Source organism: Mesorhizobium sp. WSM4844 (assembly GCF_055811775.1).
In genome coordinates, this window is sequence record NZ_JBVVQB010000058.1 from 1 (window position 1) to 41003 (window position 41003).

The 41003-nt window shown below is 63.2% G+C and carries 42 protein-coding genes and 1 tRNA gene; 19 read left to right on the forward strand and 24 right to left on the reverse strand.

What is annotated here, in order from left to right:
- Positions 1-506 precede the first annotated feature (506 nt).
- Positions 507-935 (forward strand): CBS domain-containing protein, encoded by a 429-nt coding sequence (locus tag AC0L2A_RS29845; RefSeq protein ID WP_473611850.1) that lies wholly within the window; start codon positions 507-509, stop codon positions 933-935.
- Between the two features lie 206 nt (positions 936-1141).
- On the opposite strand, the gene AC0L2A_RS29850 is transcribed toward AC0L2A_RS29845, so the two are convergent.
- Complete coding sequence (locus tag AC0L2A_RS29850) at positions 1142-1921, reverse strand: alpha/beta fold hydrolase (protein ID WP_473611851.1); 780 nt, start codon at positions 1919-1921, stop codon at positions 1142-1144.
- Positions 1922-2055: 134 nt separating this feature from the next.
- On the opposite strand from AC0L2A_RS29850, the gene AC0L2A_RS29855 reads away from it, so the two are divergent.
- The 5 genes from AC0L2A_RS29855 (at position 2056) to AC0L2A_RS29875 (ending at position 9215) form a co-directional block, all read left to right on the forward strand.
- On the forward strand, positions 2056-2985 hold the full coding sequence (locus AC0L2A_RS29855) for a LysR family transcriptional regulator (protein WP_287319425.1): 930 nt from the start codon (positions 2056-2058) through the stop codon (positions 2983-2985).
- A gap of 255 nt (positions 2986-3240) precedes the next feature.
- Complete coding sequence (locus AC0L2A_RS29860; protein ID WP_473611853.1) at positions 3241-4401, forward strand: efflux RND transporter periplasmic adaptor subunit; 1161 nt, start codon at positions 3241-3243, stop codon at positions 4399-4401.
- A complete protein-coding gene (locus AC0L2A_RS29865; protein WP_473611854.1) occupies positions 4401-7532 on the forward strand; it encodes an efflux RND transporter permease subunit in 3132 nt (1043 codons plus the stop codon). Before AC0L2A_RS29860 ends, AC0L2A_RS29865 begins: the two co-directional genes overlap by 1 nt.
- Before the next feature lie 346 nt (positions 7533-7878).
- Entirely contained in the window at positions 7879-8694 is an 816-nt protein-coding gene (locus AC0L2A_RS29870; protein WP_473587930.1) for an SDR family oxidoreductase, read from the forward strand.
- Positions 8695-8720: 26 nt separating this feature from the next.
- Positions 8721-9215 (forward strand): MaoC family dehydratase, encoded by a 495-nt coding sequence (locus tag AC0L2A_RS29875; RefSeq protein ID WP_268929563.1) that lies wholly within the window; start codon positions 8721-8723, stop codon positions 9213-9215.
- A 5-nt stretch (positions 9216-9220) separates the two neighbouring features.
- On the opposite strand, the gene AC0L2A_RS29880 is transcribed toward AC0L2A_RS29875, so the two are convergent.
- Positions 9221-9916 (reverse strand): hypothetical protein, encoded by a 696-nt coding sequence (locus tag AC0L2A_RS29880; protein WP_473611855.1) that lies wholly within the window; start codon positions 9914-9916, stop codon positions 9221-9223.
- 212 nt (positions 9917-10128) lie between these two features.
- On the opposite strand from AC0L2A_RS29880, the gene AC0L2A_RS29885 reads away from it, so the two are divergent.
- Both AC0L2A_RS29885 and AC0L2A_RS29890 read left to right on the forward strand, forming a co-directional pair.
- On the forward strand, positions 10129-10773 hold the full coding sequence (locus tag AC0L2A_RS29885) for a TetR/AcrR family transcriptional regulator (RefSeq protein WP_128173541.1): 645 nt from the start codon (positions 10129-10131) through the stop codon (positions 10771-10773).
- Positions 10774-11012: 239 nt separating this feature from the next.
- Positions 11013-11258, forward strand: a complete 246-nt coding sequence (locus AC0L2A_RS29890) for a DUF680 domain-containing protein (protein ID WP_128169934.1) — start codon at positions 11013-11015, stop codon at positions 11256-11258.
- An 83-nt stretch (positions 11259-11341) separates the two neighbouring features.
- Here AC0L2A_RS29890 and AC0L2A_RS29895 read toward each other — a convergent pair whose 3' ends face one another.
- The 5 genes from AC0L2A_RS29895 to AC0L2A_RS29915 form a co-directional block, all read right to left on the reverse strand.
- Positions 11342-11572, reverse strand: a complete 231-nt coding sequence (locus AC0L2A_RS29895; protein ID WP_023797528.1) for a hypothetical protein — start codon at positions 11570-11572, stop codon at positions 11342-11344.
- A gap of 51 nt (positions 11573-11623) precedes the next feature.
- Complete coding sequence (locus tag AC0L2A_RS29900) at positions 11624-12205, reverse strand: sarcosine oxidase subunit gamma (RefSeq protein ID WP_473611856.1); 582 nt, start codon at positions 12203-12205, stop codon at positions 11624-11626.
- The gene (locus AC0L2A_RS29905) at positions 12198-15191 is read right to left on the reverse strand and encodes a sarcosine oxidase subunit alpha (protein WP_473611857.1); all 2994 of its coding nucleotides are present in this window, start codon (positions 15189-15191) and stop codon (positions 12198-12200) included. The genes AC0L2A_RS29900 and AC0L2A_RS29905 overlap by 8 nt, the downstream gene beginning before the upstream one ends.
- On the reverse strand, positions 15188-15484 hold the full coding sequence (locus AC0L2A_RS29910; protein ID WP_473611858.1) for a sarcosine oxidase subunit delta: 297 nt from the start codon (positions 15482-15484) through the stop codon (positions 15188-15190). Before AC0L2A_RS29910 ends, AC0L2A_RS29905 begins: the two co-directional genes overlap by 4 nt.
- Positions 15485-15572: 88 nt before the next feature.
- Complete coding sequence (locus tag AC0L2A_RS29915; RefSeq protein WP_128169931.1) at positions 15573-16826, reverse strand: sarcosine oxidase subunit beta; 1254 nt, start codon at positions 16824-16826, stop codon at positions 15573-15575.
- A gap of 260 nt (positions 16827-17086) precedes the next feature.
- On the opposite strand from AC0L2A_RS29915, the gene AC0L2A_RS29920 reads away from it, so the two are divergent.
- Positions 17087-17845, forward strand: coding sequence for an SDR family oxidoreductase (locus tag AC0L2A_RS29920; RefSeq protein ID WP_473611859.1), 759 nt, complete (start codon positions 17087-17089; stop codon positions 17843-17845).
- 109 nt (positions 17846-17954) lie between these two features.
- The gene (locus tag AC0L2A_RS29925) at positions 17955-18341 is read left to right on the forward strand and encodes an SET domain-containing protein (RefSeq protein WP_473611860.1); all 387 of its coding nucleotides are present in this window, start codon (positions 17955-17957) and stop codon (positions 18339-18341) included.
- Positions 18342-18404: 63 nt separating this feature from the next.
- On the opposite strand, the gene AC0L2A_RS29930 is transcribed toward AC0L2A_RS29925, so the two are convergent.
- Positions 18405-18848: a DUF6766 family protein gene (locus tag AC0L2A_RS29930; protein ID WP_473611861.1), complete on the reverse strand. Its 444-nt coding sequence runs from the start codon at positions 18846-18848 to the stop codon at positions 18405-18407.
- Positions 18835-19344, reverse strand: coding sequence for a YciE/YciF ferroxidase family protein (locus tag AC0L2A_RS29935; RefSeq protein WP_473611863.1), 510 nt, complete (start codon positions 19342-19344; stop codon positions 18835-18837). Before AC0L2A_RS29935 ends, AC0L2A_RS29930 begins: the two co-directional genes overlap by 14 nt.
- Positions 19345-19754: 410 nt before the next feature.
- Here AC0L2A_RS29935 and rpsU point away from each other — a divergent pair, with 410 nt between their 5' ends.
- The 4 genes from rpsU (at position 19755) to AC0L2A_RS29955 (ending at position 23369) form a co-directional block, all read left to right on the forward strand.
- Positions 19755-20027, forward strand: a complete 273-nt coding sequence (gene rpsU / locus AC0L2A_RS29940) for a 30S ribosomal protein S21 (protein WP_023675331.1) — start codon at positions 19755-19757, stop codon at positions 20025-20027.
- A 153-nt stretch (positions 20028-20180) separates the two neighbouring features.
- Entirely contained in the window at positions 20181-21026 is an 846-nt protein-coding gene (locus tag AC0L2A_RS29945; RefSeq protein ID WP_473611864.1) for a tetratricopeptide repeat protein, read from the forward strand.
- 154 nt (positions 21027-21180) lie between these two features.
- The gene (locus AC0L2A_RS29950) at positions 21181-21654 is read left to right on the forward strand and encodes a DUF992 domain-containing protein (protein WP_128173536.1); all 474 of its coding nucleotides are present in this window, start codon (positions 21181-21183) and stop codon (positions 21652-21654) included.
- Between the two features lie 278 nt (positions 21655-21932).
- A complete protein-coding gene (locus AC0L2A_RS29955; protein ID WP_473611865.1) occupies positions 21933-23369 on the forward strand; it encodes an MFS transporter in 1437 nt (478 codons plus the stop codon).
- Here the strand turns inward: AC0L2A_RS29955 and coaBC are convergent.
- From coaBC to ubiE, 5 genes are all read right to left on the reverse strand, one after another.
- On the reverse strand, positions 23366-24583 hold the full coding sequence (coaBC, locus tag AC0L2A_RS29960; protein WP_473517578.1) for a bifunctional phosphopantothenoylcysteine decarboxylase/phosphopantothenate--cysteine ligase CoaBC: 1218 nt from the start codon (positions 24581-24583) through the stop codon (positions 23366-23368). The two genes, AC0L2A_RS29955 and coaBC, sit on opposite strands and share 4 nt — an antisense overlap.
- A 19-nt stretch (positions 24584-24602) precedes the next feature.
- Positions 24603-25010 (reverse strand): type II toxin-antitoxin system VapC family toxin, encoded by a 408-nt coding sequence (locus AC0L2A_RS29965; RefSeq protein ID WP_236473441.1) that lies wholly within the window; start codon positions 25008-25010, stop codon positions 24603-24605.
- On the reverse strand, positions 25007-25267 hold the full coding sequence (locus AC0L2A_RS29970) for a FitA-like ribbon-helix-helix domain-containing protein (protein WP_473611867.1): 261 nt from the start codon (positions 25265-25267) through the stop codon (positions 25007-25009). The genes AC0L2A_RS29965 and AC0L2A_RS29970 overlap by 4 nt, the downstream gene beginning before the upstream one ends.
- 72 nt (positions 25268-25339) lie before the next feature.
- Positions 25340-26914 carry a 2-polyprenylphenol 6-hydroxylase gene (gene ubiB, locus AC0L2A_RS29975; RefSeq protein WP_091600455.1) on the reverse strand — a complete coding sequence of 525 codons (1575 nt, stop codon included), beginning with the start codon at positions 26912-26914 and terminating at the stop codon, positions 25340-25342.
- Between the two features lie 70 nt (positions 26915-26984).
- A complete protein-coding gene (gene ubiE, locus AC0L2A_RS29980) occupies positions 26985-27761 on the reverse strand; it encodes a bifunctional demethylmenaquinone methyltransferase/2-methoxy-6-polyprenyl-1,4-benzoquinol methylase UbiE (RefSeq protein WP_473611868.1) in 777 nt (258 codons plus the stop codon).
- Positions 27762-27909: 148 nt separating this feature from the next.
- Here ubiE and AC0L2A_RS29985 point away from each other — a divergent pair, with 148 nt between their 5' ends.
- From AC0L2A_RS29985 to AC0L2A_RS29995, 3 genes are all read left to right on the forward strand, one after another.
- A complete protein-coding gene (locus tag AC0L2A_RS29985) occupies positions 27910-28884 on the forward strand; it encodes an adenosine deaminase (RefSeq protein WP_473611869.1) in 975 nt (324 codons plus the stop codon).
- Between the two features lie 197 nt (positions 28885-29081).
- Positions 29082-29711 (forward strand): uracil phosphoribosyltransferase, encoded by a 630-nt coding sequence (gene upp, locus AC0L2A_RS29990; RefSeq protein WP_023797505.1) that lies wholly within the window; start codon positions 29082-29084, stop codon positions 29709-29711.
- A 110-nt stretch (positions 29712-29821) separates the two neighbouring features.
- The gene (locus AC0L2A_RS29995; protein ID WP_473611871.1) at positions 29822-30373 is read left to right on the forward strand and encodes a TIGR02281 family clan AA aspartic protease; all 552 of its coding nucleotides are present in this window, start codon (positions 29822-29824) and stop codon (positions 30371-30373) included.
- A 61-nt stretch (positions 30374-30434) separates the two neighbouring features.
- Here AC0L2A_RS29995 and deoA read toward each other — a convergent pair whose 3' ends face one another.
- The 6 genes from deoA to AC0L2A_RS30025 form a co-directional block, all read right to left on the reverse strand.
- The gene (gene deoA / locus AC0L2A_RS30000; RefSeq protein ID WP_473611872.1) at positions 30435-31754 is read right to left on the reverse strand and encodes a thymidine phosphorylase; all 1320 of its coding nucleotides are present in this window, start codon (positions 31752-31754) and stop codon (positions 30435-30437) included.
- Positions 31754-32572 (reverse strand): purine-nucleoside phosphorylase, encoded by an 819-nt coding sequence (locus AC0L2A_RS30005; protein ID WP_473611873.1) that lies wholly within the window; start codon positions 32570-32572, stop codon positions 31754-31756. The genes deoA and AC0L2A_RS30005 overlap by 1 nt, the downstream gene beginning before the upstream one ends.
- 31 nt (positions 32573-32603) lie before the next feature.
- Positions 32604-32996: a cytidine deaminase gene (gene cdd / locus AC0L2A_RS30010; RefSeq protein ID WP_473611874.1), complete on the reverse strand. Its 393-nt coding sequence runs from the start codon at positions 32994-32996 to the stop codon at positions 32604-32606.
- A 78-nt stretch (positions 32997-33074) separates the two neighbouring features.
- Positions 33075-34046 (reverse strand): ABC transporter permease, encoded by a 972-nt coding sequence (locus AC0L2A_RS30015; protein WP_091600462.1) that lies wholly within the window; start codon positions 34044-34046, stop codon positions 33075-33077.
- 1 nt (position 34047) lies between these two features.
- Positions 34048-35187: an ABC transporter permease gene (locus AC0L2A_RS30020; protein ID WP_027153023.1), complete on the reverse strand. Its 1140-nt coding sequence runs from the start codon at positions 35185-35187 to the stop codon at positions 34048-34050.
- Complete coding sequence (locus tag AC0L2A_RS30025; protein WP_473611875.1) at positions 35184-36716, reverse strand: ABC transporter ATP-binding protein; 1533 nt, start codon at positions 36714-36716, stop codon at positions 35184-35186. Before AC0L2A_RS30025 ends, AC0L2A_RS30020 begins: the two co-directional genes overlap by 4 nt.
- 163 nt (positions 36717-36879) lie before the next feature.
- On the opposite strand from AC0L2A_RS30025, the gene AC0L2A_RS30030 reads away from it, so the two are divergent.
- Positions 36880-37089, forward strand: a complete 210-nt coding sequence (locus tag AC0L2A_RS30030; protein ID WP_091600472.1) for a SlyX family protein — start codon at positions 36880-36882, stop codon at positions 37087-37089.
- Between the two features lie 291 nt (positions 37090-37380).
- Here the strand turns inward: AC0L2A_RS30030 and AC0L2A_RS30035 are convergent, their stop codons facing one another.
- The 3 genes from AC0L2A_RS30035 to AC0L2A_RS30045 all read right to left on the reverse strand — a co-directional run bounded on the left by AC0L2A_RS30035 (position 37381) and on the right by AC0L2A_RS30045 (position 39615).
- Positions 37381-38370 (reverse strand): BMP family lipoprotein, encoded by a 990-nt coding sequence (locus tag AC0L2A_RS30035; protein WP_236375727.1) that lies wholly within the window; start codon positions 38368-38370, stop codon positions 37381-37383.
- 186 nt (positions 38371-38556) lie between these two features.
- Positions 38557-39219: a peptide-methionine (S)-S-oxide reductase MsrA gene (msrA, locus tag AC0L2A_RS30040; protein ID WP_287196736.1), complete on the reverse strand. Its 663-nt coding sequence runs from the start codon at positions 39217-39219 to the stop codon at positions 38557-38559.
- Between the two features lie 78 nt (positions 39220-39297).
- Positions 39298-39615 carry a hypothetical protein gene (locus AC0L2A_RS30045; protein ID WP_473611876.1) on the reverse strand — a complete coding sequence of 106 codons (318 nt, stop codon included), beginning with the start codon at positions 39613-39615 and terminating at the stop codon, positions 39298-39300.
- 417 nt (positions 39616-40032) lie between these two features.
- Here AC0L2A_RS30045 and AC0L2A_RS30050 point away from each other — a divergent pair.
- Positions 40033-40122 (forward strand) — tRNA-Ser (locus AC0L2A_RS30050).
- A 228-nt stretch (positions 40123-40350) separates the two neighbouring features.
- Here the strand turns inward: AC0L2A_RS30050 and AC0L2A_RS30055 are convergent.
- On the reverse strand, positions 40351-40755 hold the full coding sequence (locus tag AC0L2A_RS30055) for an Imm8 family immunity protein (protein ID WP_473611877.1): 405 nt from the start codon (positions 40753-40755) through the stop codon (positions 40351-40353).
- Positions 40756-41003 lie beyond the last annotated feature (248 nt).

Here is a 41003-nt window from a genome sequence, read left to right on the forward strand (position 1 = left end):
TCGTCGCCAGCGGCGCGCCGCCCTCGTTGGTGAGGCGTATATAGTCGGCGCCCATCCAAAGTGTCAACAACGATTTCAATCTTTTTTGCGGAGAACTGTTACGCTTTTGGCGTCTCAGTTCAGGGGCGCACTACACCATGTCTTAGGTGCGATTTATTACCTATGTCTCCGCGCGGGACCCGGCGGAGGAACGGTCTCCCGTCCTTTCACCCTATATGGGAACAAAACGGGAAGCTTCAAGGGTCACGCCGCCCATGTCCGGTCTGCAAGGCGGTATTTACGGCAAACGGGACCGGAGCCCGATGGTTCCGGCGAATATCTATGGCGGCGCGGCCAAACGGCTGGAACCATTCGGCCCGGCTGTTAGTTCCATCAGCGAAGAACGAGGCCGCCGAGCGAGCGTCGCAGCGCGACAGGCCTGAGGCCCTCAATACGTCTTCCAGACCAATCTCGCCCAACGACTGCCGGCGCCGGCGCCGTTCTGAGCGCAAATAGGGAGATTCACCATGAAAGTCGCTGAGATAATGACCCCCAACGTCCATCTCGCCAGTCCTGACGAGTCGTTGCAGAAAATCGCGAAACGCATGGCGGTTGACGATGTCGGATTCCTGCCAGTCGGAGAAAACGACCGACTCGTCGGAACGATAACCGACCGCGACATCGTCGTGCGTGCGCTCGCCGAAGGCAAGGACGGCAATGCCACGGTCCGCGACGTGATGACCAAGGATGTCAAATACTGCTTCGAGGACGAAGATATCGACCATGTCGCCCAGAACATGGGTGACATCCAGGTCAGGCGATTGCCTGTCCTCAATCGCGACAAGCGCCTGGTGGGCGTGGTCTCGCTCGCGGATGCGGCGCTGAAGGAAGATCCGGGAACCGTCGGTATCGCGATGTCCGGCGTGGTCGTACCCGGCGGCGCACACGCGACGTAAGCGCTCTGCCCGGCTGCGTGGTCAAACTGAGTTCAGCGGCCCGCATTAGCGCTGTCGCGTCTCAAAGCGACGGCTCGACCGAGCCGTAAATCAGGCCTTCCTGTCATAATGCCGGGGACGTCGATGACGCTTCCGGCTGCTCCAGTATCTTTGCACGTTTCCCACTTGCGCTCTTGGCGGTGGCTCAGAGCTACGTTTGGGCGATGTCAGTTCGGTGCCACCGCGGTATCGCCCGGCACCACACCCTTGGCAGCCTGTTCGATGACGTCGGCTACGGCCTGTGGCTGGGTAAGGAATACCACATGGCTGCCTTTGACCTCGGTGGTGACCGCCCCGATACGATCGGCGGTGCTCCGAAGCAGTTCGGGCGCAATAGCGCCGTCCTCAGTCGCGACAACGTACCAGCTTGGCTTGGTCTTCCACGCCGCCGTCGTCACCTTGGCCTCAAGCGCCTTCATAGCGATCGGCACTTGGGAGTCGCGCAGGAATGCGGCATCGGCATCCTTGGTATCCCCAGCAAAGCCGGCCTTAAACGTCTCAATCTTCAGGAACGCGAAGCCATCGGGCTGCACGTCAGGCTGAAAGTTCGGCGGCGGAGGAATTTCGGCATATTGGTCCAGCGTGGATTGACCGACATCTGGAGCGAAGGCAGCGACATAGACGAGGCCCGCAACATTGGCAGCGTTGCCGGCTTCTGTAATTACCGTGCCACCGTAGGAATGACCGACGAGGATGGCTGGCCCATCCTGCCGGGCGAGCACGCGACGCGTTGCGGCGACATCGTCTTCGAACGACGTGAGCGGATTCTGGACGATCGAGACTTTGTAGCCACGACTTGTTAGTTGGTCGTAGACGCCTCGCCATCCAGCTCCATCGGCAAAGGCGCCGTGGACGAGAACGACGTTGCGGAGCGGCGCGCTTTGTGCGTCGGCAGCAGTTGCCGAAAGCGTCAGCGCACCGACGGCGATCGCTAGGGATTTGATCATGGCAGTTCTCCAGTTGGTTTTGCTGTTGATAGGACAATCATGATCTACCCTGACGGACCTGACTTGATTACCGAGCGGATTAGGACATCAATGTCTCAAAATGAGAGACAATCCGAACTTGCTGGAGGACTCATATGCTGCGCGACTTCAGCGATACGGTCGCTTTCGTAAAGGTGGTGCAGGAAGGGAGCTTCACAGCGGCAGCGCACGTGCTCAAGGTGCCGAAGACACGGGTCAGCCGGAAGGTGCAGGAGCTGGAATCCAGACTGCGGACACAACTGCTGAATCGAACAACCCGCAGCCTGAAGCTGACTGAAGCGGGAGCGGTATATTTCCAGCACTGCGAACGAGTGGTGAAGAATCTGGAGGATGCGGAGAACGCAGTGGCGGAGTTGCAGCAACATCCGCGCGGATGGCTTCGGATTGCCGCCTCGTACTGGCTGGCAACTCGCGTCCTCGCTCCGCTGCTCACCGAGTTTCGCCGCTTCTATCCAGAGGTGTTCCCGCAATTGCTTCTTGGGCACGAGGTCGTCGACCTTGTCGCCAAGGACATAGACATCGCTTTCCGGCTCCAGGAAGGCACCCTGCCCGATTCCACGCTCACGGCTCGGCGGCTCGGCGCATTGCCGATGGGTATCTATGGGGCCCCGACCTACCTGGAACGTGCGGGGACGCCACAGCATCCATCGGAGCTGACGGAACATGCCTGTCTGTTGACAGAGTTCTATTTCAATCGTCCGGCAGTAGAATGGCCCCTATCGAGCGGCGGCGAGCGGTCCCAGTTCAAAGTACGAGCAGTGGCCGTTGCCAGCGATCCAGAGGCTCTTCACGGGTTCCTGCTGGAGGGAGTTGGTCTGTTCATGACCAACCATGTGCGCGTCAAGTCGGACGTTGCCGCTGGGAGACTGGTTCGTGTCCTACCCGAGTGGGCAGGGCCCGAACCAACCCTCTATGCGATCCGGCCTGGAGGCGGCGTTCAGCCCCCCAAAGTTAAAGCATTTTTGGACTTTCTCATTCCGCGGCTCGATTTGAAGAGGATTGATAGCAAAGCGAGTCACATCTGAAGTCGATCCTGCCTACCATGCGCTTCTTCCACCGCAACGATTGTTTCAAACTGACCACTACCCCATTGGCTCAGCCGGCTGAGCCAGTTTGACTCAAGCGTAGGCCCTATCAACGTTACACCGATTTAATGTGCAAGCGAGCGGGAGAATTGCCATAAAGCTTTGATATCGACGGGCCATCCCCTGTGTCGGAGGGTGCTGTCGCGTCTACTTCAGCTTGGGAACGTAGACGGGATCTTGCCAACCGGAGTGCCGATGGCCGCCTGGAAACAGATCGTTTTTTCACTTGTGATCCTCGTCGCGGCCGCGGCCGCCTGGGTTCGCTTTTTTCCAGGCGCGCCGGATGTGCTGGCGCGCTGGGGCATCGAATGGGCTGATGCCGCGACGCCTCCGACAGCGACGAGCGCCGTCGACAACGCCGGGCAAGCGGGCCGCCGCAGCGACGCCGGCCAACTGGCGACTATCGTCGCATTGCCGGCGGCCACGGCCGTCATCAATGATCGCCTGCGGGCAATCGGCACCGGCCGAGCCTACGCCTCGGTGACGGTCAATCCCTTCAGTTCCGGCCGCCTGGTCGAATTTCTGGTCGAGTCCGGCGCCCATGTCGAAAAAGGACAGATCATTGCCACTCTCGATTCCGACACCGAGGTGATCGCACAGGACCGCGCAAAGCTTGCCTTGCAGGACGCGCAGGCCAAGCTCGTCCGGGTCAAATCGCTGCGGGCTTCCAACGCCGCGACAGCGGTCGCCGTTGCCGATGCCGAAGTGGTGCTGGCCAATGCCAAGCTGGCGCTTCGCGATGCGGAACTGGCCCTGCAGCGCCGCTCGATCGTCGCGCCGATCGCCGGCGTCGTCGGCATCCTGCCGATATCAGCCGGCAACTATGTGACCAGCCAGTCGGCGGTCGCCACCCTTGACGACCGCTCCAGCATACTGGTCGAATTCTGGGTGCCGGAGCGCTTCGCCGCAGTCGTCAAAGTCGGCGCGCAATTGTCGGCGACGCCAATCGCCAACCCAAACAAAGCCTATACCGGCACGGTCTCCGCCATCGACAACCACATCGATGAAGCCAGTCGTACCCTTCTGGTCAAGGCAAAGATCGCCAATCCGGCCGATTCGCTGCGTGCCGGCATGTCCTTCCAGATCACCATGAAGTTCCCCGGCGACAGCTATCCTGCGGTCAGTCCGCTGGCGATACAATGGGGTTCGGACGGCGCCTATATCTGGACCATCGTGGACGGCAAGGCCAAGCGGGTTGCGGTGCGCATCATCCAGCGCAACACCGAGACCGTGCTGATCGATGCCCCGATCGTCAGCGGCGACATGGTGGTGACCGAGGGCACCCAGAGCGTCAGCGAAGGCGGCGAGGTCCGCATCGCCGGCGAACAACTGCGCGCCGCGGACGCCGACGGCTGATGACCGCAACCAACAACGCAGCCAGCGACACAGGATTCACCGCGCTGTTCATTCGCAGGCCGGTGATGGCCTTCGTTTTGAACACGCTGATCGCGGTCGCTGGCCTTGCTGCCTTTTACGGTGTCGAAATCCGCGAACTGCCGGATGTCGATCGCGCCGTCGTCACCGTCAACACGACCTTTGAAGGCGCTGCAGCCGAGACCGTCGACCGCGAATTGACCGACGTGATTGAGGGCGCGGTCGCCCGCGTCTCTGGTGTGAAGTCGATCTCGTCCACCTCGTCCTTCGGCACAAGCCGCGTCACCATCGAATTCAACGACGGCGTCGACCTAGACGTCGCCGCCTCCGATGTGCGCGACGGCGTCGGCCGCGTCGCCGACCAGATGCCGGACACGGCGGATGCGCCTCGCATCGTCAAGGCCGATGCCAATTCCGAGCCGGTGATGCGGCTGGCTGTCACCTCCGACACCATGTCGGTGCAGGACATGACGGTGCTGGTCCAGGACCAGATCGAGGACGAGCTTGCCGCGGTGCCTGGCGTAGCCGACGTCCAGGTCTATGGCGACCGCGACAAGATATTTCGCATCGATGTCGATCAGAACAAGCTCGCCGGCCTGGGCTTCACCGTCGCCGACCTGAGGACAGCGCTGGCCTCGGTCGCTTTCGATTCGCCTGCCGGCTCGATCACCACGACCAACCAGGATCTGATCGTGCGTCCGACGGCGGACGTGACCACGCCGGAGGAGTTCGAAAACATCATCATCGGCGGCACGACCCGCATCCGCGACGTCGCCACCGTCACGCTCGGCCCCGACATCGGTCAGACCACATTGCGTTCGAACGGCAAGACCGGCATCGGTCTTGGCATCATCCGCCAGGCGGAATCGAACACGCTGGATATTTCGACCGGCGTCAGGGCGGCCGTCGCCGCGCTGCAGGCGGATCTGCCTCAGGGCATGTCGATCAAGGTCACCAGCGACGATGCGGTCTTCGTCAACGGCGCGGTGCATGAGGTCGAGATCGCACTCGGCCTGTCCGTCTCCATCGTGCTGATCGTCATCTATGTGTTTCTTCTCGACTGGCGCGCGACGCTCATTCCTGGGCTTGCGATGCCGGTCGCCATGATCGGGACGATCGCCGCCATCTATCTTGCCGGCTTCTCGGTCAACATATTGACGCTGCTGGCCCTGGTGCTGGCGACGGGCCTGGTCGTCGACGACGCCATCGTTGTTCTGGAAAATATCGTGCGACGACGCAACGAAGGCATGGGGCCACGCGCCGCGGCCGTGCTTGGCGCCCAGGAAGTGTTCTTCGCCGTCATCGCCACGACGCTGACGCTGGTCGCCGTCTTCGTGCCGATCTCCTTCCTGCCCGGCCAGACCGGCGGCCTGTTTCGCGAATTCGGCTTCGTTCTCGCCATATCGGTGCTTCTGTCCGCCGTCGTGGCGCTGACCCTTTGTCCGATGCTTGCCTCGCGCATGCTGTCGGTCGCGCCGCTTCATCACGAAGGCGGCAGCGGCATCGGCGCCCGCATCGGCGGCGCGCTGAACAGGCTCTACCGGCGCTGCCTGCGCACCTGCCTCGATGCGCCGTGGATCGTGCTCCTGGTCGCGCTGCTGTTTGCAGCCACCGCCTTCACGCTGTTCGGCACGATTCGCCAGGAACTGACGCCGACCGAGGACCGTGCCATCGTGCTCATGCGCGTCGACGCGCCGCAAGGCGTCAGCCTCGACTACACGACGCAGCAGATGCAGAAGATCGAAAAACTGATCCAGCCGCTGCGCGATTCCGGCGAAATCCGCAACACCTTCGAGAGCGCCGGCCGCAACGGCGCCTACAATGCCGGCTTCATGGTGATGACGCTGGCGCCATGGGACGAGCGCACCCGCAGCCAGCAGCAGATCATGGCCGACATCAGACGGCTCACCCGGCAGGTGCCGAGCGTGCGCGTCTTTCCGATGCAGCCCAACAGCCTCGGGATTCGCGGCGCCGGCAACGGCCTGCAGTTCGCGCTGGTCGGCAACAACCGTGCGGCGCTCGGCGACGCTGCGGTGAAGATCATCGCCGAGATGCAGAAGGACGCCCGCTTCCAGTCGCCCCGGCTCTCCGTCGACCCGACGCAGCCGCAGCTTTCGGTGGCCATCGACCGCGAGCGTGCTTCCGACCTCGGCATCGACATCACCGGGCTTGCCGGTACTTTTCAGGCCATGCTCGACGGCAATGATGTCGTCGACGTCTATATCGCCGACCGCAGCTACGGGGTGAAACTCGTCTCGACGACCAATCCGATCAACGATCCGACCGATTTGGAGAACATCTTCCTGAAGACGGCCGACGGCCGCTTCGTGCCGATGTCGACCATCGCCACTTTGACCGAGCGCGCCGTACCGCCCTCGCTGACCCGCGAGCAGCAGCAGCCGTCGGTGGCGATCACCTCCAACCTCAGCGGCGATTTCGCGCTCGGCCAGGCGCTCACCCGCGCCGAGGCAATCGCCACGCCGCTTCTGCCGCCGGGCAGCCGCATCGTCCCCTTGGCCGAGGCGGCGACGCTGGGCGAGACCAACAGCGCCATGATCACCATCTTCGGCTTCTCGCTAGTCATCATCCTTTTGGTGCTCGCCGCTCAGTTCGAGAGCTTCGTCAGCGCGGTCATCATCATGGCGACGGTGCCGCTCGGCCTCGCCTGCGCGATCTTTGCCCTTTTGCTCAGCGGCACCAGCCTCAACGCCTATAGCCAGATCGGCCTGGTGCTGCTGGTCGGCGTGATGGCCAAGAACGGCATCCTGATCGTCGAGTTCGCCAATCAGTTGCGAGACCGCGGGCTCGGCGTGCGTGAGGCGATCGAGCAGGCCTCCACCATCCGGCTGCGGCCGGTGATGATGACGATGATCTGCACCGTGCTCGGCGGCGTGCCGCTGGTGCTGGCGAGCGGCGCCGGCGCCGAGGCGCGGATCGCGCTCGGCTGGGTGATCGTCGGCGGCCTGGGTCTGGCCACCGTCTCGACGCTGTTCCTGACACCGGTCGCCTATCTCCTGCTCGGCCGCTTCGTCACGCCGAAGGTGGAAGAGGCATCGCGGCTGAAACGCGAGCTCGAACAAGCCGCCTACACCAATGTCGAGCCGGCTGAGTAGGCAGGACAATCGCTTCAGCTTGGACCAGTGACCGCTCATTCCGAGCGTTTGCGTTGCCCCTCATCTGCCTGCCGGCATCCTCTGCCCGTATAGGGACGGGGAGAGGGCCTCTCGTCACCGGTTTCGCCAATCACCGGCGTCGCAAGAAGGGCGCCGGCGTTGCGATCAGCTCCTTCTCCCCGTCACTATTGCGGGAGAAGTGCCCGGCAGGGCGATAAGGGGCGGCGCCGACTTCAACAAGTTGATCTCCGATACAAATTGGGCACTATCATTTGCCTGAAGAGATTTGCGGCCTGACCATGGCAGCCTTTTGCTGGGCGAGGCGCGGGCGCGCGGAGGAATTGCGATGAGCTATCTGGACGAGCTGTTTTCGGTGGCCGGCAAGACCGCGCTGGTGACCGGGGCTGCGACCGGCATCGGCCGCATGGCGGCGACCGCTTTGGTCAGGGCCGGCGCCACCGTGATGATCGCCTCGCGCAAGGGTGAGGACTGCATCAGGGTTGCCGATGACCTGAACGGCCTCGGCGGCACCGGCCGGGCCGAGGGCTTTGCCGGCGATGTCTCCAGCGAGGCTGGCATCGCGGCGCTGGTCGACGAGGTCAAGGCGCGGACCGAGCGGCTGAACATCCTGGTCAACAATGCTGGCGTCTCCTGGGGGGCGCCGCTGGAAAGTTTTCCCTACCATGCCTGGGCCAGGGTGTTCGGCGTCAACGTCACTGCGGTCTTCCAACTGACGCGCGAGCTTCTGCCGCTGCTCGACGCCGCCGCCAGCGATGCCGATCCGGCCCGGGTGATCAATCTGGGTTCGGTGATGGGCACGCAGCCGCTGGCCGACGACGCTTACTCCTACTCTGCCTCGAAGGCTGCTGTTCATCATCTGACGCGCACCTTGGCGATCGAGTTCGCCGCCCGCCGTATCACCGTCAATGCCTTCGCCCCCGGTCCCTTCCAGAGCCGGATGACTGCCTTCGCCACCGCGAGCGAGGACCAGGCCAAGCATATCGGCGGCCATGTACCGATCGGCCGCATCGGCGCGCCGGATGACATTGCCGGCGCAACGCTCTATTTGTGCAGCCGTGCCGGCAGCTATATCACCGGCGCCATCCTGCCGATCGATGGCGGACAGTCGGTGCAGCATGGGCTGACACTGTTCAAGGAATGAAGCCGCTCGCGCTCCGGACGGTTGAAATGGAGGACATCAGCGTGGAACCGATCAGTCTCGATGTGCTTCTGGCCAGCGTCGGCAAGGAGGTCGGCGTGTCGCCGTGGCGGGTGGTCTCGCAGCGCATGATCGACCAGTTCGCCGACGCCACCGACGACCACCAGTTCATCCATTGCGACCCGGAGCGCGCCAAGCGCGAGACGCCGTTCGGCGGCACCATCGCGCATGGTTTTCTGTCGCTTTCGCTTTTATCGGCGATGACCTTCGAGACCATGCCGCCACTCGAAAACAGCAAGATGGGCGTCAACCATGGTTTTGACTCGCTGCGCTTCCTGGCGCCGGTGAAGACCGGCGCGCGCATCCGCACCCGTTTCGTGCTGGCCGACGTCAAGGTCAGGCCGTCGGGGTGGGTGCAGACCGCGCATGACGTGACGATCGAGATCGAGGGCTCGAAAAAGCCGGCGCTGACCGCGCGCTGGCTGACGCTGACATTGATCGAGCGCGAGCCAGAAGCGGCCTGAACGGGTCAACGAACCTCGCCAGAGATCATCTTCATGTGCCGACCGACCTGCAGGGCAATGTAGACGACCAGTGCGCAACCGATCGGAAACACGATCTCGTTGAGGCCGGTTGTGATCGCCCGCGGCAATTCAAGGGCAACGCCGTTCACCGCGGCCGTCTCAATCGTCAGCACCGTGATTCCGCCGCCGAACACCGCGCCTATCGCGGTGCCTGCCAGCGCAAAATGGAGCGGACGGGGTTTTTCCTTCGACGCCAGCGAGGCCAGGATCCAGCCGAGCAGGCCATATTCGATCGCCCGCAGCACGCCCAGCGTGGTGAGCGAGAGGGTGGCCGGTTTTGTGGCCGCATCAAGAGCAGTTACCATGACCTTTTGCGACCCCTTGGCGATGGCCATCGCCAGTGGTGCCGAGATTGCAGCGATCAGGCCGCCGAGCGAGGCTCGTACCTTGGCGATCGCCGTGCCGAGGCTGAGACCGGCGCAGACGAAGAACGCCCACGTCACGCCTTGCGCCAATTCGATCAGGATCAGGGTGGTAGCCGGGTGAGAACCCGCTGCAAGCCTGCCAGCCAGAGTAAGCGCCTCCATGGCGAATCCGAGCGCGATCGCCAACCATGCAACCATGACCACCCGCCTGAAGGCCAGCATGGCATCGTGAGAAAGTGGATCTGCGTTTGGCGCAACGGAAGAAAGCTCGGTCATGGTCATCTCGCCCTAGCAACAAAATCTCTTGGCCGGGCCGCAGCTAACCTCTGGTTGTAACAGTCCGATGTCGCGTCGTTTCTGCCCGGGTAACACGGGTGATCGATGTTTGGGCGAAAATGGCTGAGAAGGACGCGATTTTTGACCGCGCCTTGTCCGATTCCGTACAGCGTATATAATTTAGCCAGCCACAAACAGAAGGCAGGCGAAAATTGCCGCTCAGCGTCCAGACACGCCGCGAGAAACAAAAGGCCGAACTGCGCTCCGAACTTGTCGACGCCGCGCACAAGCTCGTCCAGGAAGAAGGCTATGAAGGCCTCACCATCCGCAAGCTGGCCAAGCGTGTCGGCTATGCGCCGATGTCGGTCTATTCCTATTTTGCCGACAAGCAGGACATCTTGTTCGCGTTGGCCGAGGACGCGTTCAAGACTCTGGCAAAGCGTATCGAGGATCACCCGGCCGACGATCCGATCGAGGCGCTGCAAGTGGTGATGACCGAATATGCGGCCTTCGGCCTTGGCAACCCCAACGAGTATCGCACGATATTCATGACCGAGAAGGTCAAGCCCCCGGAAGGCAGGACCTTCGCCGAGATGCAGGAGGGCAACCCGTTGATGAAGGTGCTGATCAAGAGGGTCGAAGCCTGCGTGGCCGCCGGCAGGCTGAAGGGCGATCCGCGCGCCATCGCCACCATGCTGTGGGCGGTCGGCCACGGCACGATCTCGCTGCTGATCACCTTTCCCTTCTATCCGTTCGGCGACCAGCAGGCTTTCGTCAAGCGGATGTGCGACTTCACGCTTGCCGCTCTGGCCACGCAGGACGTGCCGCCGCTGACCGAGACGCCGGTCAACTGCTGAAGGGTTTTGTTCGGTTTCGGATAGCTGACAGGCAAGCGAAACAGGGCGAAGGACTGGGGAATCAATCTATGCGTGTAGGACCCTGGTGGCTGGGATCGCGACCCGGCGGGCTAGCGCCACGCTCGCCGCCATAAATTTCGTACATGTACAATTTCCGACTTGAACTTCATATTCGCCGGTCGTATATGTACGCTATATCGTACATGTACAAATCCAGTCATCCAGCCCGGAGACAGACCATGAAAAAGACAATCCTCACCGTCGCGGCAGTGCTTGCATTCTCGGGCGCTGCCTTCGCCGACCAGAGTCAGCCCGGCAAACAGGCGCCGGCCGCGGCCTGCGCCGACACCGGCATTAAGCTCGATTGCGGCGCGACCGGATCGGTCGAGAAGGCAGGCGCGGCCACCCACAAGGGCTCAACGGAAAGCAAGGACCCGCGGCTCGGCATCGACATCGACCCGTGGATCGTGCCCAGCACGTTCTGACGTTCGAAACAAAAGCGACGACAGGAAATCCTGACCGCCTGCTCTCGTGGCCGGCGACCCGGCTCGCCGGAGCCTGATGAATGTTATTTCCTGCGCTTCTTCATTCCGGCCACGATCTTGGCCTTGCCAGGTCTTGCAGGAGCGCCGGGAATCGAAGTCCCGGTGATCGACACCGGATCGCTGGCCGGAAACGTGTCCTCGAGCCCTTCCTCGAGTTCCTCTTCAATGTTTGGTTCTTTGTGCTGCTCGTGTTCGAACGAGCGCACGGCCGGCGTCTTCTGAGCCGCTGGATTCGGCGCGGATTTCGACGGCATCGACATTCTCCCCGACTTGCTCCGGCAAACGGTCGAGCCCAGCGAACATTCCTAAGCCGCTGCGTCGCCGGCCGCCTCCGACAGGAAAGTAAAGACATAATCGGAAAAAGAGCGCCAGCATTCAACCCGGAACGCGTCGGCTGCGATGCGCAATAGCACGATCTCGGCCTTGCCCAGGATGGTGCGCGAGGCCGCGCCCACCGGAAAGTCGTCCAGCGACAGATCCTGCGGACAGCCTGAATTGATCGTCGCCGCCGCCGCTGGACCGATAACCGAGATGGCGACGTTGCGATGCGAGATGCCGACCGCCGAATGCAGCACTGTGACCTCGGCGCAATCGGCGAGCGGGTCTTTTCCCACCTCGTCGATGACCAGCCATTCGTCCGGCCCAAGCCACAATGCCGTGCGCCCGGCCTTTGCCGCCGAGGTTTTGGGCTTCCGCGGCAGGTTCACTCCAAGCGCCTTCGAAAGCGCCGCGACCGAGGCGTCCGGCGCGCGCAGCGAAATACGCTGCGCCGGCGGCAACACAGCAAGCGTAACGCCGGTTACGGAAAGCTCCTGACCGGCGAGAGCCGGCCGGCGTTCGACCGACGGCGCAGCGGCGGCAGATTCCTTCGCGGCAGCCTTAGCCATTGAGGCGCTCCCCCTTGTCGTCAAAGAACACCATGCCGGTGACCTCCACCTCGATCGTCGCATTGGGCATCGGCACGTAGAGCGTCTCGCCCATCCGGTCGCGGCCGCCGGCAACCAGGGCCAGCGCAATCGAGCGGCCGCAATTCTCCGACCAGTAGCTCGAGGTGACATGGCCGATCATCGTCATCGGGATCGCCTGTTTCGGATCGCCGACGATCTGCGCGCCTTCTTCCAGCACCACTTTTGGGTCTTTGGTCTTCAGGCCGACAAGCTGCTTGCGGCCCTTGGCGACCAGGTCGGGCCGAGCCATGCCCCTGATACCAACGAAATCGGTCTTCTTCTTGCCGACCGCCCAGTCGAGCCCGGCATCGCCGGGCGTCACCGTGCCGTCGGTGTCCTGGCCGACGATGATGTAACCCTTTTCGGCACGCAGCACGTGCATCGCTTCGGTACCGTAGGCACAGGCGCCGTGCTTCTGGCCCTCGGCCCACAGCGCTTCCCAGACGGCCTGGCCGTAGTCCGCCGGCACGTTGACCTCGAAGCCGCGCTCGCCGGTGAACGACATGCGGAACAGCCTTGTCGGCACGCCGCAAATCCTGCCCTCGCGCACCGACATATGCGGCAGCGCCCCGTCCGACATGTCGATGCCTTCGACCAGCGGCGCGATGATGTCTCGCGACATCGGTCCCTGCACGGCGATCACCGCCCACTGCTCGGTGGTCGAGGTCAGCCAGACGTTGAGATGCGGAAACTCGGTCTGGAGGTAATCCTCCATATGGTTCATGACTCGCGGCGCACCGCCCGTCGTCGTCGTCACGTGGAAACGGTCGGCTGCAAGCCTGCCAACCACACCGTCGTCATAAATGAAACCATCCTCGCGCAGCATGATGCCATAGCGGCAGCGGCCGGGCTCCAGTTTCTCCCACGGATTGGTGTAGAGCAGTTCCATGAACTTCGCCGCATCCGGCCCGACCACCTCGATCTTGCCCAGCGTCGAGGCGTCGAACAGGCCGGCCGTCTTGCGCACCGTGACACACTCGCGATCGACCGCGGCGTGCATGTCTTCGCCTGCTTTGGGAAAATACCAGGCGCGCTTCCATTGGCCGACATCCTCGAACACCGCCCCTTGAGCCTCGGCCCACGGATGGATCGCCGTCTTGCGGGTCGGGTCGAAGAGCGGACCCCGCGCGTGTCCGACGATCGAACCGAAGGTCACCGGCGTGTAAGGCGCCCGGAACGTCGTCAGGCCGACTTGCGGGATCGGCTTGCCCAGCGTCTCGGCGGCGATCGCCAGACCGTGCATGTTCGAGGTCTTGCCCTGGTCGGTCGCCATGCCATTGGTGGTGAAGCGCTTGACGTGCTCGATCGAGCGCATGCCTTCATGCACCGCCTGGCGGATGTCCTTGGCGGTGACGTCGTTCTGGAAGTCGACGAAGGCTTTTACCGTCGTGTCCGGCCCGGCGCCGGGCGCCGCACCCAGCATGCCGCGCGACCAGTTCTCGCTGGCGTCGACCTTCGGCTTGGTTTCCTTGACGATGTTGACGCCCGCATCCTTCGCCGCTTTGGCGCCCGCCGCATAGGCCTCGTCGATCGTCGCCGACAGCCCGTCGGTGCCGTTGCAGGCGCCGACTGAGACGCAATCCTGCGCGTAGGTACCGGGCACGAAACGCTTTGTCTCATCGTTGAAGGCGACCTTGCCGCGCGATTGCGAGAACAGATGCACCGACGGTGTCCAGCCGGCCGACATCAGGATGGCGTCGACCGGGATGGTGCGCTCGCCGCCGCCATTCTTCGGCTGCACGGTCATCGACGAAACCCGCAATTTGCCGCCGGCGCGGATCACCGCGCGGCCGAAATTGACCTCGATGCCGAGCGCCCTCGCCTCGTCGATTACCGACCCGGTCGGGTTGTCGCGCAGGTCGACTATCGCCGCCACGCCGACGCCGGCCTTCTTCAGGTCGATCGCCGCCGCATAGGCGGAATCATTGGCCGTATAGACGCCGACATTCCTGCCGACCGCGACGCCAAAATGGTTGAGATAGGTGCGCGCCGCCGACGCCAGCATGATGCCTGGCCGGTCGTTGTCGGCAAACACCATGTGCCGCTCGATGGCACCGGTCGCCAGCACGACGCGTTTGGCGCGAACCTGCCACAGCCGCTCGCGCGGCAGCTCGCGGCCGGCATTCTGTAGATGGTCGCTGACGCGCTCGACCAGCCCGACGAAATTCTGCGCGTAATAGCCGAAGGCCGTGGTGCGCGACAGCACGCGGACATTGTCCATGGCCCTGAGCGTCGCGACTGCACCTTGCGCCCAGGCAAAACCGTCCTGGCCGTCGATCCTGGCGCCACTCTCGAAACGCAGGCTGCCGCCGAAATCGGCCTGCTCGTCGGCTAGGATGACGCGCGCGCCGGTTTCGGCCGCGGCAAGTGCCGCGGCGATGCCGGCAGCACCTCCACCCAGCACCAGCACCTCGCAATGTGCGAAACGCGCCGAATAGTGGTCGGGATCCGGCTGGTCGGGAGCGACGCCAAGCCCTGCCGCAGCCCTGATCCTGGGCTCGTAAAAGTTTTTCCAGGCGGACTTCGGCCACATGAAGGTCTTGTAGTAAAAGCCCGCCGAAAGCAGCGGCGAGGCGATGTCGCCGAGCGCGCTGACGTCGAAGGCCAATGACGGCCAGCGGTTCTGCGACTGTGCCGTCAGCCCGTCATAGAGCTCCTGCACGGTGGCACGGACATTTGGCGTCCTCCTGGCCGAGTCGCGCTTGATCTCAACCAGCGCGTTGGGCTCTTCCGCCCCGGCGGACAGGAAGCCGCGCGGCCGGTGATATTTGAACGAACGGCCGACCAGATGGACGCCGTTGGCGAGCAGCGCCGAGGCCAGCGTTTCGCCTTCGACGCCGGCATAGGACTGGCCGTCGAAGCTGAACCGCGCGGTCTCTGCCTGCTTGAGGCGCCCGGCGCCGGGAATGCGGAACGTCGCGATCATTCGGAGGCTCCCGGCAGCTTCGCCGGCTTCGGCTCGCCGGCGTTGTAGGTCATCAGGAACCTGTCGCTGACGGTGTCACGCACGGCATTGAAGAACCGCGCGCAGCCATGCATGTGCCGCCAGCGCTCATAGATGATGCCTTTGGGATTCGAGCGGATGAAGAAGAACTTTTCGAAATCGTCGTCGCTTGTCGCGGCCATATCCGCCGAACGCGCGATATGTGCCTCGCCGGCGTTGCGGAATTCGAGTTCCGGACGCTCTTCCTCGCAATAGGGGCAGCGGATGAGAAGCATGGTTGTTCCTACAATTCGCCGTGGCCGACGCAGGCGCCGGCGGGTTGATCGCAAAGCCTCTGGCCCAACATCACAAAGCGGGCCATCATCAGTGTGCCACCGCCGCCGCCGCCGCCTCGTCGATCAGGCGGCCGGTGCGGAAGCGCTCGATGGTGAAGGGCGCGTTGATCGGGTGCGGGTCGTCCCTGGCGATGGTGTGGGCAAAGACATGGCCCGAGCCCGGCGTCGCCTTGAAGCCGCCCGTACCCCAGCCGCAATTGACATAGAGGCCGGGCACCGGCGTCTTGGCCAGGATCGGCGAACGGTCGGGCGTCACGTCGACGATGCCGCCCCACGAGCGCAGCATCTTCATGCGCGTGAACATCGGGAACATCTCGCAGATGGCGTCGAGCGTGTGCTGCAGGATGTGCAAGCCGCCGGTCTGCGAATAGGAGATATACTGGTCGGTACCGGCGCCGATGACCAGTTCGCCCTTGTCGGACTGCGAGATATAGGCGTGCACCGTGTTCGACATCACCACGCAGGGGAAGACCGGCTTGACAGGCTCGGAAACCAGCGCCTGCAGCGGATAGCTTTCCAGCGGCATCCGCACGCCGGCCATGTCCATGATGACGGACGAATGGCCGGCGGCAACGACGCCGACTTTTTTGGCGCCGATGAAGCCGCGCGTCGTCTCGACGCCGGTGACCGAACCGTTCGGCGCCCGCTTGACGCCGGTGACCTCGCAATTCTGGATGATGTGGACGCCGCGCGCCGAGGCACCGCGCGCATAGCCCCAGGCGACCGCATCGTGGCGGGCGGTGCCGCCGCGACGCTGCAGGGTCGCGCCCATCACCGGATAGCGGGCAGCGCGCGAAATGTTGAGCGGCGGGCAGAATTCCTTGGCGGCTTCCGGCGTCAGCCATTCATTGTCGATGCCGTTCAGACGGTTGGCATGGACGTGGCGTTTCAAGACCTGGATGTCGTGCACATTGTGGGCCAGCATCATGACGCCGCGCGGCGAATACATGACGTTGTAGTTGAGCTCCTGGCTGAGCCCGTCCCACAGCTTCAGCGCGTGGTCGTAGATGCCGGCGCTCTCGTCATAGAGATAGTTGGAGCGGATGATGGTGGTGTTGCGGCCGGTATTGCCGCCGCCGAGCCAGCCCTTTTCCAGCACCGCGACATTGGTGATGCCGTGCACCGTGGCGAGATAATAGGCGGTGGCCAGGCCATGGCCGCCGGCGCCGACGATGATGACGTCGTACTCCTTCTTCGGCTCTGGCGAGGACCACTGTTCCTCCCAGCCCTTGTGGCCGCGCATGGCCTCGCGGGCGATGGCGAATACCGAGTATTTCTTCAACGTTCCAGCCTCGCAGATAGCGGCCGGACATCCAATCGAGCCCCGGCGCGCGAGGTGTATCACTAGCGAAACAGCGCTGCCACCCTTGCGCTGTTTGCGACGGCGCTTGCCGTTTTGCGCCACGGCCAAAAAGACCTGTCGAGCAACGAGCCGAACGACGCATCCGGACGCCTTCAGGTATCGGGTGGCTCGTGCCGCCTCGATCTGCGACCAAGCATCCGATTGCCGGCGAAAGCTGGCGCGAAAGAAGGATGCAAAAAATGCTCGCACTCGCCAACAAGATCGCCATCGTCACCGGCGCCAGTTCCGGCATCGGCCGCGCCACGGCAAAACTCTTTGCCGAGGAAGGCGCCAAGCTGGTCGTCGCTGCCCGTCGCCAGGCAGAGCTGGACGCGCTCGTCGCGGAAATCGAGGAAGCCGACGGCACGGCGATCGCCCTTGCCGGCGACGTTCGCGACGAAGCCTATGCCAAAGCCCTTGTCGACCTGGCGGTCGAGAAATTCGGCGGGCTGGATATCGCCTTCAACAACGCCGGCTCGGTCGGCAAGATGGGCCCGATCTCGGAGCTGTCGCTGGAGGGATGGCGCGAGACGCTCGACACCAACCTGACCAGCGCATTCCTCGGCGCGAAATATCAGGTCCCGGCGATGGTCGAACGCGGTGGCGGTTCGCTGATCTTCACCTCTACCTTTGTCGGCCATACCGTCGGCATGCCCGGCATGACCAGCTATGCCGCAAGCAAGGCCGGGCTGATCGGGTTGACGCAGGTGCTTGCCGCCGAAAATGGCGCCAAAGGCGTGCGGGTCAACGCGCTGCTGCCGGGGGGCACCGACACGCCTTCGGCAACGTTCAAGACACCTGAATCGCGAGCCTTCGTCGAAAACCTGCATGCCTTGAAGCGCGTCGCCGAGCCTGAGGAGATCGCCCACTCGGCGCTCTATCTGGCTTCCGACGCATCGAGCTTCACCACTGGAACTGCGCTGTTTGCCGATGGCGGGGTTTCGATCAATCGGACGTGAGGCGTTCCCCGCATGGGCAAGCAAGCCGCAATGTCGCAAAAGCGGTCTTGCTTTCCAGTGCGATTGGGCGATTTCTTCGGACACTTTTGTTCGAAGACGGGCCTAAAACATGCTGCTGATCAGGACCTACATCGCTGCTAGCGCAATCGAGGGCGTTGGTGTGTTCGCCGCCGATCCGATCAGGAGGGGAGCGTCGATCTGGCGGCTCGATCCGGATTTCGACCGGCTGATCCCGATCGAAAAATATAAGACGGCGCCGCCGCACCTCAGGGAATTGCTCGACAGATATGCCTATCCAAGCCCGGACCGGCCCGGATTCATCGTCTATGAGGTCGACAATGGCCGCTTCATGAACCATTCCGAAAGGCCGAACACGGATTTTTCTCGGCATGGCGGGGCAACCGCGATCCGCGACATAGCAGTGGGGGAGGAAATAACCTGCGACTATGGCGAGTTCTTCGAGGACTTCGAGCGGCTTCATTTGGCCACGGCATAGAGGAAGCCCGCCGGCCCGGGGCCGAAGTATGATCGGCTCCGGGCCACATTTCCAGCCCCCAGATCAGTTCCGATGGGCGTGCGGCTGGTCGGTGTGGCGGCCGTCATACTGCAGGTCCAGCTCGCGAATCGCCTCCTTGCCCTTCTCCGGATCGACAAGCCTGAGAAGCGCGTCGATCTTGGCCTCCATACGGTCGGTACTCTCCTTCGATTGCGGCGATCCGACGAAGAGCAGGAACGCCAGGCCACCGACCTGCCAGAGCAGTTGCAGGAATTCCGACTGCCAGTTCTCAAGCGTGTCGCGGCTCATCTCGATCAGATAGCCGCCGAATTCGGGCGGTTGGCCAAGCGCTCGCTGCTCGTCGACATAGGCGAACCAGCCGAAAACCCAGTGGCCGACAAGCGAGATGATGAAGAAGCCGAGGGTAATCCAGGCATAGCTGTAAGCCCGCCAGACCGAAGGTCGCTTCACGTTGCTCGCCGGCCTGCTGTCGTCATCGCTTGGCATTGTCGCTGTCCGACGCCGAGCGAGCCAGGAACTGCTCCGTAGTCGCGGGCAGCTTGTTGTGCAGCCACTCGGCCATCGCCTCCTCTTCACGCAGATTTTGTTCGCAGGCCCGGGCGATCTCCGTTTCGCCGAGGGATTTGGCGGCTGCGATGAGGATCGTGTAGGATGCGATCTCCATGTGCTCGAAGGTGTAGCTCGCCAGTGAGCCTTTCATCACCTCGTCGCCGGCGAAGACGCCGCTTAGCGACTGCGCCATCGCCAGCAGCTTGCCGCCGGCGTCCTTCAGCGCGGAAGTATCTTCGCCCAGTCTTTCCAGGCAGGTTCCGAGGCGCGCGGCGTGTCCCTTCGTCTCATCGAGGTGCAGCCTGATGCGCTCGCTGAGCTCGGGATAACTCTCCAGCCGATTGAGCTGGCCGTTCAGCATGGTTTCGGCCTGCTCCTCCATCGCATGCGCATCCTTGAGCCATTGGACGAGCCATTCACGGGTGCCTGACATCGGTTTTCCCCTGTGCTTGCTTCGCCGCAACAACCATTGGGGAACGAGGTTGGTTCCTTCGTTGATAGAGCCGGGCGGAGCGTTTTGCCGGGATTGGGGCAGCCAAGAATTTATCGGTGTCGGAGAAAACGCCAACGATCGCTCATCGGCGCGGAGAGCCCGCCCGAGCAGGCGAATATGCTACCAGAGGTCGTAATTCCTTGCTTTGTGACGGCAGTTATGCTATTGCTTTGCGCATGGTGTGATTTGCGCCGACGACCCGCCGCTGAGGCGGGTTTTTCGTTTCGGCAGTGGACAGAGCGGCATGATTCTGCTATCAGCCGCCACAATTCGTGGTGTAGACCGCCGCGGAGGCAAGCGACTATGGCCACTTGCCTGTTGTTAACAAAACCCGAAAGACAGGATTGCCCGTGCAGGTACTCGTTCGCGACAACAATGTTGATCAGGCGCTTCGCGCGCTCAAGAAAAAGATGCAGCGCGAAGGCATCTTCCGCGAAATGAAGATGCGCGGACATTATGAGAAGCCCTCTGAGAAGCGCGCCCGCGAAAAGGCGGAAGCCGTTCGCCGCGCCCGCAAGCTGGCACGCAAGCGCGCCCAGCGCGAAGGCCTGCTGCCGATGACGCCGCGCCCGGTGGCGGCTGGTGCCGCTGGTGCCGGCGCTCCGCGTCCGCCGCGGTTCTGACGCCAATTTTTCGTCCTTTTCGAAGGATACCCAAGGTGGCGCGATGCGAAATCGCCGCCACCTTTTTGTTTTGAATTCGACCAGCTCGCAGAGGGCCGGTTCGGAGAGGGAACAGACCTGGCGGCGCGGGCGGGCAGTGAGGACAGAGCAGACATGAACGCAATTAGCGTGGAGCGCAGAACCGCAATGCGCGGCTTCGCCCTGACGGCAGCCCTGCTTTCTGGCTTGGCGCTCGCCGGCTGCCAAACAGCCCCGACCGGCGAATTCACCAACATCGACAAGGCACAAGGGTCGGCCGAGAACATCTCCTCGCTGTCGGCTGTCATCCAGCGCAGTCCCCAGGATCCGGAAGGCTACAATGTGCGTGGCTCGGCCTATGGCCGCGGCGGCCAGTATCAGGCGGCGCTCAAGGATTTCAACACCGCCATCCAGCTCAATCCGAATTTCTACCAGGCCTATTCGAACCGCGCTCTCATCCAGCGTTTCCTCGGCGATCAGGCGGCCGCGCTTGCCGACTACAACCGCTCGATCCAGATCAATCCCGACTATGACGCCGCCTATATCGGCCGCGGCAATCTCTACCGCAAAGCCAACCGCATCCGGGAAGCGTTCAACGATTTCCAGAAGGCGATCCAGCTCGACACGACAGACGCGCGCGCCTATCACAATCGCGGCCTGATCTATCAGAGCCAGGGCCAGCACGCTTTCGCCATCGAGGATTTCTCGACAGCCATCTCGCTGGCGCCGGACGCCGCCGATCCCTACAATGGCCGCGGCCTCTCCTATCTCGCCATGAACGACGAGGACAATGCCTTCGCCGATATCAACATGGCGATCAAGCTCGACGGCAAGAATGCCGAGGCCTGGTCCAACCAGGCGCTGATCTACGAGCGGCGCGGCGACAAGGCGAAGGCGGCAAAAGCCTACCGCGAGGCCGTGCGCCTCAGCCCCACCTACCAGCCGGCCAAGGACGGCCTGGCGCGCACCAGCGCCGTCTGACCGACGGCGGCGTTTCGGCCTGACATGGCAGGCCTGCCGTTTGGCATGGCTTCGAAACCTTCAACGACTGACGCCTTGATCGCGCCAAGTTCTCGGCGGAACGCTCGGGACGCTTAGCCGTTGTTCAAGGCTATTCGCGAAAAGGACCGCTCCCATGATCAAGAAACTCGCCTGTGCCGCCGCCCTCGCCGCTACGGTTCTCGCCGCCCCTGCCAGCGCAGGAAGGCTGCAGCTCGGTGTGCTCGACTGCACCATCGACGGCGGCACCGGCTATATCGTGACATCCAACAAAGGCGTGGCCTGCACCTTTCGCCCTCATCATGGCGGTCCCCCGGAAGCCTATACCGGGGTCATTTCCAAGCTTGGCGTCGACGTTGGCAGGACCCACCAGGGCGAATTGATTTGGGCGGTTCTCGCGGCCACCCGCAACCGTGATGCCGGCGATCTTGCCGGCAGCTATTATGGCGTCAACGCCGAGGCCAGCGTGGTAACCGGCGGGGGCGCCAACCTTCTGGTCGGCGGGCTGAACAGCGCCTTCTCGCTGCAGCCTCTAAACGTACAGGCGCAGACCGGCGTCAACCTGGCAGTCGCCGTCACCTCACTGCAACTGATCCACTCTTTCAAATGATCGCCATAGCGTAGCTCTGCATGCGGCGCGGAACACGATAGAACTGTTCCGCGCCGCACGACTTTTGGGGAACCGCCGTGCGAGGGAAGATCATCGCTGACGCCATGATCGCCAATCTTGACATCCCGCCTTCATCAGCACCCTCAGCGCACCCGCGAAAAACCGCTTGAGCTCAACTACGGTTGAGGTTTTACAACCCATCCCCGAAGTGCCATTTGGAGACGAAGAGCGCTCCACCATTTCTTTAATCGGCGTATACGAAAGTTCGGGAGGGCGGGGTGATCGAAACCAGCACAAACAGGGTCGACTGGCGGGCGCTGTGGGCGAGCGGCGATCTGGCGCGCTTCTGCTTCATCAGCCTCGGCATCCTGCTGCACGCCACCAACGAAACCATGGTGGCAACGGTGATGCCGGCGATGGTCGGTGAACTCGCCGGGGTTCAGCTGGTCGGCTGGTCGCTGGCGATCTACGAGCTCGGCGCCATCGTCGCCGGCGCTGCCGCCGGACGGCTGGTGAGCTATGTCGCGTTGCGCACCAACATGGTGGTTGCCGCCCTGCTCTACGCGGCCGGCGCCCTGGTCTGCGCCATCGCGCCCTCCATGCCGCTGTTCCTGGCCGGGCGCCTGATCGAGGGTTTTGGCGGCGGCGCGCTGGTGTCGCTGGCCTTCGTCTCGGTCGAGCGGCTGTTTCCACGCGCCATCTGGCCGCAGCTTTTCGGCGTTATGTCGGCGATCTGGGGCGTCGCCGCCTTCAGCGGGCCGGTGCTCGGTGCGTTGATGACCGAATTGCTCTCCTGGCGCTGGGCTTTCGGCGTCTTCACCCTTGGCGGCACGGCCATGGCGTTGGCGAGCTTCATCGTGCTCGACACGCCCGAGGCGACCCGTCCGCGGGCGATCACTGGAACCGCGCCGCCCTTCCCCTTTGCCGCGCTCGGCTGCCTTGCCGTCAGCGTCGTGCTGATCGCCACGGCCGGTGTCGACATTGCCCTGCTGCGCTCGTCCCTGCTGCTCATCCTCGGCCTGATCGGGCTCGCGCTGTTCGTCCGCATCGACGCGCTGAAGCCGGGCTCGCGGCTGTTCCCGTCGCGGCTGTTCTCATGGCGCTCGCCGGTCGGCGCAGGCATGACCATGGTCGCCGCGTTTTCGGTGGCGACCTGTTCCTTCGCCGTCTACGGGCCGCTGCTTCTGACCAGCCTGCATGGCATTCCGATCCTGACCACCGGTTATATCATCGCCGCCGAATCGATCGCCTGGTCGATCCTGTCGATCCTCGTCGCCAATGCGCCGCCGGAGCGGGAGAGACTGATCATCACCGGCGGCGCGCTGATGATCGCGACGGGCATCGCCGGTTTCGCCTATGCCGTGCCGGCCGGTTCGATTCCGCTGATCCTGTTTTGCGCCTTGCTGCAGGGCGGCGGCTTCGGCATTGCCTGGCCCTTCGTCACACGCGTGATCGTCGCATCGGCCAGGGACGGCGAACAAACGATCGCTTCCGCCGCCGTGCCGACCATGCAGCGCATCGGCTATGCCGTCGGTGCCGCGTTGACCGGTATCGTCGCCAACGCCAGCGGTTTCTCCGAAGGCCTGAACCGCGAGGCGGCGGCGAATGTCGCCACCTGGCTGTTCCTCGCCTTCGTGCCACTCGGGATTCTGGGATGCCTTGCCGCGCTGAGGATCTCGGGGCCGGCAGCCCGGCCGCAGGAAGCGACCGGCTAGACAGTAATCGTCTTCAGCCGTTCGGCGATCAAGGCGGCGAGCCGCGTCGCCACCTCGTCCTTGCTCATCTCGGGCCATTCGTCGACGCCGGCCTTCGAGACGATCCGCACAGTGTTGCGGTCGCCGCCCATCACCCCGCTTTCGTGGGATACATCGTTGGCGACGATGAAATCGGCGCCCTTTTTCCTGAGCTTGGCCTCGGCGTTCCTGACCAGATCCTGCGTTTCGGCGGCGAAACCGACGACCAGGCTGGGTCGCTTCCTGTGATGGCCGACGCCGGCAAGAATGTCAGGGTTTTCGATCATCTGCAGCGCCGGCGGCCCCTCGCCCGCCACCTTCTTGATCTTCTCGCCGGCCGAAGTCTCGCTGCGCCAGTCCGCAACCGCCGCGACGAATACCGCCGCGTCCGCCGGCAAAAGCTGTTCGACCGCGTCCTTCATCTGGTTTGCGGTTTCGACATGCAGCGTGGTGACGTCAGCCGGATCGGCAATGCCGACCGGACCGGAGACGAGGCGCACATCGGCGCCCAGCCTTGCCAGCGCCGCCGCGATGGCATGGCCCTGCTTGCCGGACGAACGGTTGGCGATATAGCGCACCGGATCGATCGGCTCATGCGTCGGCCCTGAGGTGACGATGATCTTTCTGCCTGCCAGCGGCTTCGGACTGATATCGAGCAGCGCCTCGATCGCAGCGACGATTTCCAGCGGCTCGGCCATGCGGCCTTCGCCCGCCTCGTTGCTCTCGGCCATTTCGCCCTTTGCCGGGCCGACGAATCCGACGCCGTCCTTCCGCAACGTCGCCCGGTTTCGCCGGGTCGCGGGATGCGACCACATTTTCGGGTTCATGGCGGGCGCCATCAGCACCGGCTTGTCGGTCGCAATGAGCACGGTCGAGGCAAGGTCGTTTGCATGGCCGTTGGCGAGCTTCGCCATCAGGTCGGCGGTAGCCGGCGCTACAACGACAAGATCGGCCTCGCGCGACAAGCGGATGTGGCCGACATCGTGCTCGTCATTGCGGTCGAACAAATCCGTGAAGACGTGGTCGGCCGACAGCGCCCCGGCCGACAGCGTCGTGACGAATTCCTGCGCCGCGGCAGTCATCACCACACGCACGGCGGCACCGCGCTCGCGCAGCCGGCGGATCAGGTCGAGCGCCTTGTAGGCGGCGATACCGCCGCCGATGATCAGCAGGATGCGCTTGCCGGAGAGGGTCATGCCCAGTTCTTGTCCGATGTCATGCCGGCTTCAGCGCCGGTTCGATGTCGGTATGGATGAAATCATTGCCCTTGAAAAGCAGCGGCAGGTTTCGTGACTTGGCCAAGGCGTAGGCGAAGCAATCGCCCATGTTGAGATCGGCACGATGGCGGGATCCACGACCAAAACGAGAATAAGCAAGCCGCGCGATCTCAAGCTGCGGCAAATCAAAGGGAACTACCGTCAGCTCAAGACGGTCGATGAGCATTTGGAACTCGCTAGCGTTGACGCTACCGCTTGATCGGCTCACTACGCAATGCGCCTCCAGCAGCGTCGCAGTACTGATCAGTGCAGCAGGTGAGGTTCCGAAAACATCGACGAACGCAGCCGCGTCCGGCTCTGCGCCAATAATTGCGATCAATGCCGACGTGTCGACTGCAATTGTCACAGAAGTCCCTCGTCCCACATGTGGTCAGTAAGTGCCTTGAGATCAAAAGGCCGTTCTAGCTTTCGTCCAAGCGCCAAGATTTCGTCACGCGACGCTTTTAGCCGCCAAGTCCCATTTTCAAGCTTGGTTTTTGGGATCGCCACCTCGCGCAAGGCGTCCCGCGCTTCCTGCTCCATCGAAACGCCACGCGCGGCAGCGCGCTCGCGAAGCACCTGCTTCACGCTTTCGTCAAGATTGCGGATTGTTATCGTGCTCATGCTCTTGCTCCTTGCCCCTTAACATAGGCGATAAGCAACATGACTGCAATGACAGCACTGCTGTCATTGCAGTCAGAGCAACTTCCAGGCGATAAAGACCAGCGTCAGCGCGATAACCCACAGCGCCAGCCGGCCGGAGCGGGTGTGGCGCGCCTCGGCCTTGCCGATGGCGTGCGCCGTCCTTTCGTCGAAACGCAGCCCGTGTTCGGCCATCAGATCGATCTCGCGCGACAGCCGCTCGGTGCGGGCGGCGAGGTCCGGCGCCTGGCGGGCCAGCGCCAGCAACGCGCTGGCGCCGTCGCGTGCGTCGGCCAGCAGGGCACGCGGGCCGAGATTGCCTGATATCCAGCCTCCGACCACCGGTTCTGACGTCTTCCACATGTTGAATGCCGGGTCGAGCGTGCGGGCAACGCCCTCGACCACCACCATGGTCTTTTGCAGCAGCACCAGTTCGGACCGCGTCGCCATGTCGAAGAGGTCGGTGACCTCGAACAGAAGCGCCAAGAGCTTGGCCATCGAGATGGTTTCGGCCGGCTGGCCGTGGATCGGCTCGCCGATGGCGCGGATCGCCTGGGCGAATGCCGCGACGTTATGCAGGCGCGGCACGTAGCCGGCCTCGAAATGCACTTCGGCGACGCGCAGATAGTCACGGGTGATGAAGCCGTAGAGGATTTCGGCGAGGAACCGGCGCTCCTTCTTGCCGAGCCGGCCGGCAATGCCGAGATCGACAGCGACGATGGTGCCATCGGGCTCGACGAACAGGTTTCCCGGATGCATGTCGGCGTGGAAGAAACCGTCGCGCAGCGTATGGCGCAGGAACGACTGGACCAGATTGGCGGCGATCGCCTTCAGATCGTGGCCGGCGGCAGTGAGGCCGGCAATGTCGTTCATCTTGATGCCGTCGACCCATTCCATGGTCAGCACGTCGCGGCCGGTGCGTTCCCAATCGACCGTCGGCACGCGAAAGCCGGGATCGTCCCTGGTGTTTTCGCCGAGCTCCGAAAGCGCTGCCGCCTCAAGCCTCAGATCCATCTCGATCTTGGTGGTCTGCGCCAGCGTCTGGGTCACCTCGACCGGCCGCAACCGGCGCGACGACGGGATGTATTTTTCCTGGAGACGGGCGGCGAGGAAATAGCTTTCGAGATCGCGGAAGAAACGGCGCCGCACGCCCGGCCGGATCACCTTCACCGCCACCCGCGAGCCGACGCCGTTCTGCAAGGTTTCGGCGGTATGGACCTGAGCGATCGAGGCCGCGGCGACCGCCTCGCCGAAACTGGCGTAGAGCTCGCCGACCTTGCGCCCGAGCGAGGCCTCTATCGCCGCAATGGCCTCGGCCTGCGGAAATGTCTGCATCTTGTCCTGCAGCATGGCGAGATCGAGCGCTATGTCGTTGCCGACGACATCGGGCCGTGTCGCCAGGAACTGGCCGAGCTTGACATAGGATGGGCCGAGCCGGACGACGGCCTTGGCCAGCCGATCGCCACGTTCATAGGCAAGCGCGCGGCGGCGGGTGAACAGCCGTGCCACCCGCCAGCCGAATTTCGGCAGGCCGAACAGCTCATCGCCCGGCAACGCCGCGACGACGCCTTCGCGGACCAGCACCCAGCCGGCCCGTACGAGCCTGAAACCAGCGCCGACATTGCTCATGACTGCGCTTGTCCTGCCGGTTTTCTAGACCGGCGAAGGGCAGGTCGCGTATAAAAAATACGGGCCTGCCTCAAAGCTTCCAGCCCGAATGAAGCGCAGCTATGCCGCCGGCATAATTGCGAAACGACACGCGGTCAAAACCGGCGCGGGAAATCATCGCGGCAAAATTCTGCTGATTGGGAAATTTGCGGATCGATTCGACCAGATAGGAATAGGGTTCGTTTTCGCCGGTCACCGCCTTGCCAATCCTGGGGATGGCGTTGAACGACCACGCCTCGTAGACCTTGTCGAGCAGCGGCATGTCGACCTCGGAAAATTCAAGGCAGAGAAAACGCCCGCCAGGCTTCAGCACGCGAAAGGCTTCGGCAAGCGCCACATCGATGCGCGGCACGTTGCGAATGCCGAAAGCGATCGTGTAGGCGTCGAAACTGGCCTCAGCGAAAGGCAGCTCCTCGGCATTGGCCTCGACGAAATCGGTATTATCCGTCAGGCCCTTTTTCTCGGCCCGGTCGCGGCCGACGGCGAGCATCGAGCCGTTGATGTCGAGAACCGTGGCATGGGCGTTCCTGCCGCTCGCCTCGACGATGCGGAAGGCGATGTCGCCAGTGCCGCCGGCAACGTCGAGAACGCTCCAGCCCGGTCGTTTCGGTGGATTGAGCCATGTGACCATGGCGTCCTTCCACAGCCGATGCAGGCCGCCCGACATCAGGTCGTTCATCAGATCGTAGCGGTTCGCCACCTTGTGGAAAACGTCGTTGACCAAGGACTGCTTCTCGCCTGCCCCTACGCGCTTGAAACCATAGGAGGTTTCCATGCCGCCAACGGCCGTGGTTCTCTCAACCGACATTATTTTTGATCCGCCATAAAACCGGCGGGACCATAGCCGATCGATGATGCCGACGCTATTGTTTAAGGCGCGGTGTTCGGCCGCGCTTCCCGGTCGTGGGATCACGCTTATGGCTCCATGTCCTGGACTGACCTGACGGGATGATTGCATGCCTTTGAAAGCGGAACTGCACTGCCATATCGAAGGGGCAGCGGCGCCCGAACTCGTCATCCGCCAGGCGCAGAAATACGGCAAGGACGCCTCGCCCTACATTCAGGACGGCTCTTTCGTCTGGCACGATTTCACCTCCTTCCTCGCCGCCTATGACTTCTCCTCCGACCTGTTCCGCACCGAAGAGGATTATGCGCGGCTGGCCGATCATTACCTGACCAGCCTCGCCCGCGACGGCGCCATCTATTCCGAGATCTTCACCTCGCCGGACCACGCCGGGAAGGCCGGCCTGTCGCCCAAGGCCTATACGGACGCGCTCGGCGAAGGCATGGCGCGCGCCAAGGCCAAGACCGGCATCGAGGGCCGCATGATCGTCACCGGCGTGCGCAATGCCGGCGTCGAATCGATCGAGCAGGCGGCGCGCTTCGCCGCCCGCTGCGGGCATCCGCTGGTAACCGGCTTCGGCGTCGCCGGCGACGAGCGGATCGGCGATCTGGAGGACTATGTCAGGGCCTTCGAAATCGCGCGAGAGGCCGGCCTTGGCATCACCGTCCATGCCGGCGAACTGATGGGCTGGGAGAGCGTCAAGGCCGCGCTCGACCACATTCGCCCCGCCCGCATCGGCCATGGCGTGCGTGCCATCGAAAACCCCGACCTTATCCGGCGCATCGCCGACGAAGGCGTCGTGCTCGAATGCTGTCCGAGTTCCAACATCGCGCTAAGGGTGTTCGACAGTTTCGCCGATCACCCTTTTCCGGCCCTGCAGGCGGCAGGCTGCAAGGTGACGCTAAATTCCGATGATCCGCCCTATTTCCGGACGTCGCTGAAGCGCGAATACGACATTGCCGCGGAGCATTTTTCGATGAACGACAAGGCGCTCGCCGCCGTCACCAGAACCGCCATCGACGCCGCCTTCGTCGACAGGAAGACCAAGGCAATGCTGCTGGGCCGGCTCGACGTCAAGGGCAGGTGAATGGTGAATGGTGAATGGTGAATGGTGAATGGTGAATGGTGAATGGTGAATGGTGAATGGTGAATGGTGAATGGTCCACCCGGCGCTTCGGTCCGTCAACCGCGAGTTTTCCGCTGAACCAAGGACTCGCAAACCTGTTCACCATTCACTATTCACCATTCACAACTCACTTTCACCTGCGCAGCTAGGAGACCACTATGCAGGGCGTCACCGTCGTCGACCACCCGCTTGTCCAGCACAAGCTGACCATCATGCGCAAGAAGGAAACCTCGACGGCCGGCTTCCGGCGGCTGCTGCGCGAGATCTCGCTGCTGCTCGGCTACGAGGTCACCCGCAACCTCGAACTGACGACGACGACGATCGAAACGCCGATCGAGACGATGGAAGCGCCGACGCTGGAGGGCAAGAAGCTGGTTTTCGCCTCGGTACTGCGCGCCGGCAACGGCCTGCTCGAGGGCCTGCTCGACCTGGTGCCGGCGGCGCGCGTCGCCCATATCGGTCTCTACCGCGACCACGAAACGCTGGAAGCGGTCGAATATTTCTTCAAGGCGCCGAGCGATCTCGCCGACCGGCTGGTGATCGTCGTCGATCCGATGCTGGCGACCGCCAATTCGGCGATCGCCGCGATCGACAAGTTGAAGGGACGCGGCGCCACCAACATTCGCTTCCTCTGCCTGCTGGCGGCGCCAGAAGGCCTCGATCGCTTCATCAAGGCGCATCCCGATGTCCCGGTCTTCACCGCTTCCATCGACCGCCAGCTCAACGAGAAGGGCTACATCATGCCCGGCCTCGGCGATGCTGGCGACCGCATGTACGGGACCAAATGACCGTGGCGCCGCTCGTTTACCGATCGTTTACGCAAACGACCGCTTTCTGCATCTGTTAAAGCGGCAAACACCATGCCGCGATAAGCATGGGTCTTCACGAAGGCCGGTCCATGCTGCGCAATCTTCTCATCCTTGGCGTGCTCGCCGTAGCATCGGCGTCGTTCCCGATGCTCTACCAGTCGAATCCGCAGATGTTCGAAGGCCTGCTGAAATCGGCGGTCGGGGCCAGGCCGGCGGTCGAAACGGACCTGAATCTGGCCACGGTTCCCGGCAGGCCGGCGCAGCCGCTCGGCCGCAAGGTCGTGATCCCGGCTGACGCGCGCGGGCATTTCACGTCGGCGTTCAAGCTTAACGGTCGAACGGTCGACGGCATGATCGACACCGGCGCAACGCTGGTCGCCATCAACAGTTCGACGGCGCGCAGGATCGGCGTTTCGCTGAACGCGTCGGATTTCAAGCACCAGGTCAACACCGCCAACGGCGCGATCAAGGCTGCCTTGGTGACCGTCGATCGGCTGCAGATCGGCAAGATCACGCTCGACGGTGTCCAGGCGGTGGTGCTCGACGACAAGGCGCTGCGCACCAATTTGATCGGTCTGAGTTTTCTCCAGCGGCTGGAAAAATACCAGGTCGAGAACGGCGCGCTGCTGCTCGTCCAGTGAACCATGATCCCGAAAAGTGGAAACCGGTTTTCGGAAAGATCATGGTCCAATTAAAAAAACTTCATCCGCGCGGCAGGATCCGCCGGATGACGGTTTTTTCCGCGGGCGGCTTCGAAGCGCCGATCGTATAGGCCGAAAGCACGGCGGCGGCGGCCGCCTCGGCATCCCCGGCATTGCGGGCATGGACCAGCGCCAGCGCCTCGCCGGCCCGCACCTCCGCGCCGACAGGCAGCAGCCGGGTGATGCCGACGGCATGGTCGATCCTGTCGTCCGGCCGGATGCGCCCGCCGCCAAGCCCGACGACGGCAAGCCCGATGTCGCGGGTGGAGATACCGGTAACGAAGCCGTTTTCGGCGGCCTTGACCGCAAATTCCGTCGCCGCCCTCGGCAGGTGTTTTTCCGGGTTCTCGACGAAGTCGGCCGGACCGCCGAGCCCCGCCACCATGCGCGCGAAGACGGCCGCGGCACCGCCGCCGGCAAGCGTCTCGGCGGCGCGCCGCATGCCGTCCTGGTTGGACGAGACCAGCCCGGCCGACTGCAGCATGTCTGCGGCCAATGCCACCGTCACATCCTCCAGGCGCCGGTCGCGGAAGCGGCCGGTGAGGAAATCGACGGCATTGCGCACCTCGACCGCGTTGCCGGCTGCCGAGGCCAGCGGCTCGTTCATGCCGGTGACCAGCGCCGAGGTCTTCAGGCCGGCGCCATTGGCGACTTCGACCAGGCTGTTCGCCAGTGTCGTTGCGTCGCGCGACTTTTCCATGAAGGCGCCGTTGCCGACCTTTACGTCGAGCACCAGCGACTGCAGGCCGGCCGCCAGCTTCTTCGAGAGGATCGAGGCGGTGATCAGCGGCACCGATTCGACGGTTCCCGTCACGTCGCGGATCGCATAGAGCCGGCGGTCGGCGGGCGCGAGATCGGCGGTCTGGCCGATGATGGCGCAGCCGGCTTCGAGCACTGCCTTGCGGAATCCCGCGACATCCGGCTGGCTGGTATAGCCGGGGATGGCGTCCATCTTGTCCAGAGTGCCGCCGGTATGGCCGAGGCCGCGGCCGGAAATCATCGGCACATAAGCGCCGCAGGCAGCGACGATCGGCGCCACCAACAGCGAGACATTGTCGCCGACGCCGCCTGTCGAATGCTTGTCGGTGACCGGGCCCGGCAGGTCCGACCAATCGAGCACGTCGCCGGAATCGCGCATCGCCAGGGTCAGCGCCACCGCCTCGTCGCGGCTCATGCCGTTGAAGAACACCGCCATGGCGAAGGCCCCGACCTGCCCGTCCGAGACGGTGCCGGCGGTGACGCCTTCGATGAAGCTGGCGATCTCCTGCGTCGACAGCTTGTGGCCGTCGCGCTTGCTGCGGATGATTTCCTGGGGAAGCATCAGGCCGGGACCTTACGCTCCGGCAACCCATCCTGGAACACACGCTGGAGGATCGTCGCCAGCCGCGCGCCGCCAATCGGCGCCATGTCCTTGGTCTCCTGGTGCGAAAGCTCCGCCCCTGTCATCCCTGCGGCGAGATTGGTGATGACCGAGCAGGCGGCGACGCGCAGGCCGAGGAAACGGGCGAGAATGACCTCCGGCACGGTCGACATGCCGACGGCATTGGCGCCCATGACGCGCGCCATGCGGATCTCGGCGGGCGTCTCGAAGCACGGCCCGGAAAACCACATATAGACGCCCTTGTGCAGCGCGGTGTCCGTCGCCTTCGCGGCCGTCTCGATCGCTGAGCGAAGACCGGCATCATAGGCTTCGGTCAGGCCGACGAAGCGGCGGTCGCTCGGCTCGCCGATCAGCGGATTGGAACCCGAGAAATTGATGTGGTCGGTGATCAGCATCACCGATCCCGGCCCCATGCCCGGATCGACCGAGCCGGCGGCATTGGTGAGGATCAATTGCGAGATGCCGAGGCCGGCAAGCACTTCAAGCGCCGGCCGCATCGCCGCCGCGTTGCCGTGTTCGTAGTAGTGAGCGCGGCCGGACAGCATCAGCACAGGCGCGCCGGCAAAATGTCCCGCCACCACCTCTCCGGCATGGCCGGTGACGCCGCTTCTGGGAAAGCCCGGCAATTCGCCATAGGAAATGCGGACAGGATCCTCGACCTGGTCGACAAGCCCGCCAAGGCCCGAACCCAGCACCAGCGCGGTGGCGGGCGCCAGCCCGTCCAGCCTTTCGACCAGACGATCAAGCGCTTCCTTCATGTCAACCAGCTCTTCATTTCAGCCAAGCTCTTCATTTCAACATATCGCCCTGAAAGCCGTAGGGCAGCATCTCGCCCATGGTCACGGTTTCGACCACGCCGGCATTGTCGCAAAGATAGAGTTTGGTTTCCGGCCGGCAGAATTCGGCCAGCCGCTGCCGGCAGCCGCCGCAGGGCGAGCATTTAGCCATGCGCTTTGCGATGACAGCGATCTCCGTTATCCTGCCGCCGCCGGCCATGATGAAGTGGCCGAGCGCGGTGGTTTCGGCGCACCAACCTTCCGGATAGGACGCGACCTCGACGTTGGCGCCGGTAAAGACGCGGCCGTCCTCGGTGCGCAGTGCCGCCCCGACCGGGAATTTCGAATAGGGCGCATAGGCCTTGGCCATGGCGGCCTTGGCCGCTTCGAACAGATCATGCGACATTGTTTTTCCATTGCATGATCTTGTCCGAAAGCCGGCTTCCACTTTTCGCTGACGCTGACCTGCGGTTCGAAATCACGCTTAGCGTTCCTTGACATAGGGCACGCCGCCGGCGCGCGGCGGAATTGCCTTGCCGATGAAGCCGGCGAGCAGGATGACGGTGAGGATATAGGGCAGCGCCTGCATGAGCTGCACCGGCACCTTGCCGATCAGCGGCAGCGGCGTGCCCTGCAGGCGGATCGACAGCGCGTCGAGGAAGCCGAACAACAGGCAGGCGAACATGGCGTTGACCGGCTTCCACTTGGCGAAGATCAGCGCGGCCAGGGCGATGTAGCCCTTGCCGGCAGTCATGTCCTTGACGAAGCCGCCATTCTGCACCATCGACAGATAGGCGCCGGCAATACCGGTGAGCACGCCGGTGCAGATCAGCGCCCGGTAGCGCAGCCAGGCGACCGAGATACCGGCGGTGTCGACCGCGGCCGGGTTCTCGCCGACCGCGCGCATGCGCAAGCCGAAACGGGTGCGGAACAGCACCCACCAGGTGAACGGCACGGCGAGGAACGCGACATAGACCAGCACGGAATGGCCAGAGACCAGTTCCGAATATATCGGTCCGAGGATCGGCACGCCCCTGAGCGCGTCCGCACCGGGCCAGACGATCGCCCCGAACCGCTCGTCCGATGCCAGAGCCGGCGTACGTCCACCTTGCTGGAACCAGGCCTGGCCGAGCATGATCGTTGATCCGGCGGCGATGAAATTGATCGCCACGCCGGAGACGATCTGATTGCCGCGATGGGTGATCGAGGCAAAGCCGTGGACCAGCGCAAAAGCGACCGAGATGAGGATGGCCATGCCGAGGCCGATATAGGCGGAATGGAAGACGGAGGCGGAGGCGGCACCGGCGAAGGCGCCGACCAGCATCTTGCCCTCGAGCCCGATGTCGAAAATGCCGGCCCGCTCCGAATAGAGACCGGCGAGGCAGGCGAGCAGCAGCGGCACCGACAGGCGGATGGTCGAGTCCAGAACCTGGATGATGGCGTTGAACAGATCCATCTCAGGCACCCTTCCCCTTGATCGCTTCGATGCCGACAGATCTCGGGCTGAGCGAGGCGAACAGCGCCTGGACATAGGGCCGGAACATATGCTCGAGCGCGCCGGCGAACAGGATGACCAGGCCCTGGATGATGACGATCATGTCGCGGCTGATCGCCGGCATCTCGAAGGCGAGCTCGGCGCCGCCCTGGTAGAGCATGCCGAACAATATTGCGGCGAGCACGATGCCGACCGGGTGCAGGCGCCCCATCAGCGCTACTGCGATGCCGACGAAACCGGCGCCCGAAACGAATTCGAGCGCGACATTGTGCTGGTCGCCCATCGTCGGGTTGAGCGCCATCATGCCGGCCAGCGCGCCCGAAATCATCATCGCGACGATGATGATGCGGGTTTCCGAAATGCCGGCATAGCGCGCCGCTTTCGCGCTGTGGCCGTAGGTGCGCATCTCGTAACCGAGCCTGGTGCGCCAGATCAGCACCCAGACCAGAAACGCCATGGCCAGCGCCAGCAGGAAGCTGATGTTGAACGGCGCCGAGCGGATCTTGGCGCCGAACAATTCGATGACCCAGTTGAGCTTCGGCAGTTGCGCGCCGTCGAGGAAGGTGCGTGTCTGCGGCGCCATCGAATTGGCCGGCTTCAAGAATCCGACCAGCGCGTAGACCATGACGCTGGCGGCGATGAAATTGAACATGATGGTGGTGATGACGATGTGCGAGCCGCGCCTGGCCTGCAGATAGGCCGGGATCAGTGCCCACAGCGCCCCCATCGCCGCAGCGGCAATGATCGCCAGCGGAAAGGTGAGCCACCATGGCAGCACGCTGTCGAAGGCGAGGCAAACGATGCCGATGCCGAGACCGGCGATATAGCCCTGGCCCTCGCCACCGATGTTGAACAGGCCGCAATGCGCTGCAACCGCCACCGACAGCCCGCTGAAGATGAAGGTGGTGGCGTAGAACAGCGTGAAGGCGATGCCTTGCCCACGGCCGAAGGCGCCCTCGACCAGGACGGCGGCAGCGCGGAACGGATTTTCGCCCACCAGAAGCACGACGAGGCCGGCGACGACGAAGGCAACGGCGAGATTGATCACCGGGATCAGCCCGTAATCCGCCCAGGCCGGCAGCTTGGCATAAGGCGTGCTCATTCCGCCGCCTCCCGGTGCTCGACGCCGGCCATCAGCAGTCCAAGCTCGCCTTCGCTCGCCTCGGGGCCGCGCTCGCCGACGATGCGGCCGGCAAACATCACCAGGATGCGGTCAGAGAGCGAACGGATCTCGTCGAGCTCGACCGACACCACCAGCACCGCCTTGCCCTGGTCGCGCATGGCGATCAGCCGCTTGTGGATGAATTCGATGGCGCCGACATCGACGCCGCGCGTCGGCTGGCCGACGATGAGCACGCCCGGGTCCTGTTCCATTTCCCGCGCCAGCACGATCTTCTGCTGGTTGCCGCCGGAGAAATTCGCGGTCTTGAGACGGCAGTCCGCCGGGCGGATGTCGTATTTGGCGATCTTGTCCCTCGCGTCGCCGCGGATCGCGTCGATGTCGAGGAACGGTCCCTTCAGGTAGCGCGGATCGTCGTGATAGCCGAGTATCGAATTCTCGTTCTCCTCGAAGGCCAGCACCAGCCCGACATGATGACGGTCTTCCGGGACATGGGCGAGGCCGCGGTCGCGCAGTTCGCCGGGATCGGCGGCCCCGGTCAGATCGATCGGCTTGCCGTCGAGCATGACGGAGCCCGAGACGGCGCGCCTGATGCCGGAAATCGCCTCGAGCATTTCGGATTGCCCGTTGCCGGCGACGCCGGCGATGCCAACGATCTCGCCGGCGCGCACATCGAAGGAGACGTCGTCGACCATGGTGACGCCACGCGAATCCTTCACCGTCAGGTTCCTCACCGCGAGCTTGACCCCGCCGGCTTCAGCCTCGCCCTTCTCGACCCTGAGCAGCACGCGGCGCCCGACCATCAGCTCGGCCAGTTCCCCGACCGTGGTCTTCGTGGTCTGCCTGGTCGCCACCATCGTGCCCTGGCGCATGACCGAGACCGTGTCGGTGATCGCCATGATCTCGCGCAGCTTATGGGTGATCAGCACGATCGTTTTACCCTGCTCCTTCAACTGCCTGAGGATGCGGAACAGATGGTCGGCTTCTGCGGGCGTCAGCACGCCCGTCGGCTCGTCGAGAATCAGGATCTCGGCGCCGCGATACAGCGCCTTGAGGATTTCGACACGCTGCTGCAGTCCGACCGGCAACTCCTCGATGATCGCATCGGGATCGACCTCCAGCCCATATTCGCGCTCGAGCCGTTCCAGCTCGGACCGCGCCTTGGCGATGCTCTTCTTCAGCAGCGCATCGCTTTCAGCGCCGAGAATGACGTTTTCCAGCACCGTGAAATTGTCGACCAGCATGAAATGCTGATGCACCATGCCGATGCCGAGCGCGATGGCATCGTTGGGCGATTTGATCGACGCCGGCTGGCCGCCGACGCGGATCTCGCCGCTGTCGGCCTGGTAGAAACCATAAAGGATCGACATCAGCGTCGACTTGCCGGCGCCGTTCTCGCCGACAATGCCGTGGATGGTGCCGCGCGCGATCTCCAGATTGATGTCGCGATTGGCGCGCACGGCGCCAAAACTCTTGTTGATGCCGATCAGCTCGATTGCGGCTTGCGCCATGCAGCCTTTCCCATCGTATTTTTATCGCTTGGTCAAAACGCCTAGCATGACGCCCCGCCTGTGCCAATTGCCGGAGCAGCGTTCACTCTCGACAAATCCCCGCGCGCTTGTCAATTTCGAACGTGGCCGCAGCCTGCACAATCGCCTGGATCGAGGATTTGACATGACCATGCCCGACGACCGGCTGACGACGCTGGAAATCCGCGCCGCCGAGCAGGAGAAGACCATCGAGGAACTGTCCGGCCAGATCGCCGAGCAGTGGAAGGTGATCGAGCGCATGCAGCGCAAACTCGATGCGCTGGCCGACCGCTTCCTGGCGCTGGAGGAACAGGCCGCGCCCGACGTGCCGGTGACCAAGCCGCCGCACTGGTGAGCTTGCTGATAAGCAAGAAACCGCCGGGGTTTTCACCGGCGGCTTCGAGTGGATCGGCAAGGTCGCGATCAATAGCTGGGCTACGCTGTGGAAAGCCGACGCTTTCGCTCTACGATGTACCCCCACCCCTAACCCCTCCCCACAAGGGGGAGGGAGACTTCCGTTGGCGCTGACCTCGGCAAATTGGCTCGCGGCAGCGTTCCCTCCCCCTTGTGGGGAGGGTTAGGGTGGGGTCCTCTTCGCAAGAATCCGGTCCACCTTCGCAAGACACCAAATGCGATTGCCCTGCGATCAATAAGGGCAGGAATTGTCCGACATGTAATCATGCACCTTGACGGTACCGGCGATGATGTCGGCCTTGGCCTTTTCAACCGCCGCCTTCATCGCGTCGTCGACGAGCGCCTTGTTGTTGTCGTCCATGGCATAGTCGACACCGCCCTCCTTGAGGCCGAGATCGTTGATGCCGCCGGTGAACTTGTCGTTCTTGGCATCCATGAAGGTGTTGTAGACGGCAACATCGACGCGCTTGACCATCGAGGTCAGCACCTTGCCGGGCTGCAGGCCGTTCTGGTTGGAATCGACGCCGATGCCGAGCTTGCCGCCGTCGGCTGCTGCCTGCAGCACGCCAACACCGGTTCCGCCTGCCGCCGCGTAGATCACGTCGGCGCCCTGGTCGATCTGCGTCTTGGCGATCTCGCCGCCCTTGGCCGGATCGTTCCAGGCTGCCGGCGTGTCGCCGGTCATGTTCTGGATGACATCGGTCGCGCCGGCCGCCTTGGCGCCACCGACATAACCGCAGCCGAATCGGCGGATCAGCGGAATGTCCATGCCGCCGATGAAGCCGACCTTCTTGGTCTTCGAGGCCATCGCCGCCATCACGCCGACGAGATAGGAGCCTTCCTGCTCCTTGTAGACGACGGAGCGGACGTTGGGCTTGTCGACGACCATGTCGATGATGGCGAATTTGGTCTCGGGAAACTCGACGGCGATCTTCTCCAGCGCATCTGCCCAGGAGAAGCCCGCCATGGCGATTGGATTGCGGCCATCCTCGGCGAAACGGCGCAGCGCCTGCTCGCGCTGGGTGGCGTTTGAGACCTCGAATTCCACATAGGCGATGCCGGTTTCGGCCTTGAACTTTTCGGCGCCGTTGTAGGACGCTTCGTTGAATGACTTGTCGAACTTGCCGCCGAGATCGTAGAGAAGTGCTGGCTGGATGTCCGCGGCGAAGGCCGGAAGAACCATCGCAGTTGCGGCCAGGAGGCCGAGAACGATACGTTTCATGTGATCCACACCCTGTCGGTTATTTTTCCGTTATGCACCGCCTGCCTGCCCGGTTCTCCGGCAGGCATGCGACATCAGACAGGAGTGTCTTCCTCCCGCTTCGGGCCAATCTGGCACGGCCCGAAGCAAAATTCACGCGGAATTTTGACCTGTTGGATAAGCCGGGATCATCGTCCCGCCAAGGCCTCAGGCGGAGACGGCAGCCGGGATGGCGCAGGTGACGCCGGTGCCCTGCAGATTGCAATAGCCGTAGGGATTCTTCGCCAGATATTGCTGGTGGTCTTCCTCGGCGAAGTAGAATTCCGGCGCCGGCGCGATCTCGGTGGTGATCTTGCCGCGGCCGGCGCCGTGCAACGAGGCCTCGTAGGCGTCGCGCGAGGCGATCGCCGCCTGGTATTGCGCATCGCCGAAGGTGTAGATCGTCGAGCGGTAGGTGGTGCCGACGTCGTTGCCCTGGCGCATGCCTTGCGTCGGATCATGGCTTTCCCAGAACAGCTTCAGAAGCTGTGCATAGGACACGATCTTCGGGTCGTAGACGACCAGCACGACTTCGGCATGGCCGGTCAAACCGGTGCAGGTTTCCTGGTAGGTCGGATTGGGGGTGACGCCACCGGCATAGCCGACGGCCGTGACCCATACGCCCTCGACCTGCCAGAACATGCGTTCCGCGCCCCAGAAGCAGCCCAGCCCGAACATCGCCTTCTCCAGCCCGTCGGGATAGGGGCCCTTGAGCGGCCGCTTCGAGACAAAATGATTGGATGCCGTCGGGATAGGATTGGCGCGACCCGGCAGCGCCTCGGCAGGTTTCGGCAGGTTGAGCTTCTTGTTCAGCATGTCGCTAAGAAACATGTGCAGTTTCCTTTCCTTTTTGGTTGTGGACGCCTTGGTTGGGGACGCCAGAAGATCCTTAACAATAAATTATCAAGTCTAGGCGAACCGCCCGGTTGCCCGCTCCCGCCTGTAGCCGATCATGTAGAGAATGAAGGCAAGCCCCGCGAACACCGCGAAGCCGGGCTGGTTGAGCACCCAGGCGATGGCGCCGTCCCACAGCAGCGGACCAAGCCTGTCGCGGACGAAGCTTTCGAAGGCGCTTCGCGTATCCGGCGAGACGGCGAGCCAGCTGGTGTTGAGCGGGGTCATGACCAGGGCGGAGCCCGCCACCGAGCGCGTCGCGTCGACCACCGCCATGATGACCGAAACCGAAAGCGCAACCATTGCGGCAAGACGGAAGACGAAGCGGAACATCCTACCTCCCCGCAAGCTTTTCAGAAATATCTGTATCGGCCTGATAAATAGGATCTGCGCGCTTTATCCGCAATCGCGACACGCGAAGTTGAACCGACGCCGCCGGTTTTCGCCGCTGAGCGTCGGTCGGCCAAGACGACGCCGCCGATCGCGGCGATCGGCTTGCCAAGCAGTGCTGGCGGCATGGACAGAGCATCCCTATCCGACCAAGCGAATAGAGTGCTGTTATGTCTTGGCATTCGGTACCGGATCGACTAGATGAGCCCCGCACCTGTTGCTTTGACGGCTCAGGTGTGGGGAAAAGGTGTCCGCTGGTTGACGGCGCCTACGGTGCGGAGTTCCGGACCGGGAATCCCCAAGGAGACGGCATCTCCCCAACCCGCGCGGCGAAACCGGCCGTAGCGAAAATGCCAGGACGGAGAGGTGGCCGAGTGGTTGAAGGCGCACGCCTGGAAAGTGTGTTTACGGGAGACCGTAACGCGGGTTCGAATCCCGCTCTCTCCGCCATTCCTCCCAACGACGAGATTTCGATAGCAAAATCAACGTCTTAGTCGAACAGCCATCCGGACCTTAGACCAATCACTTAGACCAATCTGGATCAAGCTCGTGCTCGATCCCTGACGTTGTCAACAGGACCGGCCAAACCAATTCCTGAAAGTCTCTCGCCGGCCAAACGCTCTATAAGCCAAACCCAATCACTTCGAACGACCGAGTTCGGCCTGTTGAGGACATAGATCACATTCCCGCCATGCCTTCATACTCCCAATCGAAGCGCTTTCTGAGTTCTTGAAGACTATCCTCCCACGTAGCGCGCTCGCATTTCCTCAAGATGTTGAGAAGGCTCACTAGGACGCCGTGCCATTCGAACACATCGACAAAAACCCATGCATTGGAACGCCGATGGTATTGCGGTCGCAAATCATTGGTAGCAACATACAAGTTGAAATCGTCGGCACCCACATCGTCGTCCCAACCGATTGCTATACACATCCCGAGAGCCACGCTTCTGGGATTAACAGGCTTCCATTGCTCAAGGAGTTCAACGGAATTGAGCATTTTTACGTTGGCACGCACCTCTTCTTGCGTGTAACCCTCGCGAATGCGGCTCTCAGGAACATCTCCTAAATTCCAAGCGTCCAAGCTTCTTAGCGATAGACGGTCTGGTGGGGGGACGCCTGCAACCTGAAGCCATTTCTCCTTCGCTCGTGACAATGGAAACCCCAACCGTTGCTGCGTCTATTAGCGTAAAGGACGATACTATAGCCGACCCCTGCCGGACCTGAAAGTTCGGTTTCTGGCCCATGGCGACCATTAGAGCGCGTCCTGTTTAATCTGGGTCGTATCCAGCTGCCTTGAAGTAGTTGGCGCATTCGGCTGGGGTGAAGCGT

What these genes read in the sequence shown, in the direction of transcription:
- AC0L2A_RS30020 (WP_027153023.1), bottom strand. Translation starts at nt 35,187, where the DNA reads ATGAGCACGCCTTATGCCAAGCTGCCGGCCTGGGCGGATTACGGGCTG.
- coaBC (WP_473517578.1), bottom strand. Translation starts at nt 24,583, where the DNA reads ATGACCCTCTCCGGCAAGCGCATCCTGCTGATCATCGGCGGCGGTATC.
- upp (WP_023797505.1), top strand. Translation starts at nt 29,082, where the DNA reads ATGCAGGGCGTCACCGTCGTCGACCACCCGCTTGTCCAGCACAAGCTG.
- AC0L2A_RS29930 (WP_473611861.1), bottom strand. Translation starts at nt 18,848, where the DNA reads ATGCCAAGCGATGACGACAGCAGGCCGGCGAGCAACGTGAAGCGACCT.
- AC0L2A_RS29905 (WP_473611857.1), bottom strand. Translation starts at nt 15,191, where the DNA reads ATGATCGCGACGTTCCGCATTCCCGGCGCCGGGCGCCTCAAGCAGGCA.
- AC0L2A_RS29845 (WP_473611850.1), top strand. Translation starts at nt 507, where the DNA reads ATGAAAGTCGCTGAGATAATGACCCCCAACGTCCATCTCGCCAGTCCT.
- AC0L2A_RS30005 (WP_473611873.1), bottom strand. Translation starts at nt 32,572, where the DNA reads ATGAAGGAAGCGCTTGATCGTCTGGTCGAAAGGCTGGACGGGCTGGCG.
- AC0L2A_RS29900 (WP_473611856.1), bottom strand. Translation starts at nt 12,205, where the DNA reads ATGGCTAAGGCTGCCGCGAAGGAATCTGCCGCCGCTGCGCCGTCGGTC.
- AC0L2A_RS29850 (WP_473611851.1), bottom strand. Translation starts at nt 1,921, where the DNA reads ATGATCAAATCCCTAGCGATCGCCGTCGGTGCGCTGACGCTTTCGGCA.
- AC0L2A_RS29925 (WP_473611860.1), top strand. Translation starts at nt 17,955, where the DNA reads ATGCTGCTGATCAGGACCTACATCGCTGCTAGCGCAATCGAGGGCGTT.
- AC0L2A_RS29875 (WP_268929563.1), top strand. Translation starts at nt 8,721, where the DNA reads ATGGAGGACATCAGCGTGGAACCGATCAGTCTCGATGTGCTTCTGGCC.
- AC0L2A_RS29880 (WP_473611855.1), bottom strand. Translation starts at nt 9,916, where the DNA reads ATGACCGAGCTTTCTTCCGTTGCGCCAAACGCAGATCCACTTTCTCAC.
- AC0L2A_RS30035 (WP_236375727.1), bottom strand. Translation starts at nt 38,370, where the DNA reads ATGAAACGTATCGTTCTCGGCCTCCTGGCCGCAACTGCGATGGTTCTT.
- AC0L2A_RS29935 (WP_473611863.1), bottom strand. Translation starts at nt 19,344, where the DNA reads ATGTCAGGCACCCGTGAATGGCTCGTCCAATGGCTCAAGGATGCGCAT.
- ubiB (WP_091600455.1), bottom strand. Translation starts at nt 26,914, where the DNA reads ATGAGCAATGTCGGCGCTGGTTTCAGGCTCGTACGGGCCGGCTGGGTG.
- ubiE (WP_473611868.1), bottom strand. Translation starts at nt 27,761, where the DNA reads ATGTCGGTTGAGAGAACCACGGCCGTTGGCGGCATGGAAACCTCCTAT.
- AC0L2A_RS30025 (WP_473611875.1), bottom strand. Translation starts at nt 36,716, where the DNA reads ATGGCGCAAGCCGCAATCGAGCTGATCGGCATCAACAAGAGTTTTGGC.
- cdd (WP_473611874.1), bottom strand. Translation starts at nt 32,996, where the DNA reads ATGTCGCATGATCTGTTCGAAGCGGCCAAGGCCGCCATGGCCAAGGCC.
- AC0L2A_RS29920 (WP_473611859.1), top strand. Translation starts at nt 17,087, where the DNA reads ATGCTCGCACTCGCCAACAAGATCGCCATCGTCACCGGCGCCAGTTCC.
- AC0L2A_RS29950 (WP_128173536.1), top strand. Translation starts at nt 21,181, where the DNA reads ATGATCAAGAAACTCGCCTGTGCCGCCGCCCTCGCCGCTACGGTTCTC.
- AC0L2A_RS29865 (WP_473611854.1), top strand. Translation starts at nt 4,401, where the DNA reads ATGACCGCAACCAACAACGCAGCCAGCGACACAGGATTCACCGCGCTG.
- AC0L2A_RS29910 (WP_473611858.1), bottom strand. Translation starts at nt 15,484, where the DNA reads ATGCTTCTCATCCGCTGCCCCTATTGCGAGGAAGAGCGTCCGGAACTC.
- AC0L2A_RS30030 (WP_091600472.1), top strand. Translation starts at nt 36,880, where the DNA reads ATGACCATGCCCGACGACCGGCTGACGACGCTGGAAATCCGCGCCGCC.
- msrA (WP_287196736.1), bottom strand. Translation starts at nt 39,219, where the DNA reads ATGTTTCTTAGCGACATGCTGAACAAGAAGCTCAACCTGCCGAAACCT.
- AC0L2A_RS30045 (WP_473611876.1), bottom strand. Translation starts at nt 39,615, where the DNA reads ATGTTCCGCTTCGTCTTCCGTCTTGCCGCAATGGTTGCGCTTTCGGTT.
- AC0L2A_RS29970 (WP_473611867.1), bottom strand. Translation starts at nt 25,267, where the DNA reads ATGAGCACGATAACAATCCGCAATCTTGACGAAAGCGTGAAGCAGGTG.
- AC0L2A_RS29890 (WP_128169934.1), top strand. Translation starts at nt 11,013, where the DNA reads ATGAAAAAGACAATCCTCACCGTCGCGGCAGTGCTTGCATTCTCGGGC.
- AC0L2A_RS29860 (WP_473611853.1), top strand. Translation starts at nt 3,241, where the DNA reads ATGGCCGCCTGGAAACAGATCGTTTTTTCACTTGTGATCCTCGTCGCG.
- AC0L2A_RS29985 (WP_473611869.1), top strand. Translation starts at nt 27,910, where the DNA reads ATGCCTTTGAAAGCGGAACTGCACTGCCATATCGAAGGGGCAGCGGCG.
- AC0L2A_RS30015 (WP_091600462.1), bottom strand. Translation starts at nt 34,046, where the DNA reads ATGGATCTGTTCAACGCCATCATCCAGGTTCTGGACTCGACCATCCGC.
- AC0L2A_RS29995 (WP_473611871.1), top strand. Translation starts at nt 29,822, where the DNA reads ATGCTGCGCAATCTTCTCATCCTTGGCGTGCTCGCCGTAGCATCGGCG.
- AC0L2A_RS29855 (WP_287319425.1), top strand. Translation starts at nt 2,056, where the DNA reads ATGCTGCGCGACTTCAGCGATACGGTCGCTTTCGTAAAGGTGGTGCAG.
- AC0L2A_RS29895 (WP_023797528.1), bottom strand. Translation starts at nt 11,572, where the DNA reads ATGCCGTCGAAATCCGCGCCGAATCCAGCGGCTCAGAAGACGCCGGCC.
- AC0L2A_RS29870 (WP_473587930.1), top strand. Translation starts at nt 7,879, where the DNA reads ATGAGCTATCTGGACGAGCTGTTTTCGGTGGCCGGCAAGACCGCGCTG.
- AC0L2A_RS29945 (WP_473611864.1), top strand. Translation starts at nt 20,181, where the DNA reads ATGAACGCAATTAGCGTGGAGCGCAGAACCGCAATGCGCGGCTTCGCC.
- deoA (WP_473611872.1), bottom strand. Translation starts at nt 31,754, where the DNA reads ATGCTTCCCCAGGAAATCATCCGCAGCAAGCGCGACGGCCACAAGCTG.